Source organism: Robinsoniella peoriensis, assembly GCF_000797495.1.
In the GTDB taxonomy this organism is placed as follows: Bacteria; Bacillota; Clostridia; order Lachnospirales; family Lachnospiraceae; genus Robinsoniella; species Robinsoniella peoriensis.
Genome location: NZ_JTGN01000005.1, coordinates 173,015 through 230,685 on the forward strand (window position 1 = coordinate 173,015; position 57,671 = coordinate 230,685).

Genomic DNA, 57,671 nt, shown 5'->3' on the forward strand with positions numbered 1-57,671 from the left:
CATAAACAGGCTGCAATTCTTCACAGATAAGACCGATATCCGTATGGATAAACTGGTTAAACAGGAAATAAACAAAGAAGAGCTGCAAAAGCTGGTTAACAGAGAATTTAATCCGGATGGGTATACAGAAAAAAGCTGGAAGGTATATGAAGAAGCAAAAGCTGGTGCCCAGGCAGTACTGGATAGGGAAAATGTGTCCATTGGAGAGGTAGAAGCTGCTTACATAAAATTGTCGGATGCCATTGATGCCCTGGTGGCTATGGTGGATTTATCTGCACTAATTACAGAGGCAGAAGCAATAGATGCAGGGATGTACACAACAGAGTCATGGATCACATTTGCGAAAGCACTGACGGATGCAAAAGAGGTGCTGGCACAGTCTGATGTATCACAGGAAAGTCAGGTTGAAGCATATTATCAGTTACAGGGAGCGATGAAAGCCCTTATAAAGCTGCCGTCCGGAACGGAGAATATGCTTTCCGGGAAAGAGGCTGTGACCAACTCTGCAATGGAAATTGAGAACCCGGGAAATGCCACAGATGGAAACCTTTCGTGCTCTTATGATGACCCCTTTATCCAGATTGCGGCGCTTGGAGAAGATAATGGCAATCCGGAAACCTGGGAACCGGTTTATCTGCAGTATGATCTGGGCACAGAGCGCCAGATTGACAAAATGGATATTTACCGCACCTATTACGCGGATGGGAATGTGGATATCCGCTGGTTAGACTGCCTTGTAGAAGTAAGCTCAGATCCGGAATTTCCGGAAGAAGCAGTTCAGGTTTTATTTGGACCGGAAGACGTTGTTTCAAAACCATTTCAGGAAACACCTCAGGAAATTGTTCCGGATGCACCGGTAACTGCCCGCTATATCCGCATTTACGGAAAAGGCCATACCTGCAGCTGGGGCAGCAGTAATAAGATAAATATCTCAGAAGTAGAAGTATTTGGAAGCGGTGCCGCGGATGCATCTGTATTAGAAGCAATGATTGCACAAGCAGAACAGCTGCAGGAGGCAGATTATACTTCAGATAGCTTTGGCAGATTTTTGGCGGAACTGCAGCGGATTAAGGAGATCCTGGGAAAACCGGATCTGAATCAGGCAATGGTCAACCAGGCAGCAGCAGATCTGGGCTGTATCATGGAACAATTAGTGAAAAAAGCGGACTTTTCTTCATTAAATGCTGCAATTGATCAGGCAAGGCAGTTAGCAGAAATCCATTACACACAAGCCAGCTATCAGGCATTGGCAGCGGCACTTGAAGCAGCGGAAAGGATTGCTGCAGATGAGCTGTCTGCACAGGCAGCTATCGACCAGGCGGAGGCAGACTTACGGGATGCGGTGGAAAGATTAGTTCCAAAAGCAGATTTTACCGCCCTGAACAACCTGATAGAAGAAGCAAATAGCAAAATAGAAACAGATTATACCCAAATCAGCTATCAGGAAATGAGAAAAGCATTGGAAGCGGCAAAGAAGACTGCTGCCGATGAATCCGCTGCGCAATCAGCGGTAGATGAGGCGGCAGCAGGGCTTAAAAAAGCAATGGACGAGCTGGTCTTAGTGCCTAAAACAGACTTTACGAAGTTAAATGCTGTAATTGACCAGGCGAAACGGCTGATAAAAGCAGATTATACGGAAGCAAGTTACCAGGCAGTGGCAAATGCACTGAAAAATGCAGAAAGGATTGCGGCGGATAAAGCATCTGACCAAACTTCCGCAGACAGCGCAGCAGCGGCACTTAAAAAGGCAATGGACAGTCTGAAAAGACTACAGAATGCAGTGATTCATATTAAGAAGACAAAATACAAAAAGACTTATGGAAATAAGGCATTTTCTCTGGGGGCCCGGGCAAACTGTAAATTAAAGTATAAGAGCAGTAATCCCAAGGCTGCAGCCGTGAACAGCAAGGGAAAGGTGACCATAAAAGGATGTGGAAAGGCAACGATTACCCTGACAGCATCTGCAACAGACTTTAAAACAGAGGTAAAAAAAGTAACGGTTACCGTGAAACCAAAGAAGGCCGGAATCAGCAGCTTGAAATCTTTGAAGAAAAAGACAGCAGCGGTGGTTTGGAAGCGGGATAAAAAGGCAACCGGTTATCAGGTACAGTATTCCCTGAGTAAAAAATTTACCGGGTCAAAGACGAAAGTGAAGACCGTCTCCAAAAGTAAAACCACACGGTTAGAACTTAAGAAGCTGAAAAGTAAGAAGACCTATTACATCCGGGTCAGAAGTTACAAGAAAGCGGGCAGTTCGAAAATATATGGTAACTGGAGTAAGACAAAGACGATCAAGGTAAAATAATATTTACGAGGAAAGACCGGGCAGGCAGCGTTTGTCTGCCCGAATACTGCTTGATACCCACAAATTTGTGAGAAAGCATGTTTAAAATTTATTGGAATGTCAAAAAAATATATACAAACCGGACAGAAAATTACATTCCAAAATGACCATATGATTTATATAATAAAAACACAATAACAGTTGTAAAAAATTAATTGTTAAGAATAAGGAGGATTTGTATGAAAAAGAAAAATCTAGCAAAAAAGGTGATGGCAGTCGGGATTGCAGCAGTCTTAATGATGTCAGCTGCAGCCTGCCAGGGTGGAGAGAAGAAGACGACTGATGGGGATACTTCCCAAGAGAAAACTTCCAACGCGGCTGCTTCCAGTGATAAGGCGGAAGGTGGAGTTACGATTACCGTTGGATTAAAGGCATCCCATGTAGAAATCTCCAATATTGAAACCTTTAAAGAGAACTGGGAAGAAAAAACAGGAAACAAACTGGATATCCAGGCAATTGATGACGACCAGTTTGATTCTCTTTTACAGACAAAAATGTCTACAAGCGGCATGTGGGATATCTTCATCGGAGATACCGGAACTCAGTCAACCTCTTACCAGCACGAAAAAAATCTGGTAGATTTATCTGACGAAGCCTGGGTACCTAAATTAACGGAAACAGGCAAGGAATTTGTAACCCATTCGGATGGAAAAGTATATTGTTTCCCAAATGGCGGAGTCAATTCTTTTGGTATCGTTTATAACACAAAAGTATTTAAGGACAACGGACTGGAAGTGCCCAAAACATATGAAGAATTTGATGCGGTATGTGCTAAATTAAAAGATGCAGGTATTACACCAATTTATGTATCTATGGCAGATGCGTGGACAGTTAATCAGATTATGAATGCTGAGTGGCCGAATATTTTAAGCAAGAACCCGGATGCATTAGAAAAATTAAATAAGAATGAAATCCGCTGGGATTCCCTTCCTGAATTTACACAGATGTTTGAAAGATTAAAAGGATATGTGGATAATGGTTATATAAATTCAGATATTTCAACTGCAACTTATGAGATGGGACAGAAAGCACTTGCCTCCGGACAGGCTGCCATGATGTACATGGGTGACTGGGCAGATCCCGAATATGTGAAAGTAGAGCCGGCAGGAGAGGGTAATATCGGAATGTTCGCAGCACCTTCTAAAGATGGTGACAGCCAGCTTGCAATTGCAGGTCCGGGCGGATATTATATCTCCAATCAGTGTAAAAATCCGGATGTGGCAAAAGATTTTATCAGTTTCATGGCTGAAGATGATAATTTACTGCTCAATATGAAGACCAGAGCTTGTACATCCGTATGGAATGATCTGGATGCTCCGAATTTAAGCGGTACGTTAAAGGATACACAGAAGTATATCGATGAAGGAAAAACACAGATTCACTATAACCAGACATATGTTATAACACCGTCAGATGACGCAAACAGTGCATTCCTGTCTGATTTACTGGGTCAGAAGACACCGGAAGAATGTGCAAAAATCTGGAGTGATGCAGTAATAACAGTAGGAAAACAGTTAGGGTTTGAAGGATTTAAATAAAATCTGAGCATAAAGTGCAAAAACCACCATCGTTCATACGTAGGTGGTTTTTGTACAGAAAGGAGCTGTATGAGAGACATGAAGAAAAAAAGCAGCATGAATAAACTGGAAAAGAAGTATTATCCTCTCTATATTGTAATTCCGGGAGTTGCTATTTTTACGATATTTTATATTTTTGCAATTGGCGGAGGGTTTATATTTTCCTTTACGGACTGGAGCATTTACAATTTTGAATCACCAAATTTTATCGGTATTTCTAATTTTCTGGATCTGTTCGCTTCCCAAAGCTTTCTTCCGGCCTTAGGCCATACATTTCAATTTGCAATCATAACAACGATTATCAAAGTGGGGATTGGACTGCTGTTTGCTCTTTTGCTGAACCGGGCATTTAAGGGAAGGAATTTTTTCCGTGCAGTAATCTTCCTGCCATGTACCATTGGTGCCCTGGTAATCGGTTATGTATTCACCTTTATTCTGCAGCCGGATACCGGTATTTTAAATATCTTCTTAAGAAGTATCGGCCTTGGGACTTTGGCTCTGAACTGGCTTGGAGATACCAATGTGGTGCTCTATTCCGTATGTACGGTGGAATCCTGGATGTGGATCGGGTTCAACACCGCAATCATTCTGGCAGGTCTGCAATCCATTTCCGGCGACTTATACGAGGCGGCGAGAATCGATGGTGCAAGTGCATGGCAGACAACGAAATCAATTACCCTGCCTCTTGTCACACCGTCAATTAATACAACCATTACTTTATGCGTTATAGGTGGATTTAATATATTTGATATTGTCATGTCCATGACGAATGGCGGTCCGAACGGAGCTACCCAGGTCATCAGTAAATTATCTTACGATGCCATGAGAGTAGGAACACTTGGATACGCATCAGCAATTAACCTTGTTCAGTTTCTGCTGATTGTTATTATTATTTCCCCATTATTGAGTTTCTTAAGAAGAAGGGAGCCGGATATTTGATGAAAGCAAATTATAAGACCAAGAAAGCTATTACAAAAACAGGAATCTATGTGATCTGCCTTCTGATGACATTTGCCGTAATATTTCCATTTATTCTTGTAATTCTGACGGCTTTTAAATCAGTGGAAGAATCGGCAGTGGTTACCCTTTCCCTTCCAAAAGTATTTCTGTGGGAAAACTTCCGATATGTAATTGAAAAAGGACAGCTGCTGCGGGCATTTAAAAACAGTTTTATCATTACCGGCCTGGTCGTACTGCTGACTGTTTTTATCTCATCCGTAACGGCATTTATTATCTCGAGGCGCAGCGATAAAACGAGTAAAGTTCTCTCAGGTTATTTTTTAATCGGAATGATTGCTCCGCTGGCACTGATTCCGGAGGTTATCATCGTAAAGACACTGGGACTAAGCGGCACCTATGCTTCCATTATTTTAATACATATCGCAGCCAGAATGCCTCTGAGCATCATGATTTATTCCGGTGTAATCAAAGGTATACCTAGAGCGCTGGATGAATCGGCAATGTTAGAAGGTGCAGGATTTTTTAATATGTTTTACCGGGTTATTTTCCCATTGTTGAAACCTGCTATTTTTACTAATGTAATAATAACATTCATGGGTGTATGGAATGATTTCCAGATTTCTTTATATTTTGTAACAGATACGGCAAAGAATACCGTACCGCTGAGTATCTACAGTTTTGTAGGGTATATGACCTATAAATGGAACTATGTATGCGCGTTTATTGTGCTGTCCATTCTCCCGATTCTGGTCGTATATTGTGCAGCACAAAAATATATTGTGGATGGTATGATTGCCGGCGCAGTTAAGAGTTAGGAGAGTCGTATGAAGAAATTATCATATAGAATCGGTGAAATACCTAAAGAAAGCAAAAGGAAAGTTACTTATACTGCAGAACAGAAAGGGGAGACAGCATATATTCATTTTTCTGTGCAGACAGAGGGGGAAGAATTATTTTCCCCACTTACTTTAAGGATTTATGTACCTGCAATCGAGGTGCATTACAGATGGACACCGAAACTGCATCTGATCAAAGCACTTAATTCTGATTGGTTTGAAAATCTATATCTGACCAATGGATTTACGGGTGCCCCAGTGGAATGCCTGCTTTCCCCTGATCATAAAAACTGCGCCTGTATCGGGCTTTCCGATACTTTAAGTACCATTGGTTTAAAGGCGCTTCCGGTTGAAGAAACCGGAGAATATGAATTTGAAATTATTTTATTCAGCCGGGAGACCACTCTTAGAAAATCATATGAGGTCACCGTAAGACTGGATATGAGAGAGATTCCCTATTATCAGAGCCTGAAGGAAGTATCCCGGTGGTGGGAAACTTTGGAGGGAATGGCTTCTGCTTTTGTTCCCCAGGGAGCAAAGGAGCTTGTATACTCCACCTGGTACAGTTACCACCAACGGGTCAGCCAGGAGGAACTACTGAGGCAGTGCGGAATGGCAAAAGAAATCGGCTGTGGAACGGTGATCGTCGATGACGGATGGCAGACAGAAGATAACGCCAGAGGATATGCATACTGTGGAGACTGGGAAGCAGCGGAATCAAAAATGCCTGATATCCGTAAATTTGCGGATAGTCTTCATAAGATTGGAATGCGGGTCCTCTTCTGGTACAGTGTACCGTTTATTGGAGAAAGATCCGCAAACTTTGCACAATTTCAAGATATGCTTATCGATCCCGATGCTGACAGGGAATGGCATGTGCTGGATCCGAGATATCCGGCAGTCCGTGAATTCATAATCGGACTTTATGAAAAAGCCCTGACAGAGTGGGGGCTGGACGGCTTTAAGCTGGACTTCGTGGATGAGTTTGTGGTAACGGCATTCAGCGGCAGAGAAACGGATGAGAGAAGAGATTATCAGTCTTTTGAAGAAGCGGCTGACCGATTAATGACTGATTGTATCAGCAGGCTTAAACACATTAAGCCGGATATCCTGCTGGAATTCCGTCAGACATATAACGGACCCAGAATGCGTACCTATGGCAATATCTTCCGGGCGGTGGACTGTCCGATGGACGATGTGGAAAATAAGGTCCGGGTTACGGATATCCGTCTGATTGCAGGAGAGAGTGCGGTACATTCTGATATGGTTATGTGGCACTACGAAGATTCGGTAGAAAGCGCAGCACTTCAGATGATTCAGGTTTTATTCAGCGTACCCCAGATTTCTATGCGCCTGGAAGATCTGAAGAAAGAGCATTATCAGATGCTGGAATTTTATTGTTCCTTATGGAACAAATATAAACAGGCATTTATCAGCGGTGAATTTATTCCGTTGAATCCCACAGAAAGATATAGTGTAATCAAAGGAATTTATAAGAATACGCTGGTATGTACCTATCATCTTACAGAGTTAATTGAACTGGAAAGAAGTTATGATGAGATGGTTTTTGTAAATGGTACCTTCCGGTCCGATCTGATTCTTTCGGTGAAAGAGGAAGGAGTATATGACAGGGAAGTATATGACTGTATGGGAAATCTGGTAGAAAAAGACTCTTTCTCCTTTAATAAGGGGGTACATATCTGGGATGTTCCGAAATGTGGATGTGTGGTATTAAAAATGAGGTTATAAAATATTATATTTGGGTTTAGCTGAGGAAGGGACGCTTTGTAGATGGAAGTAGTGCGCGAAAAGAGAAGGGGGCGGATCATGGCAGGCGTTTGGAAGGCTTACCGCAGAACTGGCATTTTCTAACCTTCCCAGAGCGCTTTTTGGTGGCACGCGGGCATTCGCTCCGAAATCCTGATGCATTTCGCAGCTCACTGCCCGCTTAGTATCCGATGGGAGCCAGTCGAATACTATCCACCAAAAAACACTCCGGCAAGGTAAGTAAATGCTCAGATCTGCTATACGCCTTCCAAACGCCTGCCATGATCCGCCCCCTTCTCTTTCCGAGATAGCATTCGTTGATACAAAGCTGGTTTTCTCAGCATGATGGGACCCCGTGGTTGTGGCATGCCGGATGCTATTGGCATAGAACACTTAAAAACCAATAAACCAGCTGGATGTTATCACTCTGAACTGTTTCTAAATTCTACTAAAGTGTATTTGTGGTTATAGTACCTACATCCAGTTAAGTCTGTGATCAGGAAAACAGGTAAAATTTCGTCTTATCATCCCCCTTTCACACTGAACTGCCGTAACACACTCTGTTGCATCCAATAAAGAACAGCCTGCCACAGCCCAGGGGTCCAWCMTGCTGAGAAAACCAGCTTTGTATCAACAAATGCTATCTCGGAAAGATGGGTGTGGGAAACTGGTATGGGCGGAGGAAGCGTAGAGCAGAGCTGAGTATTTACTTACCTTTTCGGAGTGTTTTTTGGCGGATAGTATTCGACTGGCTCCCATCGGATACTAAGCGGGTACTGAACCGAGAAATGCATCAGGATTTCTCGGTGAATACCCGCGTGCCGCCAAAAAGCGCTTCGAAAAGGTTAGAAAATACCAGTTCTGCGGCCAGCTGACGGAGCCCATGCCAGTTTCCCACACCCATCTTTCCGTACACTACCTACATCTACAAAGCGTCATTAATCAGCAAAACCCAAATTTAATCAATTCTAATTTTAAATACAACAGGTTTACAGCTCTGTACAGTGTTCACATGAATATGCAGACCGTTTTCGTCCCGTACCCATTCTGGTTTTTCTTCGAATCCTAAAACATCTGCATCTAAAACAATTCCATGAAAGTTTGCCTGTCTGGAGGCATCCTGGATGCCCAGTGCCTTTAAGGTATAATTCCCATTCGGGCTGCATTTTAATGCGGTTGCATACAGATAACTGCCATTTACCGTATAGCGGATATCTTCGTGGGTGAAGTTCTTCTTAATACTATCCGAGAATTGTCCTTCCACGATTTCCGTAGGACCTTCCCCATATTTTCTCCACACACCGGTATCATATATTGCTTCTCCGTTCACCTTCAGCCATTCTCCAATTTCAAGTAATATTTTGGTATCCTCCGGCGAAATCGATCCATCTGCTTTCGGTCCTACGTTTAAAAGCAGGCATCCGTTTTTACTCACAATGTCAACCAGGTCACAAATTAAATCTTCCGCTGGACGGAACTCATTATTTTCCGTATAGCACCAGGAATTTAACGCAATTGCTGTATCCGTCTGCCAGAAATACGGTTTCATTTCCGCAAACTGTCCTCTTTCGATATCCACTACCGCACTGCCAAACATATATGCATCATGTTTGTAATTGATTACAACCTCTTCTCCCCACTGAGCTGCTCTGTTATAATAATAGGCCGCCAATTTTTTCAAATAGGGTTTCGCCGTGTGATGCTGAATCCACCAGTCAAAGTATAGAATCTTCGGATGATACTGATCAATAATTTCACAGGTACGGCAAAGCCAGTCCTGTAAAAATTCTTCTGTAGGTTCCGGTTGACTGTACAGATCGTAATGGTCTCTTTCCGGCATTGCAGGCCAGTAGAAATCGCCCCGCTCCATGGGTTCTTTGATATCACTGTCAAATTCTTTTCCACGTCCCATGAAAAACCAGTGCTCAATCCGATGTGAGGAAGCTCCGGTTTCCATGTTTCTCTCTTTAAATGAATGGTCCAGTTCACCTAAAATATCTCTGTGAGGTCCCATTTCAAAAGCATTCCAATGAGAAATCTCACTTTTATACATCTGGAATCCGTCATGATGCTCCGCCACCGGTACCACATACTTCGCTCCCGCTTTTTGGAATAAATCTGCCCATGCTTCCGGATCAAACTTCGGTGCATCAAACATCGGAATAAAGTCTTTATAACCAAAATCCTTATGTGCTCCATATGTCCTTACATGATGTTCAAATTCCGGGCTTCCCTGTATATACATATTTCTGGAATACCATTCGCTTCCAAATGCCGGAACACTGTAAACACCCCAATGAATAAAAATTCCAAACTTGGCTTTACGGTACCAGTCCGGCACCTGATAGTGTTGCAGTGAATCCCAGCTGTCCGCAAATGGTCCCCGGGCAATTACTTTATCAATTTCCTCTAAATATGGTTTTAAATCGTACATTTTATCCTCCTTATTTACAAATAAAAACAACAATTGATTACTGTTTTGATAGCTTCATTATAGTAAATTTCAAAATAATTAACAGGGAAATGAACGGCATGTTCTGAGATATAATGTCGTCATTTTACAATAAGGTGTCAATTTTAGAAAACTATTTGTCTTTCCTTCCAGCGTCTTTTGTATTAGAATAGATTTATTGTTATATTAACGCAGGCTAGAGCGTGTTTGAACATTCATTCCCGCCATCTGCATTAAGGAGGCTTTTATGGGGGATGTCAATATCCACTTTTCCCTTGGTAATACCCAATTCCATGTACTCTCGCTAACTTCCGGCCCAATGCCCTATATGCCCATGCACGTTCACAGCAGTGACAGCTATGAATTGCATGCCATAACACAGGGACGGGGTTTGGTTCATATTGATTCAGAAACATATCAGCTGGCTGCCGGAGACTTTTATTTGACCGGACCGGGTGTTTCCCATGAACAAATACCGGATTCAATGGATACCATGCATGAAATCGGAGTCTACTATACCGTAAGCCAAAAACAGATTTCTGAAAAAGATCCTCTGCTCCTGACTCTTATCGGACAGAACTTTTGGTTTGGAAATCTTTCTTACGAAACCAGGAATGCACTGGACAGGCTTTTTGAAGAAGAACAGCAAAAATCAACCGGCAGCCAATTGCTTCTTCCTCATCTTGCCGCAGAATTTTTAATACGCCTTGCAAGGGATTATTCTCCATGCTATACCTCACACTCTGAAATACCGGATATTCAGCCGGATGAAAAAAAGTATCTGATGATTGAACGGGCATTTCTCTCTTATTACGCTGATATCACACCTGAATCACTGGCGGATATGGTGGGTTTGAGTATAAGGCAATTGCAGCGGTTATTAAAGGAACATTATCATACAACTTTCCAGGAACTTCGGGTGCGGGCAAAACTAAATGCAGCCTGTATTCTCCTTCGCAATACCACAGATTCTACTGCTTTCATCGCTGAAAAAGTAGGCTTTTCATCGGCAGAATATTTCTGTAATTGTTTTAAAAAAGAATTTCATATGACTACTTCACAATATCGGAAAGCGGACAAAAACCCCCATTTATAAAAATGGAGGTTTTTCATTTAACTAGAAAATCAGCGAACGTAAAATGTTCCCGGAACATCCTTCCAATGTTCTTCTGCATATTGTAAAAGTGTATCCGCCTGCCTGCGTGACATTTCCGGGAAAAGCAGGAACAGGCTGTGAGAGCCGTATTTCTGAACCAGGCGGTCTACGTTTTTAATCCAGTCTTCGAAGTTTCCGGAATATACTTTCACCCAGATGGATTTACCTGCAGCGATTGCCTTATCGTAAATGACATCCCAATCCGGTAAGGTGCCATCCGGTCCGGCATCGCCGCTTGTCCATTGTAGTGCATCTATCCCTTCAATTTCCATAAGTGCATCCAGATGCTTGATTGCAGCGGGACCATCTAGATGGTACAGAACATAGTCTGCCTGATCAGCCTGTGCCTTAAGAGATGGCTGAATATATTGGCGGAAGTCATCCGGTGACATCATAGCGGAAAAATCGCACTGCAGTTTTACCGTACGTCCGGGTCCCCATATCTGGAATACTGTATAAGCATTACCTCCTTTTTCATCTTTAATTACATCGTAAAATCGATTGTAATAGTCATAATAAAGATTCGTAATTTCACCAATGCGTTCACCGATAGTCTCTGGCTCATCTAACATATCGAACAAAATCTCCTGTGCTCCCCGCAAGGAAGCCAGTACATCAATATTCTCCATCAGATCGGGCATATCTACATAAAAATCATCACCAGCCAGTTCACGGCATCTTGTTACCAGTTTAATATGTTTTTTGTACCACTCATTTTCCGGGTCAAATTTAAATCGGGATACACCATCCCAACTGTCCAGACAGGGCTTGAACCAAACCGTGTCTTCTTTGAATCCAATGTCGGAACCAAGATAAGCCGCCAGCGAACCTGGACCAAAGTCCACATTCAAATTAGGAAAACTTTCGCCCAGAAAATCATGTGTTTCACAGAAATATCGGTAACGGGCTACAATCTGCTCCGGATTTTGATATTTATCCTCCATATCCTTCCACTTAAGTTCTTCCGGCATATTATAATATTTACCCTGGCAAATCTGATCCAGATAACCGCCTTCTACCGGAGTTCCATCAGAAAACGCTTCCATTTCCGGCTTTCTGGCTATGACACACATAAGCGGTCGTCCTATATTTCTATGCTTCCAGTAATTTGTGAACTTTTCTTTTACTGCATCCATATTTTCTTTGTAGGGGATACCGGATACTGCCGGGCTGACTCCGGTGAACTTTATACCAGCCAGTTGGGACAAGACATTCTCTGTCTCAGCTTCAACTCTCTCAGCTCCAACACTCTCAGCTTTAAATCTCTCAGCTTCAACTCTCTCAGCTCCAGCTGTCACTGAGCCATCTTCTCCTGCAATGCTTTTTATAACTGCCGTTCTAGAGACTGGTACCGAACCAGTTCCAGCTTTTGCCAACTCTTTTGCTTTGTCAGCTGCTTCTGCAGCATCTGCTGTATAAGCATCCGCTCCGATTTCATCAGCAAATGCCTGTGAAATAGGCGCACCGCCCACCATAATCTTAATCCGGCTTCGAAACGGAGCATTATTTAATGCTGCTACCGTATTGCGCAGCGATGGCATTGTTGTGGTTAAAAGCGCGGATAAACCAACAATAGTCACATCGGGATGCTCTTCAATCTCTTTGATAAAAACTTCAATTGGTACATCAACACCCAGATCGATTACTTCGAATCCGGCACTTTCAATCATCATACCAACCAGGTTTTTACCGATATCATGCAAATCACCTGCCACCGTTCCCAGAATCATTTTTCCCGCACTTCCTGCGCCTCCGGTCGCCAGATGAGGCTTTAAAACTTCTACGCCCGCTTTCATGGCTCTGGCAGCAGACAGCATCTGGGGTACGAATATAATTTCTTTTTTAAAGTGGTCCCCTACCACAGCCATAGCCCCAATCATGCCATCATTTAATACATCAACCGGATCACACCCGGCAGCCAGCGCGCTTTGTACAAGGCTTCCAATCTCCTTATTTTTACCATGCTGTGTTGCCAAAAAGACATCTTTCATTTCCGGAATCATGTCCTTTGTTAACTCATTGATATCTACTCCTGTTTCTTTCTTCTCCTGAAATTCTTTTATATAATTCAGGCAAAACTCATCTTTCCCCAGCAGCGCTGTAGTCGCATAAATCATGCCGATCATATTTTTATTGGTCGGATCTACAATGGCGCTGTCCATTCCCGCATTCATGGCCAGCACCATAAAAGCCTGGTTGATATTTTTACGAACGGGCAATCCATAGGAAATATTACTCAACCCGCTGGTAATATGGATATCCGGATACTCCTCTTTTATTAATCTGCAGCATTTGGCAAAAACCTGTAATGCTGTTTCATCTGTAGAAAGGGTTACAACCAGAGGATCTATATGTAATCTGGAAGGATCAATCCCGTATTCCCTGGCTTTTTCCATAATACCATGAAATACCTTCATGCGGCGTTCTACGGAATCCGGAATCCCTTCATTGTCACAAAGCAAAGCTACACATTCCCAATTTGTATCTGCAATTAGTGGAAATATAGTATCAATCTTATCTCCTTCCAGTGATACGGAGTTCAGCAATCCGGGTCTCTTGCAAAAAGGCAGTGCACCAATACAGGATTTCGCACTTGGACTATCAACGCAAATCGGTGTGTCCGTTACTTCCTGAACCTGTTCGATCATCCAGCGAAGTGTCTCTATCTCTTCCTCTTCTTCTACAGAAGCACATACATCCAAAAAGTCAGCCCCCGCATCGGCCTGTATTTTTGCACGCTCTTTGATTAACTGTGCATCTCTCGATGCAATTGCTTTTGCTACCGCTGGTATGGACCCATTTAGTTTTTCACCAATTATAATCATGTTCTACCTCCTAAACATGTTCGCAATGAGTTTTGTAAACTTTATTTCACAAGTCTCTTGGTTAATTTTTACCATTTTATTTTATATAGAATACGTAAAAATAACCTCTGTTTTATTATGAAGGGAATGTACTATCTTACGATGGATCAGATAATAATATTATGAGACAAATCTTATTATTAGCGTTATAATAGATACAGATAACAGCGGGAATTAATTTTGCGGAGAGGTATTTGCGGATGATCATTACACAGGATACAACTATATTAAATAAGGCGGAACCTTTTGAAGTAAGGACTTATATTGAGCAGCATTCTTTTAAAAAACCGGAGGTATATCATTGGCATAACTTTTTTGAGATCACGTATATTTTAGATGGACATGCCAGATATTTTGTAAATGGCAAACAGTACGAAGTGGAAAAAGGAGAAATTATCTTATTTAACCATATTGAAGCCCATGGATGGGAAGTATTAAGTGAGGAAATGACATTGCTTGTCTTGATTTTTGGTTCTGATTTTATTGCAGATCGGACCAGCATTTTTGACTATGATTATTTATTGCCTTTTGTGGAACGCGGCAGTAATTTTCAAAATAAAATTCCCGGAACACTTCCATATGCCAGGGAGATTATCCATATTATGAACGAGATTAACCGGGAATACACGGAGCGGGAAGTTGGGTATGCTTTAATGATCAAATCCGATATCTTGAAAATTCTCACCATATTGTACAGAAACTGTGAGCGTTCTTATGCCTCAGGAGAATTACTGGGTGGAAAAAAAGAGGCCATGAAAAGGCTGGAAAAATCCTTTCAGTATATCAAAAGACATTATTGTGAAAAAATAAAACTGGAGGATGTGGCCGGGATTTCCTGCATGAGTCCAAATTATTTTTCTTCCTATTTCCGTAAAGTGACGAATATGCAGTTTCAGGAATTTTTAATTGAAATGCGCATTCAAAAAGCAAGGGAAATGCTGCGCACATCTGACGAAGGCATCTTAGACATTGCTGAAGACTGTGGGTTTTCCAATATGTCTAATTTTTACCGCCTTTTCCGGAAATACACCGGATATGCTCCGGGAGATGAGCGGAAACGGTATAAAGAGGGTAAGGGGTTATTGGATTAGCCAAAGCCCGTATGCAGCAAAATTTACAACCATAAAAAGAGGCAAAGAACAGTATTGATCCTCTTCTTTGCCCGTTTCTCATTGTATAACTATATTTGTTTCAATTTTAACTTATTTTTATTTTCCTGTCTCCTCTGTTAACCGTTTTAACGGCCGTAAAGTTTTCATTTTAATAAACAGCGGAACATATTCAATCATCAGAGATGCATTTTCCAGCCCGTACCACCGTGCCGGAGATCCTGCAATGTGGCGAATCGCATATTTTAAAGATACTGCCGCTCTGCCCGAAGCTGTAATATCACTTTCCGGAACTAATAGTTTCCGTATCAGGCAAAACTCAAAATCGCCTACCTCACCAGGCTCATATACTGAATATTCTCTTTGCTGGGAAGGAAGCTCTCCACTTGTAATTAATTCTTCTACGATCTGTCTCAGGTATACATTTACTCTCTGATCAACCTTGAATCCCAGTCTTAACTGAACCCTAAATATATAATCGGTTCCAAAATTTTCTACCTTATACTCACGGGTATACGGTTCATCTGTTACTTTAATCGTCACAAACCAATAAGCCTGGGCTCTCTTAGGCTTTCTATCCAGAATGGAATATAAAATATCACGATCCAGTTCCTCCATTTCCGGTTCCTTTGTAATATAGACCAGATTATCTGTCTGCATTGGGTATTCCACATCCTGACGGAGTTTTCCCAACTGTTTCAGATAATCACGGATATTAAAGCATACCGCCTGAGACGCTTCTATTGCAGTTCCACGATGCCATACCAGCATAATACCAAACAAAAGCAGGGCTATTAAAAGTGCTACATATCCGCCCCTGGAAAATTTGCTGAGACTGGATATAAAAAATGTCCCTTCCAGACCACCAAAAAATACCAGGAAAATAAATGCAGGAATCTTCTGTTTCTTTTCATCTTTTAAATAAATAAACAGCAACAGCGTTGTCATCAGCATCGTAAGTGTAATTGCCAGCCCGTATGCCGCTTCCATGTGTTCGCTGGTTTGAAAATATAACACGACAATGGAACAAAAAAACCATATTACCATATTGACAAGCGGAATAAAAAGCTGTCCTTTTGTCTTAGACGGATAAGATATCTGCATATGGGGCATCAAGTCCAGCCGGCTTGCCTCGGATACCAGGGTAAATGAACCTGTAATCAACGCCTGGGAAGCAATAATTGCAGCCATCGCTCCCAGTAAAACAGCCAGAGGACGAACTCCTTCCGGAAGCATCTGGAAAAAGGGATTCATATCGGGAATGCTGTATAATGCACTCTGCTTCTGATTTCCCATGAGCCATGCTCCCTGTCCAAGATAATTCAGTATCAGGCATATTTTTACAAATGGCCAGCTTATATAGATATTGCCTTTTCCAACATGCCCCATATCCGAGTACAGCGCTTCCGCTCCTGTGGTTGCAAGGAAAACGCTCCCCAAAATCATAAACCCCATATGATTAGCCGGACTGATCAGAATTTTCACAGCCCACAGGGGGTTAAGTGCACGAAAAATTAATGGATTGCCGGAAATATTTAGAATACCTGCCGCTGCCAGAAAGAAAAACCAAATCGTCATAACCGGTCCAAATGCTTTACCTATCGAGCTGGTTCCCGCCTTTTGAACCAGAAATAAACCGGCAATGATAATCAGCGTTATCACTACAATTTTATTTTGACCGCTCCCCAATAAGGAATGCATCGCCGGAATACTGCGAAGTCCTTCAATAGCCGTAGTTACCGTAACTGCCGGCGTAAGCACACCATCTGCCAGCAGGGCAGCTCCACCAATCATTGCCGGTACAATCAGCCACTTTCCATATTTTTTCACCAGGCTGTAAAGAGAGAAAATTCCTCCCTCACCATGATTATCCGCCTGCATGGCAATCAATACGTACTTCACCGTAGTCAGCAGTATGACCGTCCAGATGACCAGGGACAATGAACCCAGAATCAGTTCCTCATCCACATGTGCCAAACCTCCGTTGCCATATATAATTGATTTCATTACATACATCGGTGAAGTCCCGATGTCCCCGTAAACCACTCCAATCGATATTAAAACTGCGCCAAGACTTACAGGAATTTTCGCAGAACTCTCCTGTTTTCTCATATTATTCACCCTTTCTCTTTACTGCTTTTGAATTAATCAGCTAAAAGAAAGGGTTCTTTTTTTTCCATCCTTTCGATGGTTCGTTCGTATCATCAACATATATTTTTCCATCAATTGAAAACAATTGCATAAAAAAACATAAGGCCTGCCCCAGACACCTCCAAATACAAATAAAAAGAGTGTATAGAAAAGCAGTGCACAAAGCCCTCTTAAATAAAGATTCTGGCTTCTTAAAACCTCCTGAATACTTTTCCCCTCATTTCCCACTGAACAGGTCCTAAATATAGTCTCAACGTTTTGAAAATCCGGCGTATCCAGCTGTTGTATTGCATGATTCATACCGATAACTACTGACTCCTGAGAATTCAGCTTTTGATTTATGCTGTCGGGCTGCTTAGGCTTATTGCTATAAAAAAGAACGGGGAGGCATAAAAACAATGCAATCAATAAAATAATTGACCAGATATTATTTTTCATTTTTTCTCCCTTACTATGTTTGCATGTAATATATTCATTTCATCGGCATATTAGCACAAATAGAGCCTGGTGTCAACCTTCATTATTATCCTGCAATTCACCCGCAGCTTTCACTTACTTTTTTACTGTCAGCCCCAGCCTGCTGCATCACTTCCTTTAATCTTTTTATATAGTACATATAATTTTGAAAAGAAGTAGAAGGTGCCACCTGATGATCCGCTCCAGGCACATATCCTCCCTGGCGGATTACCGGAAGCAGCCGCTGAAATTCACGGTCGATTGCTTCTTCTCCCTCTGCGATCACTAATTTATTGTATGCCCCGATAAATTTGATGTCCGGAAACTCTTCTCTGACCTTCACGATATCCATTCCTGCATTAACATCCATTGGCAGAAATCCATCCACACCTGCTTTTCTGAAATTAGGAATTAATTGCCGGAAATCACCATCGGTATCTACGAATACATTTTTTACTCCTTTTTTCTTCAAAAACGGAATTAATTTTTCATAATAGGAACCTACAAATTCGTCAAACATTCCAGGTGATATCATCGGCCCGTTTGCACCGCTCAAATCCTCAGGAAATAAGAGAACGTCCGGTTTAATGATGTCAAAAATCTTATCAAAAAAGTGTAAATATATTTCCAGAATAAAGTCATTGATCTCGTGGAGTAATTCAGGCATTTCATAAAATGCCATTAGCTGTTCTTCCACACCCATCAGTTCCCGGGGTGTCCAGAAAAATCCGGAAGCCCGGAACCGGATAGAAAAGTCTCCCCGTTCATGCCCCTCTTTGTATTTGCCATATGTACGCAGAAGATTTTCGTCCGTACAGTATTTTTCAATTTCCCGCAAAGTATTTTCTTTTAACCGCTCCCAGGCCTCTTCCCCATCCACAACCGGCTTAATCTCTTTTACCAGAGAGCGCTTTTTATAATAAGCTCTCTGCCAGCCATCTTCATCCATTTTCAGAATATATTCCTCATTATCCTCCAGAATCTTCTCGTCAAAGCCTTTAAACGGAATGCAAAATGACATTCTTTTTACTCCGTCATATCCCAGAAACTGCTCATATTCATAAACGTGTTCTGTCATTGAGTCATTAAAATACCTCATATAACGCTCCTTGGGCATAGGATATAAATACGAGGAAGTGAATTTTTCCGGGAGCCCTTCCTGCACCCACCGGTCTACACTTAAGTCCCAGGGAAAGAAGGTTTCCGCAAAAGCCCCTCCCCCATCCATTTTCTCAAAATTCAGTGTTTTAAACATACGTTCCGCAGCCGTCATATTATTTTTCTCCTTTTTCATTTCCGCGAACAACAAGTCAAATAGGCGCGCTTGCGGGACATCTGGCTGCTGCCGCGAGGGTAAGATACCTCTCTGCTCATGTCTCGGGATATCTTACTCTATTATAATAAAGAAGGATTTGAATTGCTTGTAAATGAAGTATTTCTTTGTGTAAAATAATGCCTTTTCATTTTATTTTTAATGATAACTATTGATTTTTCATGGTAATATATATATAATTCAATTATGAAAAGTGAAAATATTTTAACTACAAATTATATACATAACTACACATCGCTCCCTATATTCTCAGAAGATTATTCTTTTGAGAATTCAGAACGGCTGGGAGAACATTCCCATGAATTTGTTGAAATCGGCATCACTACCCACGGGAGTGCTTTACACCACACCTCCCATGGGGTATATCCTCTGAAGCGTGGGAGCATTTACTTCATCCCCATAGGCTCAACCCATGCCATTTCCCAGGTACAAAACTGGCATGTTAAAAATATCTATCTGCTGCCAAAATTGTTGTTTCATGAATTATCATCAGCATCGCTGCATTGCTCTACGATGCAATATTTTTTATTAAAACATGGAAATTCTTCTTCTGCTCCGCTCCATCTGGAATTAGAAGAAAACACCATGTCTATTGCAGATGCCTTCTTTACTGCTTATTTTGGAAAAAAAATGATAACTGGAGAACTATCTGATTTATATGAGTTCAACTGTCTGTTTAATATCCTACTGCTTTTATGCGATAACTTTTATCAATCCCATTCTTTTCAAAAAGATGAGCTTGACGAACGGATCATTCGGATAACTGAGCTGATTAATGAACATATTTATGAACAGAGCGGTGATATTATCTCTCTGATTTCTGACACCCTGATGCTGCATCCCCAGCAGATCAACCGCATTGTCAAAAAGATCAGCGGCTCCACATTGAGTAATTATATTATTGAATGCAAACTTGAAAAAAGCATCCGCCTGCTTCTGACGGATGCTCCTGTCACAGAAATCGCCCACACATTAGGGTTCTATGACCATTCCCACTATAATAAATATTTCACCAGATACATTGGGATTTCGCCCAGCGCATATCGGAAGAAAACGCAGGTGTTGTTAAAGCTGTAGATATATTATTAATTTGTGTCCACCACTCTGACCAGGCATTCTTTTTTATAAAAGCAAATACCATATTTAATAATATCACGATAACCTTCTTCACGAACAATGCTTTCATACTTTCTTTCTGCTATCTGTTGAATAGCTGCTTCGCATTTCTCTTCCATTTCATTATAAATTTTTGCAACCTTAATTTCTATTATAATTGCTTTTCCCTGCACACTGGGAGCCTTCATGATTATATCCGGTCTTCCTAATCCTGATTCACGGTTAGAAATAACATGATATGTTCTCATATTTTTTAAAATCCCGGTCAGAAACCCATGGTAATAATTTTCTGTATAATCGTAAAAGCTTATTGTTTCCTGCAAAGAAACCGATAATTCTTACGATATTCTATCTGTATCCTTTTCTTCTATAGCAGTAAACAACTGTGTAAGATCTTTTTGCCTAATTGATCTGTCAAACCAATTCAAAATAATATTCTTATAAATATATCTTACTTCCGTGTTTGGTATTGTCATGATAAGGTATTGTCTGTCACCATCCATCCTCCTACCGGATTGCTTTAAATAACCGGTAAAAAACAAAAAGTTCCAAAGATTATCTTCTGCCTCATATACATCCGCATAAGTTATTTCTTCATGAATCACCTTTTCAATGGATCCGCCTCTTATTAAAATCTCGATTTCTCCTCTCACAGAAAGATCTGCTGTCTCAACCAGCCCCTTTACAATACTATTAGAACTGGTATTTGACCAAAATGGTTCCGGAAATGCATTTTTATCCCGCCATAATACCTTAACATAATTAATTGTGCTCCACGGGTTATAAACCTCAGTTTTTCCAAAAAGTTAACCATCGTACCATTCTTTCATCGTTAAAAATGCATCAGGACGACCATAAAATTCTAACATTCCTTCTACTTCTTCCTGGGTGAATCCAAAATGTTCAGAATAGAAATCATTTAGTACGGAGATCACTTCTAAATTATTTAAACCAGTAAATATACTTTTCCTCTTATTGTCCTTCTCTTCAGGACATAATGGTATACCCGAAGGGTGTTCTTGGGAAATTCTTAAACATCCGGTGACAACTGCAAATGCCAAGCATGGATTTGTCTTCAATGCCGATTCAAATAGTGAACGGATGAATCCCAGCATTTCATCATAAAAACCAGAAAAATAAGCATTTTCTAAAGGTACATCATATTCATCTATTAATACTATCACTTTTTCGTTATGATATTTTTCCAGACATTTTGATAAAAAGTCCAGCGCTTTTGCATATTGTATTGGTTCCGCCACACCATTTTGAATATTTTTAAATCGAATTTTTTCATTTTCTAAAAGTGCTTTGCTCTCTATTATATAATTATGTCGGTTATATTCCTCGATGATTTCATCTTTCATGCTGGCATAACGGTTCCCATATGATTCACCTACCATTCCTTATTCTTTACAATTTTAATAGAAGACATTATAGAAATCCCAATAATCAGTACTATATAAATCAAAATGAAGCAGGGAAGAATTAACTTATTCTGACCGATGGCATCCAAGATTTCCATACTTTTTAAATTTGCTTTTTCCAGTACAAACATGGTAAGAAGAACCCCTACAACAGGTATATACATAAAAACTCTTCCTTTAATAGGTCCAAATTTGTAATAGCCTGGAATTTGAAATGCTGTATAAGTAATAAAAAGGATGCTTCCTATGAGGGCAGCCACAAGCACCTCTGAAATCGATGTGGCCACTCCCAGTGAAATTAAAATCAAGGGCTGCACAATACTGGATATCACCAATGAAATTGCACCCAGCAAGAACAGATGCAGATATTTCCCGCATACCAGTTCAGCAGTTGAAATGGGTAACGTACCATAGAGTCGGTGCATATCATTTTTTTCCGCTACGGTAAAGGTGTAAATAGATGACATTGCCATCATAAACATTGCAAATGATATACCCGTTATCAGGGAGCGGTAGACTAATACAAAAACAAAGGGAATACAGACCGTGAAACAGATTGATTTTAAATAATAGCGTATCAGCATGAAATCCAGTTTTGAAGCTTTATAAATCTTATCCATATTAAAAGTCTCCTTTATCCATAAATACAATAATGTCATCAATGTCTGCATGCCTGTTTTTTAAATGGGATACTTCTGACAGATGATCTGCTCTGACCAGCCCTTCAAAGTGATCTCCAGATATTTTTGTACTTAAAAGAAGGGACTTGATATCCTTAGTTAATTGTCCTTTGTCACCGGAAACTATCAGGTACATCTCTGTAAAATCTTCTTTTTCTCCGGTATACAACAGTTTTCCATTGTTAATGAACGTAATGCTGTCTGCAATTTTATTCAGATCCGGTGTTATATGTGTTGAAAACAGTACACTGTGATTTTGATCCTCCGTATAATCCGCTAAGATATCCAGAAGCTCATCCCTGGATACAGGATCCAGCCCGCTGGTGGGTTCATCCAGAATCAAAAGTTCAGCCTTGTGGGAAAAGGAGCAGGCTAACATGAGTTTCATCTGCATTCCCTTTGACAGCTCTTTTACACGTTTGTTTTTACCAATGTTAAAATCACTCAGATACCGGTAAAATATTTTCCTGTTCCAGTTTTTATAAAACATGCCCATTGACTTTTCCACATCTGACATTTTCCACTCGTCTACAAAAAAGTGGGAATCAAAAACCACACCTATGCGCTCTTTGAATTCCTGTTCCTGCTTTATGTGGTCCATTCCTAATACAGATACGGAACCCGTCTGGCATTTCAGTAAATTCAGGATTAATTTAATGGTTGTGGTTTTACCGGAACCATTTTTTCCAATCAGCCCCATTACAGAGCCTGTTGGAATCGAAAAGCTGATATTTTGTAGTGTAAAATCTTCAAATGATTTTGACAAATTCGTTACGCACAATGCATCTTTCACATTAATTACCTCCTCATATAGCCTGTTGTTTTTCTGTTATGTATTTTATGAAGAAATCTTACCTCAAAAATGTCCTTTGTGCCGAAATGTCCGTAATTAGTATCTCAATGTCCTTAAACGGTAATCTCTACCACCTCTTTTTCCCAAACCGGATTACATATATAAGTGCACGGATACATTCATCCAGTGCCATGGCAATCCATACCCCAGGAAGACCCAGTCCCAGTTCCTTTCCAAACACATATGACAGGGTAAATGCAATCATCCACTGACCGGTAATCCCCACGATCATTGGTGTCTTTACATCACCAACAGCAATCAGACTTCTGGTCAGAATATTATTGATGGATCTTCCAAATTCCAAAAAGAATTCCAGAAACAGGATCTTTTTTCCCAGTTGGAGAATCTCGGTGTTATCTGTGAAGATTCGAAGAACCAGATCACTGTTAATAAAAAGTAAAAAGGTTCCGCAAAAACATATGACTATACAAACTCTCATTGTAGAAAATACTCTTTTCTTGATTTCATTCATGCGTTTCTGCCCACATAGATAACCTGTGAGGATCTGAGTTGCCTGTGACAGCGCCAGGGCATACAGATAAGAGAAATTAGCCAGAATACTGCAATAACCCTTTGCCGCCGTTACCACAGTTCCAAAGGTATTGATAATGCCCAGTATGCAAAGCTGCGACATTTGATAGGACAGGCATTCCGCCCCGGAGGGAACTGCAATCTTACACATATTTCCTAATAAACCGGAAGGGAAAGGCCTTAACAGCCCTGCCCCAAAAGACAGACGGATCTTATTTCTGAAAATCCATATAAGTATCAGCAGGCCAATGATTTTGCTGATAACCGTGGAGATTGCAGCACCTGCAAGTCCCATCACCGGCATACCGAACAATCCGTTAATTAAAACGGCATTTCCTGCAATATTAAGCAGATTAATTGCCACTGATACATACATGACCTCCTTCATTAATGTATACGTGCGGAGGATTGCCGCAAAATTCAGATATAACCCCTGAATCAGAATAAAACCTCCGACAATCATCAGGTACAGCCTGGCCTCACCCATGATTTCCGGCTGTATTTTCATTAAAGAAAAAATTGGCTTATTGACAAAAAGAATAATTACTGTAATTACCGTACTGATCACGCTAATGAAACCCAGCGATAACATGCAGGTTCTGGAAGCATTATCATCGTCCTTAGCACCCAGGTACCTGGATAATATCACTGCCGCAGCCATGCTGACCATGTTTAGAAAAATGATTACCAGGTTCATTACCTGATTGGCATTTACGATCGCTGCCACAGCATTCTGGGAATACCGGCTCATCATTACCTGGTCTATGTTCCCCACCAGCAGTTGCAGCATCAATTCAATAAAGATTGGAAGTGACATTTTAAATAATTGAGGATCATTTACTTTATCCGCACACTTTTTATTTATTTTTATTACGCTTTTCATTCTATTTTTCACTGTCATTTTCTCATCCCCTAAACCCTTTCATAATAATTGATTTCTCAGATCTGTTATGAATTTATTATAAAGGAATGTAAAAAAACAACCTTGACGATCATAGGACAGACAAGGAATATATTGAGAAAATGAACTATTGACTATATCCATGAATTTATTATAATGGTAATGAAAAGGCAGACACAAAAACCATCTCAATTACAAGAGGGCGTTTAAAATTGCTTTCTGAAAAATGTACGTCACAGTTTGTAAAATTTGTATCGTATGGAGATCGAGCAAACGGCTGCGTGATCTAACTTTATGGTAAATATGCCGCAACGTGGGATGTGCAGATGACGGGAATGAATTTCCAGGAATATAAAGAGGTTTAGAATGCAGATACAGATTAACCAAGATCAAAAAGAAATAAAAGAACATGGAAATTTTCCTTTTCCCGTTCTGGTAAGTGACGAGATCTTATCCCGCTACGAAGCGGGATCATTTATGTGGCACTGGCATCCGGAAATAGAATTCACCCTGGTAGTTTCAGGAGAAATGCTTTACCGGATTAATCAATCAGAATTTCATTTAAAGTCAGGGCAGGCCCTGTTTGGCAACGCAAATACTTTACATACGGGATACATGCAAGATGGGCATGACTGTCATTATATCTCCCTCACCTTTGACCCCAAGCTGATTTACGGATATGAAAAAAGCCTGCTCCACACAAAGTACGTAGCCCCGCTGCTGCAAAACCAAAAGCTATCTTCCATCTGCTTTGACCTACAGGAAGCGTGGCATCATGATGTGATTGAAGCACTTATCCAAATTCATCAGCACAGCCGCCAAAAAGGGGATTTTTTTGAAATGCAGATTCAGTTAATTTTGCATCAGCTGTGGCTTATCATTTTAGAACATTATTCTGATTTATTACATGATAATTACATTAACGAAAAGAATCTGGACCGTTTGAAAATCATTCTTTCTTTTGTACAGGATAACTACCCGGCCAAAATCACCCTGGAAGATATTGCGGGATCCATACATCTTTGTAAAAGCGAATGCTGCAGGCTATTTAAAAAACACATGCATGAATCCCTGTTTGATTATTTACTGCGATACCGCATTGAAAAGAGTCTTCCCCATTTGATGAATTTCAATTGTTCCATTACAGAGGCCGCATTTCTGGTGGGTTTTGCAGATTCCAACTACTTTTCAAAAGTATTCAGTAAATTTATGGGTTGCTCTCCCACGGAATACCGCAGCAGAAAATAGTGTCAGGTTTATACATTCTACAGTGGTATACAGATTGAGACGTTCCCTTTTACGGTTACAATCTGTTCCATATCCTGCAGGATTTCATTTACCCGGACTTTTTCTGCATACATCAATTCTTTCGGAAGCGTAATCTCTGCCTGGTAATCCTGTGGAATGGTTGCAATCAGCCGGAACTCTGTTTTGTTCTGGTACCACTGTACCTGTACCGGTCCGTCAACCGTTTTATAACCGCCCTTTGCCCATTTCAGTCCACAGGGATGCGGTGCTATTTTTACCTTTTTTTCTACCCGGTCCGGAATCTCTATGCCCAGGAAATCTCTTACGCAGACTACGGCTAAATGGGCCCCAAATCCATGATTTCTGCTGTCTGTTCCACCTAAAGTCTCCCAGAACGTATGAGGGTCTCTTGACACCATATAATTTCCCAGATACATAAGATCTTTTTTCAGCTGCTGGAATTCTCCCAGCATACTCAGAACCTCAAACCGCAGCATATAACCGAAGAAGATCCCCGCATTACCCAGGGATAAATGGGCGGTACCGCGAAATTCTGACGGTGCAGGGCCAAGCTGGGATAGAATGCTCTTTGCAAGCTCAGGTGCACGTTTTTCATCCAGCATACCGCTCCAGAAATAATAATACTGGGCGGCTTCACTGTAAAATTTCTTCTCTTTAAGCTGATTGTTTTCTGTATAAAGTGAATCGGCAATATAAGGATACATGGTGAATACTTCATGTCTGGCAGCCTTTATGCTTTCATACTTCTCCCTTAAGGTCCTATAAACCCGTTCTGCTTTTTCCAAAAACCGTACTTCCTCATACAATTCTCCAGTACGTTTTAGCAAAAATGCATAGAATGCATTAATCGCTGTGGATATCGGTCTGTTATAGTCCTCCTGGTTTGAAGCGGACCAGTCCAGGAAAAGGGAGCCTGGGAGATCTTCCAATAATCCCATTTCGTTTTCATAATCTGTAATGGCATTCATCCAGCCATAGACACGGGCTTTATATTTTTCCCGAAGCTCATCATCCTTTGTACGTCTGTAATAATCCGTAAGCTCCAGAAGAACAAACATATTCCAGGTTGGCATCATCACTTCTTCCTGCCGGTCACCGCCACAGCAGCAGCTAGGGAAGGAATAGGGCATCATCTTAGTAGGTTCAGCCAGCAGAAAATCTTCCAGCATAGCTCGTTCTATTTTTACGTCAGACAGCAGCACCTGCGCAGCTCTACCGGTCCAATAGCTGTCTCCTGCCCATCCTGCACGTTCTCTTTCCGGTGAATCCAGGAAAAATCCCAGGGAATTGGTTAGTAAGGTCTGTCTTCCGGACTGGTAAATGCGGTTTAGCAGATCATCATCACAGCGAAAATCTGCACGGTACTGATCCGGATGGCGATATGAACGCAGATACAGCTTCTTCACAGTGAACGTATTTCCACCCGTTACAATCAGCTTTACATGCTTTAAAAAATGTGCTTCAAACCCTTCAAATGCATATTCTCCCCCTTTTGTCTGCAGCCGGATTACTCTGTTGACACTATCTGCTTTTGCCGGAACACCGCCGTCTTCCGTAAGATAATCATTAAAGAGAATATCCACCTGAACAGGCTCCTTGCTTTCAAATATAATCCCGATAAAACCTGTCTCCGCTTCTTCAAATGCAAATTCCAGCCCTGCCGGCGCCGTATAATCACTAAGAACAACAGCACCTTGTTTGTCAAAATTGTCTTCTATGAAAATAGTCCCGTCAAATGCAGTATTTTTTAATGAGCTGCATTCTGCAGAGGGCCTGCACAGATCCTTGGCACCTACACTGCCATAATATGTTTCCGATTCCCACCAATCTACTGCCGGACCCTCACCGGTTCCTTTCATCATACTGACAGCCATTGAGAAAACAGGTGAATCATCTATTTTAAATTCCGGCAGGGATACGCCCCTTTCCAAAAAGGTACAGGGACGGTCTAACTCTTCACATACCAGCCCGCCGCTGATACCATCTGCCCTCCATCTGCCATAGCCATGATCCAGCCTATACCATTCCAGCGGCACCCTCCTTCCAAAGGACAGTGTTTCCGTCTTCAGATACTTCTGTTCAAAAATATTACACTCCCATAATTTGTCCGTATAAATTACGATCTCACTTCCCTGATATATTTCTGCACACAGGCAGGAGCTTTCAAAAGTCGCATAATTATTCTCTCTGGGCGCATATCCCATGACTTCCACAGACAGACGGTTCCTCCCAAGTTTTACCTGTCCGTTTATCTTGATCCTGTCTGCCCTCAGATATCCAAACGGAGCCGGTGCCGGCCCATGGCTGATAAATGTTCCATTTATATATGCCCGGTAGGAGACGTGCGCACTGATCAGAAGAATCAGATCCTCCTGAATATCATTAACTTCAAAAGTTTTGGAAAAGCAGGCATATGTGTTTGCTTGCTGCTCCATACCTTTTATAAATATCTGTTTCGCCGCTTTAAATATTTCTTCCATATCACTTCTCCTTTATCAAATTCCATAACGCATTTCCAATCATGCATTATCAATGTGTATTTTCAATCATACATGCTCAATCATATATTTTATACCATACCTTTATTTAGTTCCATCTTCAGATATCAGGTAAAATTCAGGGAATTCCATAATTCCCTGAGGATAGAGAACGTAGGCATCCGACCATTCATTGCCTCTGGTCAGGAAATTATCCGGGCCGTAGGCAATGGATTTAGCCGGCAGCTGATGAAGGGGACCAAAAGTATTTCTCCTGGTCAGATACAGCTGAATCTCCTTTAAACTGTGGATATCTGCTTCATAAGGAGCAAATGCAATGGTTTTCTCCTCTTTTCCTATGCACTTGAGGCATGCGACTTCCCACTTCGGTATCTTTACCTGCATGTATTTTTCATCCGTACCTTCAATATAATAAGAAAGGCAACCGCTGTAGAACGGCAGTCCCTGGCTGGTGATATCACCAATGAGAAGCTTATCCGGCAATGCCGTCAGCTTTGCAAATGCTCCCTTGCTATCCGTCCTGACACCAAATTCCCCAAGCAGATAAACTGCTTCCACGCCGCAGATTCTGTAATAATCATATTCCATTGTTATTTGATTTTTCCCTGTCTGAAGGAGTGAACCGGGAATATGAATTTTATCAAAACAGATATCCAGCCACTTTCCGACAGATTTTGTAAAAACAGGCTGGCCGTTTATTTTCATCCCGGATATATGTTCCAGATCTTCCACGGCAACTGTTAAACTGTCCGGTATATAGTCTGCTTCAAATGTATAACAGAGTCTGATCCTACCAAGAGCTCCGTCGGCACCGCCATTTTTATTTTCATACCAGGGTTGCAGCATTTCGCCGCCCCGATGAGGAACACCATAGATATCCCGCAATTCCTGATCTGCTTTCAGAACCTCCATATATGGAATTACATCACCTGCTTCTGTCTCTATAGATACCATGTCCAGCACACAAATATTTGCTTCTCCCAATTTATAGGAAAACTTATTGTTTTCTAATAAAATCCGATCCAATTTTACATCCTTCTGTTTTTCTTCCGGCAGATCTCTCTTACTTGAAGTCAGGATGTACAGCTTTTCTTCTCCTTTTTCTATATCTGTCTTAACAAAAATCTTCCCGTCCTTATGGTACTGTTCCGGTATTGAAACCATCCCTGTTCTTACATCCCATAATTCAGCTGATTCTCCCTTACCCAGACAAATTGTCAGATTCCGGAATCCTTTCTTACGGTTCACATTGAGCAGCATAACAGTCTTACTGAAGCCATCCAGCCGCACCTGTGCAAAGATGTACTCTTCTCCTTCACCCTGTATGCCGATTTCATTTCCGCTTCTGCATTGCCCTGCAATATCTTCGCTTTGAAATGGTACGGTAATGGCAGACTCTGCAAGCTTTTTGGCCCTGTCAGAAAGCACCGTGTCTACATATCCCGGCACGTCACCGGCAAAAATAACCGTTCCTCCCTGCTTTACAAATTCTTCTAACAGCTGAATTGTGGATGAACGGATTATCTCCATTCCTGCAACCAGGACTTTTTTGTAAGCACATCTTCCAACAATCAGCCTGCCATCTTCTACCCTGCCATGACGGGATAAGATATCTTCTTCTCCATAATCAAAGTCTATTCTGCTCTTCACTAAAGTATGGAAGACCTGTTGGTATTGTTCTTCTAATTTCAATATCTCCGTATCTCTGGGTTCCAGACCGGAAAAAGCACCGGAATAAGCCCTTGCCCACACGCTTTCAATGGGATTTAACACCAATAGTTCCTGATCCGGCTCTCCTTCTGATAACACTGCATGGATTCTGGAATAATAGTCTTCCAGATAATGATACTCTTCATACCAGGCGGATTGATGGAAGATACTGGCTGGAAAATCCCTCTTCGCTTCCCCTTTCATGGTATACCAGGATAAATGAGGGCATCTTAGATTGATGCCAAACAGCGCCTGCCAGTCTCCTGTATTTTTATAGGCCTCAAAGTCCATCTGCCAGCCTGTACAGCCATACAGTTCAGACAGGACCCATTTTTTATCCAGCTGGCGAGCCACCGACACTACCTGTTTTACAATCCACCAGCATTCATTCTCTTCCGTAAGCACATCAACCCCGGGATAATCCATATATTCATAAAAGCGCATCAGTGATCCCTGCATAACAGTCTGTGTGGTCAGAGAATCTTCATGAAGCACATGTCCGGTGAATTTAAGCTGATGCTCCTGACACCAGCGCTGCATTGGTATTGCAAAGTTCTCCAGGAACAGTTCCTGGCAAAGTTCGATATAGTCTCTGGAAACCTTCCGTATCCGGTTTTCCCCCCGGATCAGGAACAATTCTAAGAGATGTTCTTTTAAATCATAACCAAACCTTTTCTGGAATTCTTCAAATAACCCCGGTGTAAAAGGAACTGCATTTTCCCGTCCTTCGGAAAAAGTAGAAAATAAAGCGCCTCTGTGGGGTTCATCCGTGAAAATTCCGGCTATTGATGATCCCAAACGGCCTTCACAGGATCTGGCATATGCGTTGTGGGTCACATCCAGGTAACGTTCTACACTTGCCTTATCCATTGTGTTCAGGTAGGTAAAACCATTATACACATCTTTACATTCTGAATACCTGATGCGAAAAATCACCTCAGCTTCCCCTGATAATGGCAATTCTCCATCCGTTAGAATTCTCTCTTCCCTGTAACCTAATTCCGTTAATCTGCAGGCAAAACGAATGACGGTATCCGGTTCGCCAGACGATTTCTCTAAGTGATACATATCCATATGCTTATGAGCATCACGGTCTGTTACTACCACCATATCCAGGAACATGGCACGGTAAGCTTCATCTTTTGTCACCATACCCCCCGCACTGCCCGATGGCCATCGGTCCTCATCATAGAGCCAGGACTCCATTCCCTGTTTCTCTCCGTAACCGGCACATGCATTGGTAAGTTCAAACCATTCTTTTCCCAGATATTCCGTCTCCAACCCTGTTCTGGAATGCATAAAATATCCGCCAAATCCCATTTCTTTCATAATATCGATCTGACGTAAAAGCTCCTGTTCCTCAAGCTTTCCGTTCCACGCCCAAAACGGCTTTCCCCGGAATTCTGCGGGTGGGTTTGAAAATAAGTTCTGTTTCTCTTTGATTGTCATAGCTTTCTCCCCTCTGGATTTCATTATTCGCTACTCGTGTAGCTGTTTGGTTAAAAAAATAATATGTTTCTAATCTTCATCTGTCAGGTACTGCCCGGCGGTCTATCTGACTGCCGGCTTAGATGTAGTACTGCGTACCTTTAACTCCACAGTCACTTTTTCATGTTTAATTTCTCCGCTTTTTATCTGACGGTATAATAATGCAAAAGCACCCCTTCCAAGCTTTTCTTTATCAATTCCTATGGTTGTTAATGCAGGAATCATGGCTGAAGCAAGCATAATATCATCACAGCCAATTATGGATATATCCTCCGGTACTTTAATACCAGCCTGATGGAATTCCTGAATGGCACCCATAGCCATTAGATCATTTGTACAAACAGCCGCTGTCACCGGCATTCCCCTGCGTATAATTTCCTGTGCCATTTCCTTGCCGGTTTCCAGATCGGAATGATATGGGGGTTTTCCTTCTACTAACAGAATATCGGATTGATGCAGTCCAAGTTTTTCTGCTGCACTTATAAAACCATCGATTCTGGTATCGTATCGTGACTGGTTTCCAAAACAGCTGAAGTAGGCAATCCTTCTATGCCCGTATTCTGACAGGTGGGTAAGCGCCTGCTCCATTCCCGAAATGTAATCATTCTCAATCGATGCAATCTGGTCAGGCACCTGGTTTCCACTGATTACAACTTTAATATCATTGTCAACCAGCTTCTTTACATTTTCCATCTGATAATGAGTGGGATTCGCAATTATTACGGCTCCGTCCACATGACGCCGAACTAGATTCTCAAGGTAGTGGTTAAGATTCCCTTCACCGGAACAAATACTTACAAAATATCCTTTTTCTAAAGCACTCTGTTCAAATGCCCTGGCAATTTCTCCATAAAAAGGATTTCCTATATCGCTTAAAATCAGAGCTAGCTGCATAGTCTGGTTCGTAACCAGTCCCCTGGCAATTAAATCCGGCTGATAATTCAACTCGTTAACGGCATCCATAACTTTCTTCCTGGTCTTTTCAGAAATCTGCCTGGAATTATTCAATACATATGATACGGTTGCCGGTGCTACCCCCGCTGCTTTTGCTACATCTGACCTGGTTACTTTCATGGGTTTTTATCCTTTACTTATGTGACGGAATTCATCACTGATTTTTCAGCTATACGTGTCGTTATTATTTTATTATAAGAGAGAGATTTGGATGCGTCAAGTAAACTATCAAAAGAATTTTTTCGTTTTTATATTGACTTTCTCTTATGGATATGCTATGTTTTTAAAAATCGCTACACGTATAACAGTAACAGGAAAGGACAAATCCTATGAACTATCAAAATCCTATTATAAAAGGGTTTAACCCGGATCCAAGCATCTGCAGAGTCGGGGAAGACTACTATGTGGTAACTTCTTCCTTTGAATATTTTCCTGCAATCCCAGTCTACCACAGCAGAGACCTGGTAAACTGGCAGTTAATCAGTTACTGTCTGGACCGGGACTCCCAGCTGGACCTTCTGCACCGGACATCCTATGTCCCCATCCCCGACAATGCCAGCGGTGGAATCTATGCCCCCTCCCTGTGCTTTGAAAATGGGCTTTTCTATGTGACTGTCACCAATGTCTCCAACGGCGGGAATTTTATCGTAACAGCCAGCGACATGAAAGGACCCTGGTCTGATCCTGTCTTTGTAAAACAAGGTGGCATCGACCCTTCGCTTTTCTTTGAAGACGGACATGTTTATTTCACTACCTCTGCACTAATTGGGGGAACCCACGGCATTTATCTCTGTGAAATTGATATCCGGACAGGGGAAATGCTTACGGATAGCCGGCTGATTTCCAGAGGCAACGGCGGTATCGCACCGGAAGGTCCCCATATATTCCGGAAAGACGGCTGGTATTATCTGCTTATGGCAGAAGGCGGAACCGGCTACGGACACATGGTAACGATCCTGCGCAGCAAAGACATTTATGGTCCTTATGAAAGCTGTCCCCGCAATCCCGTTCTGTCCCATAAAGATTCTGATTCCTCCATTCAGTGCGTCGGACACGGCCATATGGTTACTGACCCCGCCGGCAACTGGTGGATGGTTTGTCTTGGAATCCGCCAGCTAGGCCCTTCTCTGCATAATCTGGGCCGTGAAACTTTCCTCACTCCTCTTTATTGGGATGACGAGGGCTGGCCCGTAATTGGTACAAACGGAACCATAGATTACTCCATGGACGGACCCATCACATCCCCGCAGCTTCCGGAAACAACTGTATTTACAGACTATTTCCGGGACAATATGATAAATCTGCAGTACAATTTTATCAGAAATCCAGACCTCTTAGATTATCAGATCCATGCAGGCGGACAGTATCTGGAAATGAAGGATCAAAAAGGTGTCTCACTTTCAACCCATACAAAAAGTCCGGCTTTTCTTGGAGTCCGGCAAAAAGAATTCTGTACCGAGGCAGAGTGTGTTGTCTTAAATCACTTCATTCCGGGACAAAGAACCGGTATTACAGCCTATTATAATGATTCCTACCACTATGACCTCTACCTGGAGAGATCAGACACCGGCTTTCAGCTATGCCTGCGAAGGCAGGTACATGATATGGAAGCCATCACATCACGGCCCATAGAAGAAGATTTTAGACAAATTTATCTGAAAATCATCGCAGACCGAAACTATTATACATTTCTATATAGTACGGACGGTTCTGCCTATACAACACTGGGTCAGGGTATGACTGCCGGCCTTTGCTCGGAAGGAACTTATTCCTTAACCTTTGTAGGCACCTATCTGGGTATGTTTACCGAGTCCGGTACCGGGCACTTTAACTCCTTCACCTGTCATTTCAAACCGGAATCATAACATCATAATTAAAACCGGAACAGGCTGCACTATTATACAAAGCAAATACACGGATTAGAAATATGAGCCGGTTAATCGGAGCATGCCACATTCAGAAGATGCAGCCAGCCGCATCTTCTGAATGTGGATTTCTTATTCCCCAGGATGCGTACGCCGGGTTGCTTTCAGACAACAGGCAACAGGGTGTCACCTGATATCATAGACGCTTCTAAGCTCCATTTGATCCGGTACCCCGCTGATTATCCTGACTTTTTTCATACCTGCATCCATATCAAAGTAATTATCCGATAAAATCAGATCTTCTTCTTTGTTTCTGATCTCTACGCTTTTCGCATAGGCTGACGCCGTCACGATAATTTCATCCCCCTGTACCTGGCAGGAAAGCTTCGGATCCCTGTATTGGAAATACTTGGGCACGGAAAAAATAACACTGGAGGAAGACACGCTTTTTCCCTCTTCCAAAAGTTCATAGCTGACATATTCCTCATAAATATTTACATCCGGCAAGAGAATCTTTTCACACCATACACTGTCCATAGCCGGAACTACCAGTTCCAGTGCCTCTTCTCTGCATACATTAGCCAGGGCGTCTCTCACAGACCATACAACAGTCAGTTTTTTCTCCGTAAGGGTTTCATTTGAGACATTGAACCGGATACTCTTCTCATATTCTTTTGGTTCTTCGTTAATATTCGCACTCTGTGTTAAAAATCCCTCTTCCTGGCAGGACAGCAGAACCGGAGCAAAAAACCTTTTCGCCGCATAGTGAAGCGCCTTCCACCGTCCGAAATAATCAACCGATGACCAGGATGCTACCGGCCAGCAGTCATTCAACTGCCAGTAGACTGCGCCCATACATCTTCCCCTGTTTCTTCTGAAATGCTCCACCCCGTAACGGATTGCTTCTGCCTGCAGCAGCTGGGAGGCATATAGCAGAACGGGAAACTCTTTTGGATACAAAAAAGTCTGGGACAGATAATTCATAATTTTCCCATTTGCAGAATTATTCCTCTGGTGCTTTTCCATTACATAGGAGAAAATATTGCGGTCCTCAGGCAAGGTAAAGCTTTCCACCGTCTTGGCACAGGGGAATGACTGGAATCCGAATTCACTGGCATAGCGGAAGTAAAACTTTCGATATTCCGAAAATGGTTTTCCACCGTGCCACACATCCCAATAATGCACATCACCCCGGTCCGGGTCGTTAGGGAAATCAAAGCTGCCTCCGGAAGAGGGGCTTGCCGGCCAATAGAAGGTATTTGGATCACACTTCTTCATAATCTGAGGGAAAATATATTCATACATTTTAATATAATCAGCCTTTTGTTTTGGGGAATTCACACAGTCCCCGGCATCTACGAACATTTCCATTTCATTGTTTCCGCACCAGAGCCCAAGTGATGCATGATGACGGATACGTTTTACATTCTCTTCAATCTCCCCACGGATATTTTCATCAAAATCATCCGTCAGCTCGTACACTGCACAGGCATACATAAAATCCATCCAGACAATCAGTCCCAACTCATCGCAGATATCAAAAAAATAATCATCCGGATAATAACCGCCACCCCACACACGAATACAGTTAAAGTTAGCAGCAACACACTGTTCCAGTAATTTCCGGGTACGCTCTTTCGTTATTCTGGAAAAAATATTATCTTCCGGAATGTAGTCTGCCCCCATAGCAAAGATTGTAATACCGTTCACCTCGTGGGCAAAGCTTTCTCCAAACTCATCCTTTTTCCTCTGAATTCCCATAGTCCGCAGACCGATTCTGCGCTTCCATGAGTCAACTATACAGCCCTCTGCCGATAAAACCACTTCCAGGGTATACAACGGCTGGCTGCCAAAACCGTTCGGCCACCAGAGCATGGGGTCTTCTATGAACGATTCTTTCGGCGATTGGGTATATGAAGTCTTTTTCCCATTGGGATCTGTAATATGAACCTCATAAGTGAATTCCACCTCTTTCTGATTTGGAAGTTTTGCCAGTTCCACCTCATAGTCCAGCCTCACACCACCGTTTTCCGGTACCTGTGTAATATACACGCTGTCAATTTTCCCACGGGATATCCCGATTACGGATACCTCTCTCCAGATTCCCGCATCCGGAAGCCTGGGACCCCAATCCCATCCGAACATACAATGGGCTTTTCGAATCTGGGGAAAACCTTCCATACAATCCGGCGTACCTAAAGTAATGACTTCCTCCATACACTTTTTAATGAATTTGGTGGGAGAATAGATATGCACAGTGAGCAGATTTCCGTCTTTTTTTAATATCCCGGTCACATCATACTCCCAGATTCTGTGCATATTCCTGGCATGTCCCAGGTGGCTTCCATTCAGCATGATATCCGCAATAGTATCAATTCCGTCAAAATGCAGCATATTGGCATCTGCTTTCAATAAGTCGTCTGTAACTGAAAATTCACAGCTGTAAATAAAATCATTTTCCATTATTTTAAGAGCCTGTATTTCGTTATCCCGCCAGAACGGATCTTCCATCTGGCCTGCAGAAAGCAGGTCATTGTAGACAGACCCGGGTACGGAGGCGGGAATCCTGTCCCGTCTGTCCATGATCTGCAAAAACCAGTTTTCGTTCAGCTTCTGTGTTATCATACGGATACCCTTTATATTGCAGGCTGTCTGCAATACTGCCTTTCCCGTTTATTGAATGATTTCAATTTCTTCCGGTGCCTCCACCTGGACATCCATAGTTCCATCCGAGCGGATTATACAAGTTACCTGGATCTCTCCATATGGGGTTGGATATTTTCCCTTTGCCCAGCTCAGATCTCCCAGATTTGGTTTTACCGCTACCTTTTTACAGCCCGGCTCCAGAATCTGGATTCCCAGCACATTTTCCATCAGCCACGGAGTTACTCCCGATGCCCAGCCATGACAGAGGCTGTGACGGTAGCCCACATAACAGTGCCCCCCGTATGTGCCGTGTACATTAACTTCTGTCCCGTCTTCTGCTATCCGGTCAATAGGCGCTGCATTCTCCAGCCAGTCTATATTAAAATCTTCCCAGAAAGTAGTTGCTCCCAGGGATAACATACCGCCCCAGTATTCCCGGATACATTCCAGACACCCTATGATATCTCCCGCCATTGCACGGGCGGTAAGAATATAATACCCCATAAAAGTAGACATTCCCTTTGCTCCGCCAACCTTTAACAGCTGATCATTTACCGTCACCGGATCTTTTAGTCCCGCCATGACCAAAAGTGCCGCTGCCTGTTTTGCATCCTTATAATCTGCATCAAATGATGCCAGTTTCTTCAGATCTTCCTCACACTGGCGGACCAGATCTTCTTCTCCCAGAACCGTGAAGATTTCCTGCAATTTCTGAGTTGCCATAGCATGCAGCGCCTGCAGCCCCGCATCTACAACCGGCTGGTTCTGGAAAGACGGCCAGTCAACAAACCGTACTTCCGGCGTATTGTCTTTGCCATTTTCATCAATGCCGTCTGACAGCTGTCTGTACAGCCCCTTCAGATATTCCCTCTGTGTTTTCAGGTATGCCAGATCGCCAGTGTGAACAAACCAGTCATGCTGTATAATGATCCACCACATGGAATATGCCGGAAAACCATTCATCCAGCCCGGCAGGGGTGTCTCTTCCCGGACAAAATCCAGGCTTTTTGGCACACTCTCATCATATCCGAATACAGATTGTATAGTCGTAACTTCGGGATGCATATCTCCCACCCAGACCAGGCGGTCCCTTTTAATTCCATCCCATATGTAATTCTGCATATTCAAATGTACGGTATATGCCCCGGTATCCCAAATGCGGTTCAACATCTCGTCACTGCAGGAAAAGCTTCCCTTATAGGGAATATCTTTATAGATTAAGATAGACTTCACCGTTTTAATTTCCAGTTCTCCTTCATCAAGTAAATCAATCCGAACGAAGCGAAATCCCGTTTCTCCAATGCGGTTCATGCTCATATCCCGTACTTCAACGATCATATCCCGGTTTGCATGGTCATTGGTAGCATTGGTTTCGCCCCCGATATCACTCATGGCTTCCATGGCGGATTCTCCAAAACGAACTCTGACCCGCATTCCCTGCGTCAGGCTTGCTTTCCATACCAGCAGGGAAATCCCGCCATGGATTTCAACGCCAAAGTCCAAAAGGATGCCGGCACTTTCTCCCTTATTTTTTAAGATACAAGGATTTACCGGAACCAGGGAAATCTGTGGAGAACGGTTTTCCAGCAAAGCAGAACTGTTCTCCACCTGGCATTTATTTCCCTGTGATTCCCACAGTATTTTCCTGGGCGTCATATACACCCTTTTTCTATTATCTTCTTCACAATCCTCCAGAATACTGTTATCCAGTATGCGGAAAATATTATTATTCTGTCCTTTGTTTTCGATCATATTTATACCCATTTCCTATTACAGGCATGCCTGTAATACTGCCACACATTAAATGGCTGAAAAAACTCATCGTGGCTTCCTTTCTATTGCTTATTTTTTTCCAGCCTGAATCTCCTGAATCACCCGGTACCCAAAACCATAAACACTTCTTAAAAGCATTGCCGTCTGCAGTTTTCTGGCCTCACGATTCATCCCTCATTTTTAATCTTGCGTAACATACCGTTCCCAGAATCAGCAAACCGGAAATAATCATATTCATCTGCATAGATCCAATGGAAACCGTACCAATTTTTAAGTCCATATTTTTAAATAGCGATATGATTTTCGATCCTGTAAGGCTTCCCAAAAATCCACCGCATGCACTAAGCGCCGTATTAATGCTGAGATACCGAATAGCATTGTGCGGTCTGACATAGTGATAGGGAAGCATAAACTGTGCCGTCGCCAGTCCCGTAGCGATTAATCCGCTGGTAATAAAGATGACCAGAATTAAACCAATGGAATCCGGCGTAACCAATGGCCAGAATAAAAACTGGATTCCCAGAACCAGTGTGACAATCGTCAGGATATTCTTCCAGGGAATATGCTGCGCGATCCTTCCCCAGCCCGAGGAAACTGCAATCTGAACTCCTACCTGAAGGGTTGTCAGCATGAAAATATTTGTATAATTTAAATGCAGTTCTTCCAGCATGTAGGCGTTATAATAGGGATTTGCCATATTCATGGAGAAACTAAGCAAAAACATATAAATCAGAAAATGCAGAAATCTTTTATCTTCATGAAATATCCGGACACACTGCTTCAGCGATATCCGGGACTGCCCATCCAGCTGTTCCTCATAATGAATTTTCCTGATTACAATATAATCGATTACCGCAATTGCAGCCGCAATAAAAAAGATAATTGCAAAACCAATATATTCATTGGATTTTTGCTGCAGTGTATCAATACAGGTACTTGCACCAAAGGAAATCAGCGTCGTTAATCCCACCACAATCCTATCCCGGAATGCAAAAAATGTACCCTGTATATCCGGCTGGATAGAATTCACCATCCAGTAGTTTAAACGTATCCCGGAGCTGGATGCAAAAATATATGCAAAAAATAAAATCACCGATACCGCTGCAATCCGAAATTCTACCTGGACACCCATCATCCTTTGAGATCCCTCCGACACCAGCAGGGGAATAAAGACAATGGATAATATTAATAATCTGGCAAGCAGAACCATCCGGTTAATCGCCTGCTTGGAATTGCGGAAAAAATCCCATATCTTCCCAAAAGGTACCTGGAGTACATTTGCCAACAGGGGAATTGACAGAATTACGCCGACCCCTGCGGCTGGCACCCCTGTGTAGAGCAGGAATCCGGTCATGAGAACTCCGGATACGATACTGTTATACACAGACCCCACAATTTGGGAAACCATAAACTTCTTCTGATTCCCATTAAAGGACCGTACCTGGGCAAACATTCCCTTTTTCCTGTCATCATGATCCATGGCAATCAGCCTTTTACAGCTCCACCCATCATACCCTGAATATAATATTTCAGGCAGCTGGATGTTGCGATTAATAACGGAATGGTACCTATTATAAATGCTGCTGCTATTAATCCCATATCGTTAGTTCCCTTGCCCGCCGCATTATTAAATACGATCTGGCAGAAGGTCTTCACTTCATCTCCGCCGGTCATGGCAATGGTCGGCCAGATATAGTCATTGTACATGGCAACCACCGATGTAATCCCGACTGTAATCAGGATTGGCTTCGACAACGGCACCGCAACCTTGGCAAATGCATAAATCTCGCTGGCACCGTCTATCTTTGCAGCCTCAAAAATATCATTGGGCAGTCCCTTGAAAAATGCCTCTGCCAGAATAATACCAAAGACCTGCTGTCCCGCCACATAAGGAATAATCAGTCCCCAGTAGGTATTCAAAATATGGAGATTTTTAATAATATTATAATTAGGGATGATCAACAAGGTATAAGGAACCATCATTACAGCCATTAATAAGGAAAATAAAATATTCTTCCCTTTAAACTTCATCCTTCCAAAGGCATAGCCGGACATGGCTACTATCACAATGATTAATACCAGGGAAATACCGCATACATAAAGGGAATTTAAAATAGGCCGGAATACAAATTTAAATGCCTTTACAAAATTGACCCAATATATTTCTCTTGGAAGCCCCAGAAAATCATTTGCAATCATAACATTGGGTTTCAGCGACATATTTATAAGCATAACGAAGGGAAAGAAGGTTATAATCAACAACGCAATGATAAGCAGTCTGCTGATCACGTACCCGACTCCGATTTTTCTTTTACTGTGCATACTAATCTTCCTCCTTCAAGAATCTTCTGGTGAGCAAAGTTAAAATTATAATTACGATAAATAAAATTACTCCTAGTGCAGAAGCATATCCAAACTTTCCATCTCCAAATGCAATCTTATACATCTGCATGGCGGGTATCATCGTTGCATATCCTGGACCGCCGCCTGTGGTGGCAGCAACCAGTCCAAATCCGGACAGGCTTCCGATTAAGGAAAGTGTAACCACAATTTTCATGTATGGTTTTACATTTGGCAGATGAATATCTTTCACCACATTAAACTGGGTTGCCCCGTCAACAATTGCTGCTTCGTATAGTTCTTCGCCTATCATATTCAGTCCGGAATGGAAAATTAAAAAGTACATGCCGGATACAAATGGAAAACCAACGAGAATGATACACAAAAGCGCCGTAGATTTATCATTTAGCCAGTTATGAGCAAGACCATTCATACCAAAGGCTTTTAAAATCGAGTTAAAGCCGAAGTTCGGATTATAAAGGTATTTCCATATCAAAATTGTAACAATAGAAGGAACTAACATGGGAACTACAAATGCTGTCTTAATAATATTTGCTACCTTTGATCTTTTAATAAAAAATAACAGTTCTGCAGCCAGCAGCGGGAAAAATACACTGCAGAAAACGGCTGCAACGGTGATAATTGCCTGGTTTTTGAATGATGTTAAGAACATCTCATCTTTAAATGCTGCAATATAATTTTCAAATCCCACCAAATTTGATGAAATTCCGAACGTAGAATCTGTAAATGACGTATAAAATGCATTACCAATAGAAAAATAAGAAAAAACCGCCAGCAATATAAAGGTTGGTGCAATAAACAAATATGGCAATAATTTCATTTTCAGAGATTTATTCATAGGGTCCTCCTCGTTTATGATTGAGCAGTGTGACAGGAAAGCATTTTCACACCACTTATATTTGCAGTATTGCAACATGGCTGCAATGTGCAATTGGAAAAGGGTGAAGGCAATTCCTTACCATCACCCTTTCCTGCTTTCCTTTATTTTGCAGTATCTGCTGTCGTAGGATCTAAGTCATAACCGGCTCTGTCTACTACATCTTTGTAGTAATTCCGGTATATAGGATCCATCTGTTCCAGGAAGCTGTCTACATCGAGACTTCCTTCTGAGAACTGAAGAATTAAATCATTGTATTTTGGCTTGTCAGCCTGTGTTACCATGTCCTGCCCGGTTACCCACTGAGCGCCGCGGCTGACACCGGTAGCAATAAAACCTTCTAATTTAGATGTTAATTCCGGACTTAATTCCACACCTTTTACAACGCATGGTCCCTGTACATAGTTTCCATTGGCAAGAGTTTCTTCAAAACATAATTTTGCCTGATCCGGTGAATACCAGAATTTGTAGAAATCTTTAACACGTGCCATATGGTCATCATCTTTGTTAGGAACAATACTGATAGCATTTCCAAGGCTGTAAAGGCCTCTGATTGTCTGGCTGAAGCCCTCCGGAGCTTTTTCAAATGATGGCAGCTGGAAAGTTGCCCATTCAAACTGCATATCTTCCGGCAATTGGTTTACGTCACTTAAAATCAGCCCTGCATTCCAGCTTCCATTAAATAAGATTGGGGAAACCTGTGATTCAAAGTCTGTAATAATCTGAGAACCATCTGCTGCAATCCAGTTTGTCGGGAAATACTGCGCCAGTTTCTGGAATTCACTCCAGACTTTCTTGTTGCCTTCTGTGTTAATGCCGTTTTCTGTTGCATATTTTGCCTGTCTCTCTGCACTGCCTACTACGTTTGCATCGCAGTCAAGATTATTTTCATCAAATTTGAAATCTATATTCGCTTTCATAAGATTTTCATCCCAGATTGCATCACCAGGCTGAACTAAAAACTCATTTTCTGTAGTGCGGTAATATGAATCAGCCATTGAATTGATCAGCCATCCGCTTTCATTTCCTGCTGTAATCGGAACATCATAACCTGCATCTTTTAATTTTCCGCAGATTTCAATCAGATTCTCATAACTTGTAGGCACGGATAATCCCAGTTTGTCAAAGATTGTCTTATTGTAATAAAATGCAACACCGATTTTATCAAACGGAAGATATGTCAGATGTCTGCCACCGGATGAATTAATGGAAATCAAGAAATCATCTTCATCAAAAGCTTCTCTTACTTTTTTGCCGTCATTGTAAGGATTTACTTCGTCCAGCATATCTGTCATATCGATCAGATACCCCTTATCCACTGCAATATCAGCACTATTATTTGCAACTGCAGCAGCCAGGAAGTTACCATGTACAATATCCGGTGCATTTTCTCTGTCATCGCTCATTGCCGTCATCATCTTTGTTATGTATGAATCATTGTCAGATATAACATCCACAACTACTTTCGTTTCCGGATGAAGCTTCATGTATTCTTCTGCAAGCTTCTTCTCGCCGGCAGTATAGAAATTATTAATAACCGCTAAGGTAATCGTATCTTCTTTTGAGGTATCCCAGCCAGCATCGGATGCGTCAGATGCGCTTCCATTCGTTGTTCCCTCGCTGCCATTCTCTGTATCCTTTTTATCAGAAGCTGCGGATTCACTTCCTGCCGCGGATTCTTTTGACGTTTCTTTCTGTGTATCCCCTGCTCCTCCGTTTGCGCTGCAGCCGGTTAAAAAGCTTGAAAAAATCATTGTTGCTGCCAAAAGGCATGCTACCATTTTATTTCTCTTTTTCATATGACTTCGCTCCTTTAATTGTTGATTTTTTAATATTGTTATAATTTTATATGGAATGCATTGCGTGTTTTTCGTATCTATGTTATAATTTATCCACTGTTTTCCTTTAGGCTATCGTTCCACCGGTTCCTATCAGAGGGAAGCAGTTTTTTTACCTCCTTTCACCGATCTTACACACGCATTATATATCATCTGCATTTTGCAGTTGACATTCTCTTAATAAGGCTTAGCTTGTTTTCAAAATATCCTGTATTCCCTTTTGAAATATTCGAATACAGTAATTCAAAAGCTTTTTCACCAAATTTCACTTTATCCAGATTCATTGTTGTTAAAGAGGGTTCCCAGTATTCTCCATAAGTAATCCCATCAAATCCCATAACTGACACATCTTCCGGAACCCGGTACCCTTTTTCCTTAAATGCTTTAATTGCACCAAGGGACATCAGATCATTGACACAGATCACAGCTGTAAATTTCCTGCCGGATTTCATCAATTCATTAGCGTAATAATAACCGTCCGTCATGTCCGTGGAATATGGATACTTTCCATCAAACAATAAATCTTCCCCGCAGGGGAGTCCCAAACGTTCCACCATCTGACGGTAACCGATACTTCTTAAATCATAGGGAAGATTTCTTCCAAGTCCGCTCAAATAAGCAATATCCCTGTGTCCCAGGCTGTACAGATATTCCATTGCCTCATGCATCGCAGCCATATGGTCATTTTCTATAGAAGAAACTTTCCTGAAATCTGCTCCTACGTTGCCGCTGACCAATACTTTAATCCCATTGTCAACCAAATGGTACAGCTTATCCATATTGAACTTATAAGGTATTGCCGTTACAAATACCCCATCCAGCCTTCTTGTAATAAAGTTGTCAAAATATTCATCCAGTTTATTAAAACCGGTACAAATATTTACAAAGTAATTTTTTTCATTCGCCGCACTTTCGAACCCCCTGACAATATCTCCAAAAAATGGATTTGATATATTCTCTAATACAATTCCTATCTGCATTGTCTTTTTTGTGGACATGCTTCTCGCTATCATATCCGGCCTGTAATCCAGTGCCTTAACCGCTTCGAGTACTTTCTTAACGGTTTCGTCTTTTACCTTTTCCGGATTACTTAAAGCATTTGATACCGTAGCTGTTGAAACTCCTGCCAGCTTTGCCACATCTGATCTGGTTGCTTTCATACACTCATCTCCTATTTACTCGGGTAAATTATTTTTTTAAATAAATGGAATGATAAAATCATTCCCTGTTGGTATTTTTGTATATTATGTATTGTTATTTTCAAATTCTATGTGAAATATTATCGAATTTGATCTTTTTGTATAAGTAGATATTATCAGAGTAATGCGTTTTTGTCAATACATAATTGCTAAATAATTTACCCGAGTATATTTTAAATCTTCATCCCTTTTTTTCACACTTATTTCTATAAACAGATCATTGACATCTGCCAATTTTATATGTTATTGTGAAGATACTATTTTTTCGCTATTCGTGTAGCGGATATAAAAAGAAAGGAATTGATTTTATGAATCCTATACTCCCTCTAACACATTTTGTACCCGACGGGGAAGCGCGCCTTATGCCGGACGGCCGCATGTATCTCTATGGTTCTTATGACATCAGCGGCGAAACTACATACTGCAGCGATGTGCTGCACGTATTTTCAACGAATGATCTCCTCCACTGGACAGACCACGGCATCTGTCTGCAAAGCAGCGATATCCCCTGGGCAAAAGAAGGCTCCCTGATGTATGCCCCGGACTGTATCTGTAAAGACGGAAAGTATTATCTTTATTTTTGTATGACCAACGCTTATGAAGGCGTGGCTGTGTCTGATACTCCCTGCGGACCGTTTACAAATCCCGTACCGATTCCTTATGCAGACGGTTCCGGCATCGATCCTTCCGTTTTTATCGATGATGATGGCAGCGCTTACTACTATTGGGGACAGTTCCAGCTGTCAGGCGCCAGGCTGAACCCAGACATGAGGTCTTTGGATCTGTCTTCTTTAAATACCTGCCTGATTGATGAAAAACGGCATGGTTTTCATGAAGGCGCCAGTATGCGCAAGCGGAACGGGCTTTATTACCTGGTGTATACCGATACCGCCAGAGGCCGTGCAACCTGTATGTCATATGCCGTTTCCCGCTCTCCCCTGGGCCCTTTTCAAAAAGGAGGCGTGATTATCGACAATATTTACTGCGATCCCCAAACCTGGAATAATCACGGATGTATTGCAGAATTCCAAGATCAATGGTATGTGTTCTACCACCGTTCATCCCAGAACTCTAAATTCAACCGTAGAATGTGTATCGAAAAGATTTATTTTGATGAAAACGGCAGAATCCCGGAAGTCCCCATGACTTCACAAGGTGCATCTATTCCGCTAAAAGCGAAAGGAACTTATCCTGCTTCCCTTGCCTGCCAGATAAGAAATGGCCCATACCTGTGCCCTGACGGTAACGGCAGCGGCGAAATCCTAACTCATATCTGCAATGGTTCCTGGGCTGCTTACCGCTATTTTTCATTTGAAACACCCCATTCCTTTACTATTACTGCTGCTGCCCGCATAAACGGGGGAACCGTTGAAATATGGGCGGATGATGAGCTCATTGGCTCCTGTCTTGTACAGCCAACAGGGAGATGGGATGCATGGCAGTCCTTCTCCTGCAATTTAATTCCGGTAACAGGAGTCAAAACCCTTTATCTTACATTCCGTGGAAATGATTTAGACAGAAGGTTAATGGAAATAAAAGAATTTGCATTTCGCGCATAATAGAACACAACAAAGTGTACCTTTTTGTTTTAAGATTCCAACTAATTTCAATATATCAGCTGAAGTTCTTAACACAAAAAGGTACTTCTCCATCTACCGGCAAAATATAACTATAAAAACGCGGTAATGCTCAAATCTTCGCCGCCTTAAAATCTCCTACCAGATCTTTACATGCATCCATAAAAATGCCCACATCCACAGAATAAGAAATATACTTTACTCCCTGGGCAATCCATCTGTTCATACCGTTTCTCGTATCTACGAACGTGCCGATCTGAATATTTTTGCGCTTACCCATATCCACAATGGTATTCATATATTCCAATACCCTGGGATGGTCTATCTGCCCCGGAACCCCCAGTGATTGGGAAAGGTCGTAAGGGCCAATAAAAATAATATCGATTCCTTCCACTTCCATGATCTCTTCCAGATTCCGGATTGCTTCTACACCTTCAATCTGAAGAGTAACCAGGATTTCATTTGATGTTTCAAAATATTCTTCCCTGGGCATGGCTGAATAATGTGCGGCTCTCACAAATCTGCAAACCCCCCTTTGACCCTTGGGATAAAATCTTGCTAATTCAATAGCTTTTTTCGCCTGGAAGGCATTGCTGATCTGGGGAATCTGAACTGCGCCGGCACCAAGATCCAGTGCCTTGCCGATTGCCTGCTCGGATACCTCAGGCACTCTTACTACCGGCAGAATCCCGGTTACATTACACGCCCGGATTAAATCAGCAAGATTTGAACTTGACGCCGGACCATGTTCCATATCCAGAATGCAAAAATCAAATCCGCTGTATCCCAATATTTCAATGAAGGAAGGATCAAGGGTTTTGCAAAACGGTCCGAGCACCGGTCCATTTGCAATTTTATCTTTAAAGTCCTTAATAACTCTGGAGCACATTTCCATCAAAACACATCCTTTCTACCATTCCGCCACGGTTCCATCGCTGTTTCGCCATACCGGGTTCTTCCAGTCATGACCGGTTTCTGCCATTTTTTCTACGTAGGTTTCGTTAATTTCAATTCCAAGCCCCGGTTTAGATGGAATCTGAACCACTCCATTCCGGTACTCAAATACCTTCGGATCAGCCAGATAATCCAACAGATCACTGCCCTGATTATAATGTATTCCAAGGCTCTGTTCCTGAATAAAAGCGTTGGGCGTGCAGGCATCCATCTGCAGACAGGATGCCAGCGCAATGGGTCCCAGGGGACAGTGGGGTGCAACCGCTACATCATAGGCTTCCGCCATGGCTGATATCTTCCGGCATTCCAGAATACCTCCGGCATGGGACAAATCCGGCTGTATGATATCTACAACCCCCTGTTCAAAGATCTTCTTGAAATCCCATCTGGTAAACAAACGTTCACCGGTGGCTATTGGGGATGCCGTGTATTTAGCAATTTCCCGCAGCGCTTCATAATTTTCGCACAGAACCGGTTCTTCAATGAACATCAGATGAAACTGATTCAGTTCCTGGACCAACATTTTCGCCATACTTTTATGTACCCTGCCGTGAAAGTCCACAGCAATGCCAAAATATTTCCCGCACTTCTCACGGATAGCCGCCACACGCTCACACACTGCATCTACCTTGGCGAAACTGTCGATATATGCCACTTCCTCCGTTGCATTCATTTTAATTGATTTAAAGCCCAGATCTTGCTGCCTTTTTGCCTCCATTCCTACATCAGACGGGCGATCGCCTCCAATCCAGCAGTACACATCAACATGATCCCGGCATATGCCACCTAAAAATTCATAGACGGGCATATTGTAATATTTTCCTTTTATATCCCACAAAGCCTGTTCGATTCCGGAAATTGCACTGGATAAAATGGGACCGCCTCTATAAAATCCACCGCGGTAAAGCACCTGCCAGATATCTTCTATTCTCCTTGGGTCACTGCCAATTAAATAGGTTTTCATTTCTTCCACGCAGGCCTTTACAGACTCCGCCCTGCCCTCAATTACCGGCTCCCCCCATCCGCAGATTCCCTCATCCGTTTCAACCTTTAGAAAAAGCCATCTGGGCTGTACCTTATATAGTTTGATATTTGTAATCTTCATTTGCTGTATCCTTTCTTTGTAGTTCATATGATTTAGTCATTTTCTTTTCCGGGTGCCCATTCATTGGTATACGAAAAGCCGGGAGCTATATTTTAATAACGGTAATTATGGGCTTCCTGTACCATCCGCTTCAGGTTTTCCTTAGGGGTATTGATCGCCGCTTCGCAGCCTGTTCCCAGGATAAATCCTCCTCCGGCAGTTCCCACGTCCAGACATCTTCTGCAGAGTTCTTTTACTTTTTCTTCATCATCCTGCAGAAGCTCTACCGGGTTTACATTTCCCATCAGTATGATCCGATCCCCGATTTTCTGTTTGCATTCCAGAAGGTCCACTTTATAATCCACCTCATAAATATCGGCACCTGTTGATGCATAATCATCCAGAACTGCCGTATTATTTCCGCAGATGTGAAGCAGTCCGAATGCATTATGCTGCTCAAACTGCGGCTTCATCCTGGTAAAAAATTTGTTCAGATACGGATAGATATATGTCCGGAAGATTTGCGGCGAAACCACATCCAGAGATGCCAGGGAATCTCCAAGATGAATAATATTGGCGCCCGCTTCCAGCTCTGCCGTAGTGAAACGGATCAAGGTTTCCGTACAGGTTTCCATTAATTCATGAAAGCATTTTTCCATTTCTTTTGCATCTTCATCTTCGTCTGCATATTGCATTTCAGCCATGTCCAGAAGCAGCTCCTGTATGCCGTATATGTGGGAAACCAGAGAAAACATTCCCGTTCCGGTTCCCCTAATCGCAACTTTGCCTCCTAGTTTGGATTTTAGATAAGCAATTGCCTCCAGATAAACAGTCATTCTGCCATCCCGATATGGATCCGGTACTTTAATCTTTCCCCCCTCTAAAAGGGAACTTATCCCATGCTTTGTTACAATGGGAAGGTCATCGCCTTCCTTTCTAGTCTCCACCCCCATACCTTCGGAGATGTAATAACCGTCTGAGTGGGCGAAAATAATATCATAGCCATATTCCTCCCAGGCTTTGTACAAAACCTCGCCCATTACCTTTCCGTCCGTATAGTATTTACTCAGCGGCACTTTACAAATCTTCGCTGCGTGATTTCCCAGGAAGGGTCCTACCGGAACCACGTCCGGTTTTTCGTGTTTACATACCGCCATTACTCGTTCATAAGAATTCATATATTCCTCCGATCTTTTCCACAATTCATTACAGGTTATTATTTTCCTTAAACTTCATAGCCTTTTTCCATCAATTCACTGTTAGATCTGCATTTATAACGGAATATTATTTTCTGAAACCATCCGCTTTTATTCTGCCCGCACCATATAACTAATTTACTATTTTATAAATATGGATAGGATCATTACAATGATAATTCCTGTAATACCAATAATGGTAGCCATTGCTGACCATGTCTTCAATGTTTCTTTTTCATTAGTGCCGGAATATTTGCTGATCAGCCAGAATCCGCTGTCATTAAAATGCACAAAGTTGATTGCTCCACATCCAATTGCCATTACAATCAGAGTGGGATTTGTGCCTGTTGCAACAATGACTGGCGCCATTATTCCCGCTGCCGTAGTCATGGAAACCGTTGCAGATCCAACCGAAATTCTCATTATAGTAGCTATTAAATATGCCATAAAAATGGGGCTGATACTTGCCTGTGACATCATATCTGCCAGGCTTGTTCCTATTCCGCTGTCAATCAATACCTGTTTGAATACACCTCCCGCTCCGGTTACCGCAAGAATAATACCTGCCGGACCAAGTGCTTTGGAACATACTTCTTCAATAACTGATTTGGAAATTCCCCTCTGGAGTCCCAAAGTTAAAAATGAAAACAGAACAGATATCAACAGCGCTATTTCCGGTGCACCGATAAAGTTCAACACAACTCTTAATGAATTTTCTTCCGGTAAAACCAGATCACAGACCGTTCTGATTACGATTAATATTAATGGAAGGGAAATATTCAATACCACAATACCAAACGATGGAAGTTTCCGCTCGTCTTCCACTGCTACTTCCGGAACTTCAGGTGGATTTACATTAATTCGTTTCGCAATAAATTTTGAATAGAAAATTCCGCCGCAGATTGCTGCCGGTATTCCAACTACAAATCCCATCATAATAACGCTTCCAAGATCCGCACCTACGATATTTGCAACCGTTACAGGTCCCGGTGTGGGCGGGATCAAAGTATGGCCTACTGCCAGTCCTGCAAGCAGCGGCAGCGAGAAGAACAACACCGACTTCTTCGTCTGCTTTGCCAGAGAATAAACCACCGGAATCAAAATGATAAACGCCACATCCAGAAAAACCGGTGTTCCTACAATTATACCAACCGCAACCAGCGCCAATGGCGCCTTGTTAATTCCAAAGGTCTTAATCAGAGTATTCGCCATTACCTTAGCTCCGCCGGATACCTCCAGCATTGCACCTAACATTGCCCCCAATGCAACAATAATCGTAATTCCGCCCAGCGTGCTTCCCATCCCCCCGGTAATGGAAGCCAGCGTATCTCCCGGAGTCATTCCGGCTGCAAATGCACTCAGTACACTCACGATCAATAAACTTACAAATGCATTTACCTTAAACTTCATAACCAATACAATTAAAATAATTACTGCTGCCGCAACTATCCCCAGCATATATACGGGATTCTGTAACAAATTCTCAAACATACTTCTCCTCCATTCTTTTGTAAAACCCTTTTTCTTTTTTTATCAGGAATATTATAACACCATATATTGTAGTTGCGCTTCCCTCCTTTCATATACGTCATGTCATCAGACGTCTGATGTATTTACTATATAATATCAACAATGAAATGATTTGTCAATGGGCTTTTTTATATATTTTGACTATTTAAAATATATATATAGTATTTCGTATGGGAGTTTGTGCATCATGATGTTCTTTCATTCTAAAACTCCAAATTATCTAATTGTTGAATCAAAAAAAACATGATACAATAAATGCAATTGAACTTAACCTTTGCTTATCAATTCCTAATTTAACAATAATATATAATCTAATGAAATCAGTTTGGAGAAGCTACTTATGTATGAATTTGAAAATATAGCCGATAAACCATTGGCAGAAAAAGTTTCCGATGCAATTATTGAATTAATTATAACGAATAAGATCAAATCAGGTGAAAAGCTGCCCAACGAATTCCAGTTGGCGGAAAGTTTAAAGGTAGGCCGCAGTACAATCCGGGAAGCGGTCAAAATCCTGGTATCCAGAAACATTGTGGAAATACGGCGCGGTTCCGGAACATTTGTCTGCCAGGAACCCGGTGTTGTAGATGATCCGCTTGGCTTTACGTTTGTAAAAGACAAAAAACAACTGGCAATGGATCTGATCTCCGTAAGAATGCTGATAGAACCACAGATGTCGGCGCTTGCCGCCCGCAATGCTGACGAATCTGATCTGCGAGAAATAAGTGACCTTTGTTTAAAAATAGAACAATTAATCAAAAACAACAAAGATCATACCGAAACGGATATTGCTTTTCATGCCAGCATCGCACGTGCCAGCAGAAATATTGTGCTGCAGAGCATTATCCCAATCATCGACCGCAGCGGTATTGATTTTATAACGACCCTTACCCGGCGTATTTTAAAAGATGAGACGATCAAAACCCACAGAAAAATCGTAGACGCCATCCTTAACCATGACGAGCAGGCGGCTTCGAAAGCTATGGTGGAGCATTTGAGCACGAATTTGCATTATATGCAGTTAGAGATAAAAGACAATCACAACATCTAAAAAACACTATGGAATAGTACAGATTCGTCTGCAGCTATCCCATAGTGTTTTTAAATGAAAAGATTCTAAATTGAAATACTTCCTCATGGTGGCTATATACTTATTTTCCCGGCGTGGCATGGTAGCGGTGCATGTACACAAACCATGCAATACTTGCGCTCAATAAAGCTGATGAAATCAAAGCGGTAAGGACGCTATAAGTTTGCCAGACAAGTATCGTTGACCATTCGAGTACCAGACATATCATACACAGGACAATCGCTATGGTCAGCAAAACAGCTATTACGAGGATTGTCTTTTTTATCATAGGCTGACGCTCATTCGATTTCTTTCTTCGCAATCCCAAGAGGAAGAACAGAGCCGCTAATATGATAAAAGTAATTGTGACCGCGGACAAAACAATGTCCATAAACTGTGTTCCGCCGATTTCATAAAACTGCGTTAGATTGCCGTCCAATATATCTTTAACTTTAAGCACCAGGCTGATATTGGTATTTACACCATTGGTCAGCAAGCAAATGGCTGTCCGTTCGTCTGGCAGGATGGCTGCTTCCGTTGTGAAGTTGGGATTAACCCCCTGGTGCTCTATAATTGATTGTTCGGCATTTACCGACCAGCCCGCTGCATAATACATACCGTCGACAGCGGGAACAGACCGGTCACCCTGATGTGATTTTTCGATAATCCTGTGGAATATTGCGGGTATATCCTGCACAATTCCCATCTGTATGTCCATCCAGCGAGACATATCTTTCGTACAGGAAATGATGTAGCCGGCGGGTTTATTCCCGGCATAATCCGGCGCATTATATGGAAAAGTCATAAAAAAGGAGGAACGGTAGCCCTGTGCCAGCTGTCCGGTGGCCCTGGCATCCTCCTGATACATATACGTCTGGTTAAGACCTAACGGCTTCAATACCTTTTCCTTCATAAAGTCTTCATAGCGTTGTCCCGACACCGTCTCAATCACTAAACCCAATATATCATAATTCACAGTGCCATAATCATACTGATTGCCTGGTGGAAACGCCAATTCAGCATCTGCAAGCTTTTCCACCGTCCTTCGCAGCATATCCGGCGTATTGCCCTGGGGGATAAGCTGTGTGTGCCTGATATTAACCAGGCCGCTGGTATGGTGAAGAAAGTGATTGAGTGTAAGGCTCTCCATATCAACAGTCCTTCCTTCATACTTTAACGTAAACCAAGGTAAATATTTTTGGACAGGGTCCGACATTGACAGCAACCCTTGTTCTTCCAGCAGCAGAATACCCATACCTGTGAAAGCCTTACTGACCGATGCCAGCTCATATAGTGTATTTTCGCTCGCAGACACTTTATTTTCACGGTCTGCATACCCGGAAGAAAAGTAGGACACTTCATCATCCGCCCGTATTGATAGTGACATTCCCGGCACACCTGATATACGGCAGGCATCATCCAGCAACGCTTGTATTTCCGCAGACTGTGCGTCTGGCGCTGCATAACCCAGTGTTGTAAAACCAGAAAATAAGATTAGTATTGTTAATATAAGAACAATTGCCTTTTTCATATACTCTCCCGTTGGGTAAAATACCGTTAATAATGGTATCACCTTTTCACTTAGTGTCAACTTGCCCCAATTCAATCATATAGTCCTGCTATCTCCAGAGCCTTTTCTTTGATCATAGTCCGGGCTTCTTCCGGCTCAATGACTTCAACGTATTTCCCATACGACAGCAAGCGGTCAAATAACCAATTATCCAATTCGTTCTGAACCGTTATCATATAGCTGCCATCTGTACATGCTAAAACTTCGTTTTCTGGAACTAGAAAATCATCATATACCCTCCCGACTATTTCCGAGTAACACTTTAATTTTATAGCAGGTATATTGATTTTCTCTTTATAACTATATGCAAATAAATAGTCCGTAGGCAGTTCACGTTCAAAGACTTCTGGTGTTACATGGATATGTTTCATTCTTGACAGACGAAAAATGCGTATATCCCGTTTGCCCTGGCAGAATCCCACAATATACCATGCGTGTGATTTAAACACTAACCGCAACGGCTCCACAGCCCTCTTTGATTTTTGTATTTCATTATTAATATATTCAAATGTTATCATGTGCTTGTTGATGATGGCATGCTGCAATTCTGATATACCCACTTTTTGCTTTTCATCACTACCCCAAAATGAAAAATCGACTTCCAACCATTCTGGTTCTAAAACATTTCTAAAAATAGAGCCAATTTTGCTGAGCGCCATTTCGGCATTCGGATATTTGGAAGCCTGTAAAATCTGCAATCCCTGATATATATTCTGTTGTTCTTCTTTAGAGAATAATGATTTGTTAATCGTATATCCATCTATTAACGATATTCCCCCACCCGTTCCCTTGGAAGATGTTACAGGGATTCCCGCAAGGGTCAACGTGTTTATATCGCGGTATATCGTTCTCGTTGATACACTGAAATGGTCAGCTAATTCTTTCGCCGTGACATGCTCCCGATTGACTATATAAAATACCATCTGCACCAAACGCTCAATCTGCATTACTTATCCCCTTTTTTATATTTATAATATCACACTTCCAAATACTTTTGCACCACAACCTATCCCTCTGGGCAAAAATATGACTTTGTAAACTGAATTATATTCTGGTACTTCGAGTAAATTAGTCCCAAGTTTTTTTCTAATGCGACAGCTACATGTCGCATTAGGTGTGATACACTAACGAAAAATGAAAGGAGACAAAATATGATGTCGAATACAGTTTGGTTTATCACTTATAAACTAATAGAAGGAGCGTCTGTATCAGATTACTTGCTTGCGTCAGAAAAAACACATAACGAAATTTTATCTAAGAAGAAAGGATTCATTTCTTGGAAGGTACTTGTCGATGGCGATACCTGGGCTGACTTAGTAACCTGGGAAACTATGGAGGATGCTCAAAACGCTGCGAACGATGAAGATAATACAAATCCGGTTTCGCAAAAGTATTATTCTTTCATAGACTTTAGCAGCCTGAAAAGCCAATTTTATTCTGTTGAAAAAAGCTATTAGTATATTTTTCGAATTGATAGAATGAAAAGACAGGGGGGATTAAAAATAAAGCACCGCATATTAAAATCATTAAATATGCAGTGCTTTACTATGTAACATAGCTTTTCTCTTTTTCCCTTAATTCTTCATACAGATCTTCTCCGCTCTCCCTGTCACGAATGCTAAGAAGCCATTGGAAATGATTCATTCCGGCTGCAGATACTTCAACACTTTCTTTTTTCCTGCCCAGTACTTTACTCACATCTTCCTGCGCCATGAAGATTCCATGGCAAAGACCAATACACTTAATCTTGGTATACTGATTAACCGCCAGTACAATTCGGCTTTCCGGATTGGAAAAATTCAAAAACCATGCATCGGGGCATAACTCCTCCATATCTTTACAGATTTCCATGATAAGGGGAATTGTACGCATTCCAAAAAACAGAGCACCGGGACCTCCATTTTCACCAAGACAATGCTTGATGCCATATTTTAAAGGAACCTGAAAATCTTTTCGCCAAAGCTCGCACCTTTCAATAGCCAGACTGTTTACCACATAGTCTGCCCCCTGCAGCACATCCCTTCTGTTTACCGTCTTTTCAATCTTAAGCTCCATACCTGATGCCTCATTCATTTTCAATGCCAGCTGATACATTCTTTCCAGGTTCTGTTCGTCAATATCCACAAGCGAAAGGGTGCTTTGCGCCAATTCTCTGGTGGTAAAGAGATCCTTGAATGTGGGAATCCCAAACGACATACTGCCTGCTCCAATAAATACAATTTTTGCCTTACTCATAATGATCCTCCTTATTCATATGCTTTTGTTATCATTGCTTTATAATTTTCCCAGGGAATGTAATTGGGAATACTGTTTCCGGACCCCAGTGCATATCCTCCCCTGTTAAAAGTACGTTCCAGCATTTCTTCTGAACGCCTTCCTATTTCATGAGGTGAAGCAACGGATAAAAAATGAACGTCAATTCCCCCCAGAACCGCGATATCCGGATATAAATCTTCGTACGCCTTTTCTACGGGAATAATATTATCTTCATAGGAGTGCCTTCCATCATATCCCATATGCTGGATAATATCCTCTATCACTCCTTGATATTGCCCACAGGAATGCAAAATAGCATATCTGCCTCCGGCATGTGCCATACGTACAATTTCTTGATGCCATGGAAAGAGATATTTTCGATAAACTTCTATAGGCAGCAGCGTCTGTGTGTTAAATCCCCAGTCATCCCCGACCACCACCCCTTTAATATGGGGATTCTCCAGCATTTGGCGGTAATCTTCCACCGTACGCTTACCTACCTGTTCAAAAATATCAGCAGCCAAAGTTTCATCATCATAGAGCATGTAACAGAGATTCTCATAACCTACCAGCTTTATGACACTTTCCAGGGGTCCATCACTGGACCAGGCTAAAAATTCCATTCCCTTTGGCAGATATTCTGCCAGTTTGTCTACATATGTATAGTCATAATCACCCGCTGACGGCCAATTGTACTGGTCAAAAGATTTTCTGTCTGTAATAACCGCACCATCATTTAAAGAAAAAGACTTTTTCTCCAGCTTATTATTTGCGATAAATGCAAATTCCGTGGGCATTATTAACGAATAATCGTAGCCCAGGCTATCATAAGTTTCAATCAGCGCAACATCTTTTTCCAGCTTGTTTTTCCCTGCTAAATGTCTTCCTGAAACTTTTTCGATAATTTCATCGCATACAAATAATTCAAACAGCGTAGGTCTTTGTGGTTTCTTCTTTTCTAAAACCAATTCCAGATTGCGAAAGTCAGGCTCTCTCTTGGGAGGTCTTATCATGACTTCTCACCTCCTTTTTCCATTGACTGATATAAGATTTTAATTCATCCGGGGCTGGACTTTTTCCATTGACTACATAAAAACCGCTGGTAGCATTCGCTGTTGCCAATGCCTGCTCAATATCCATATTCATCATGATTCCATATACCAGACCTGCGTTAAAGTTATCTCCGCCCCCTGTGGAAATCAGAGGTTTGTCAACATATTTATTCGCAATATAATACGGTTCCCCACCTGCAAAAGCATATGCTCCATCCAGTAAGTGCACTACCAGATATTGAATCCCGCAGTAGTTTCTGATCACTTCTCCCATCTTTTCAAAATCTGCTTCCTGTAACTCCTCCGGCATTGTGTTGCAGATGGTTTCCATTTCATTTCTATTCAAACTCATGATTACATCAAAGTAAGATGAAAATTCCCGAACCAATTCCAAC

At 41.8% G+C, this 57,671-nt stretch carries 44 protein-coding genes and 1 pseudogene (2 of these 45 running past the window's edge); 14 read left to right on the top strand and 31 right to left on the bottom strand.

Features of this window, described 5'->3' with window-relative positions:
• From QR40_RS11740 to QR40_RS11760, 5 genes are all read left to right on the top strand, one after another.
• Positions 1–2,305 carry the 3' portion of an Ig-like domain-containing protein gene (locus tag QR40_RS11740; protein WP_044295131.1) on the top strand. Its footprint begins 4,289 nt before the window's first position, so only the last 2,305 of its 6,594 coding nucleotides appear in the window; its start codon lies off the left edge, out of view; the stop codon is at positions 2,303–2,305.
• 218 nt (positions 2,306–2,523) lie between these two features.
• A complete protein-coding gene (locus QR40_RS11745; protein ID WP_027294545.1) occupies positions 2,524–3,882 on the top strand; it encodes an ABC transporter substrate-binding protein in 1,359 nt (452 codons plus the stop codon).
• Between the two features lie 78 nt (positions 3,883–3,960).
• The gene (locus QR40_RS11750; protein WP_242858495.1) at positions 3,961–4,860 is read left to right on the top strand and encodes a carbohydrate ABC transporter permease; all 900 of its coding nucleotides are present in this window, start codon (positions 3,961–3,963) and stop codon (positions 4,858–4,860) included.
• On the top strand, positions 4,860–5,696 hold the full coding sequence (locus QR40_RS11755; protein ID WP_044289424.1) for a carbohydrate ABC transporter permease: 837 nt from the start codon (positions 4,860–4,862) through the stop codon (positions 5,694–5,696). The genes QR40_RS11750 and QR40_RS11755 overlap by 1 nt, the downstream gene beginning before the upstream one ends.
• Positions 5,697–5,705: 9 nt before the next feature.
• Entirely contained in the window at positions 5,706–7,466 is a 1,761-nt protein-coding gene (locus QR40_RS11760; RefSeq protein WP_052430806.1) for a glycoside hydrolase family 36 protein, read from the top strand.
• Between the two features lie 811 nt (positions 7,467–8,277).
• Here the strand turns inward: QR40_RS11760 and QR40_RS32555 are convergent.
• Positions 8,278–8,400: a hypothetical protein gene (locus QR40_RS32555; RefSeq protein WP_255348041.1), complete on the bottom strand. Its 123-nt coding sequence runs from the start codon at positions 8,398–8,400 to the stop codon at positions 8,278–8,280.
• A 42-nt stretch (positions 8,401–8,442) separates the two neighbouring features.
• The gene (locus tag QR40_RS11765; RefSeq protein ID WP_044295133.1) at positions 8,443–9,918 is read right to left on the bottom strand and encodes an alpha-L-fucosidase; all 1,476 of its coding nucleotides are present in this window, start codon (positions 9,916–9,918) and stop codon (positions 8,443–8,445) included.
• A gap of 265 nt (positions 9,919–10,183) precedes the next feature.
• On the opposite strand from QR40_RS11765, the gene QR40_RS11770 reads away from it, so the two are divergent.
• Positions 10,184–11,032: a helix-turn-helix transcriptional regulator gene (locus QR40_RS11770; protein ID WP_044295134.1), complete on the top strand. Its 849-nt coding sequence runs from the start codon at positions 10,184–10,186 to the stop codon at positions 11,030–11,032.
• A gap of 29 nt (positions 11,033–11,061) precedes the next feature.
• On the opposite strand, the gene QR40_RS32280 is transcribed toward QR40_RS11770, so the two are convergent.
• Positions 11,062–13,917 (bottom strand): cobalamin-dependent protein, encoded by a 2,856-nt coding sequence (locus QR40_RS32280; protein ID WP_330373728.1) that lies wholly within the window; start codon positions 13,915–13,917, stop codon positions 11,062–11,064.
• Positions 13,918–14,156: 239 nt separating this feature from the next.
• Between QR40_RS32280 and QR40_RS11785 the strand changes: the two genes are divergently transcribed.
• Positions 14,157–15,047 (top strand): helix-turn-helix domain-containing protein, encoded by an 891-nt coding sequence (locus tag QR40_RS11785; RefSeq protein ID WP_027292816.1) that lies wholly within the window; start codon positions 14,157–14,159, stop codon positions 15,045–15,047.
• Between the two features lie 117 nt (positions 15,048–15,164).
• Here QR40_RS11785 and QR40_RS11790 read toward each other — a convergent pair whose 3' ends face one another.
• The 3 genes from QR40_RS11790 to QR40_RS11800 all read right to left on the bottom strand — a co-directional run bounded on the left by QR40_RS11790 (position 15,165) and on the right by QR40_RS11800 (position 18,966).
• Complete coding sequence (locus QR40_RS11790; protein WP_044295135.1) at positions 15,165–17,177, bottom strand: KUP/HAK/KT family potassium transporter; 2,013 nt, start codon at positions 17,175–17,177, stop codon at positions 15,165–15,167.
• Positions 17,178–17,213: 36 nt separating this feature from the next.
• Positions 17,214–17,654, bottom strand: coding sequence for a hypothetical protein (locus tag QR40_RS11795; protein ID WP_044295136.1), 441 nt, complete (start codon positions 17,652–17,654; stop codon positions 17,214–17,216).
• A gap of 97 nt (positions 17,655–17,751) precedes the next feature.
• A complete protein-coding gene (locus QR40_RS11800; RefSeq protein WP_242858496.1) occupies positions 17,752–18,966 on the bottom strand; it encodes a uroporphyrinogen decarboxylase family protein in 1,215 nt (404 codons plus the stop codon).
• A gap of 225 nt (positions 18,967–19,191) precedes the next feature.
• On the opposite strand from QR40_RS11800, the gene QR40_RS11805 reads away from it, so the two are divergent.
• Positions 19,192–20,082, top strand: a complete 891-nt coding sequence (locus QR40_RS11805; RefSeq protein WP_027292812.1) for an AraC family transcriptional regulator — start codon at positions 19,192–19,194, stop codon at positions 20,080–20,082.
• A gap of 8 nt (positions 20,083–20,090) precedes the next feature.
• Here QR40_RS11805 and QR40_RS29775 read toward each other — a convergent pair whose 3' ends face one another.
• The 6 genes from QR40_RS29775 to QR40_RS11825 all read right to left on the bottom strand — a co-directional run bounded on the left by QR40_RS29775 (position 20,091) and on the right by QR40_RS11825 (position 24,510).
• Positions 20,091–20,444: a PD-(D/E)XK nuclease domain-containing protein gene (locus QR40_RS29775; protein ID WP_052430807.1), complete on the bottom strand. Its 354-nt coding sequence runs from the start codon at positions 20,442–20,444 to the stop codon at positions 20,091–20,093.
• Between the two features lie 15 nt (positions 20,445–20,459).
• Positions 20,460–20,774 (bottom strand): hypothetical protein, encoded by a 315-nt coding sequence (locus tag QR40_RS32285; protein WP_052430808.1) that lies wholly within the window; start codon positions 20,772–20,774, stop codon positions 20,460–20,462.
• A 153-nt stretch (positions 20,775–20,927) separates the two neighbouring features.
• Positions 20,928–21,485: an AAA family ATPase gene (locus QR40_RS32290; RefSeq protein ID WP_242858498.1), complete on the bottom strand. Its 558-nt coding sequence runs from the start codon at positions 21,483–21,485 to the stop codon at positions 20,928–20,930.
• Between the two features lie 29 nt (positions 21,486–21,514).
• Positions 21,515–22,165, bottom strand: a complete 651-nt coding sequence (locus QR40_RS11815) for an ABC-2 transporter permease (protein ID WP_044295138.1) — start codon at positions 22,163–22,165, stop codon at positions 21,515–21,517.
• Position 22,166: 1 nt separating this feature from the next.
• On the bottom strand, positions 22,167–23,018 hold the full coding sequence (locus tag QR40_RS11820) for an ABC transporter ATP-binding protein (RefSeq protein ID WP_027292803.1): 852 nt from the start codon (positions 23,016–23,018) through the stop codon (positions 22,167–22,169).
• Positions 23,019–23,145: 127 nt separating this feature from the next.
• Positions 23,146–24,510, bottom strand: a complete 1,365-nt coding sequence (locus QR40_RS11825; RefSeq protein ID WP_242858499.1) for an MATE family efflux transporter — start codon at positions 24,508–24,510, stop codon at positions 23,146–23,148.
• A gap of 296 nt (positions 24,511–24,806) precedes the next feature.
• Between QR40_RS11825 and QR40_RS33655 the strand changes: the two are divergent.
• Together QR40_RS33655 and QR40_RS11830 are read left to right on the top strand one after the other, a co-directional pair.
• A pseudogene (locus QR40_RS33655) lies at positions 24,807–24,875 on the top strand (DUF6783 domain-containing protein); the annotation flags it as partial.
• Between the two features lies 1 nt (position 24,876).
• Entirely contained in the window at positions 24,877–25,758 is an 882-nt protein-coding gene (locus tag QR40_RS11830; RefSeq protein ID WP_044295139.1) for an AraC family transcriptional regulator, read from the top strand.
• 17 nt (positions 25,759–25,775) lie between these two features.
• Here QR40_RS11830 and QR40_RS11835 read toward each other — a convergent pair whose 3' ends face one another.
• The 3 genes from QR40_RS11835 to QR40_RS11845 form a co-directional block, all read right to left on the bottom strand.
• The gene (locus tag QR40_RS11835; RefSeq protein ID WP_044295140.1) at positions 25,776–28,259 is read right to left on the bottom strand and encodes an alpha-L-rhamnosidase-related protein; all 2,484 of its coding nucleotides are present in this window, start codon (positions 28,257–28,259) and stop codon (positions 25,776–25,778) included.
• Positions 28,260–28,361: 102 nt separating this feature from the next.
• The gene (locus tag QR40_RS11840; RefSeq protein WP_044295141.1) at positions 28,362–31,436 is read right to left on the bottom strand and encodes a type 1 glutamine amidotransferase family protein; all 3,075 of its coding nucleotides are present in this window, start codon (positions 31,434–31,436) and stop codon (positions 28,362–28,364) included.
• A 102-nt stretch (positions 31,437–31,538) separates the two neighbouring features.
• Positions 31,539–32,549 carry a LacI family DNA-binding transcriptional regulator gene (locus tag QR40_RS11845; protein ID WP_044295142.1) on the bottom strand — a complete coding sequence of 337 codons (1,011 nt, stop codon included), beginning with the start codon at positions 32,547–32,549 and terminating at the stop codon, positions 31,539–31,541.
• 209 nt (positions 32,550–32,758) lie between these two features.
• Between QR40_RS11845 and QR40_RS11850 the strand changes: the two genes are divergently transcribed.
• Positions 32,759–34,294, top strand: a complete 1,536-nt coding sequence (locus QR40_RS11850) for a glycoside hydrolase family 43 protein (protein ID WP_044295143.1) — start codon at positions 32,759–32,761, stop codon at positions 34,292–34,294.
• 186 nt (positions 34,295–34,480) lie between these two features.
• Here the strand turns inward: QR40_RS11850 and QR40_RS11855 are convergent, their stop codons facing one another.
• From QR40_RS11855 to QR40_RS11885, 7 genes are all read right to left on the bottom strand, one after another.
• The gene (locus tag QR40_RS11855) at positions 34,481–36,919 is read right to left on the bottom strand and encodes a beta-mannosidase (RefSeq protein ID WP_044295421.1); all 2,439 of its coding nucleotides are present in this window, start codon (positions 36,917–36,919) and stop codon (positions 34,481–34,483) included.
• A gap of 48 nt (positions 36,920–36,967) precedes the next feature.
• Positions 36,968–38,704 carry an alpha-L-rhamnosidase-related protein gene (locus tag QR40_RS11860; RefSeq protein ID WP_242858501.1) on the bottom strand — a complete coding sequence of 579 codons (1,737 nt, stop codon included), beginning with the start codon at positions 38,702–38,704 and terminating at the stop codon, positions 36,968–36,970.
• Positions 38,705–38,873: 169 nt separating this feature from the next.
• Positions 38,874–40,193: an MFS transporter gene (locus QR40_RS11865; protein WP_044295145.1), complete on the bottom strand. Its 1,320-nt coding sequence runs from the start codon at positions 40,191–40,193 to the stop codon at positions 38,874–38,876.
• A 5-nt stretch (positions 40,194–40,198) separates the two neighbouring features.
• Entirely contained in the window at positions 40,199–41,035 is an 837-nt protein-coding gene (locus QR40_RS11870) for a carbohydrate ABC transporter permease (protein WP_027292793.1), read from the bottom strand.
• Position 41,036: 1 nt separating this feature from the next.
• Positions 41,037–41,912 carry a carbohydrate ABC transporter permease gene (locus QR40_RS11875; RefSeq protein WP_027292792.1) on the bottom strand — a complete coding sequence of 292 codons (876 nt, stop codon included), beginning with the start codon at positions 41,910–41,912 and terminating at the stop codon, positions 41,037–41,039.
• Between the two features lie 143 nt (positions 41,913–42,055).
• Complete coding sequence (locus tag QR40_RS11880; RefSeq protein WP_044295146.1) at positions 42,056–43,750, bottom strand: ABC transporter substrate-binding protein; 1,695 nt, start codon at positions 43,748–43,750, stop codon at positions 42,056–42,058.
• Between the two features lie 188 nt (positions 43,751–43,938).
• Positions 43,939–44,949, bottom strand: a complete 1,011-nt coding sequence (locus QR40_RS11885) for a LacI family DNA-binding transcriptional regulator (protein ID WP_027292790.1) — start codon at positions 44,947–44,949, stop codon at positions 43,939–43,941.
• Positions 44,950–45,296: 347 nt separating this feature from the next.
• Between QR40_RS11885 and QR40_RS11890 the strand changes: the two genes are divergently transcribed.
• Positions 45,297–46,547, top strand: coding sequence for a family 43 glycosylhydrolase (locus QR40_RS11890; protein WP_044295147.1), 1,251 nt, complete (start codon positions 45,297–45,299; stop codon positions 46,545–46,547).
• 130 nt (positions 46,548–46,677) lie between these two features.
• Here the strand turns inward: QR40_RS11890 and QR40_RS11895 are convergent, their stop codons facing one another.
• The 4 genes from QR40_RS11895 to QR40_RS11910 form a co-directional block, all read right to left on the bottom strand.
• A complete protein-coding gene (locus QR40_RS11895) occupies positions 46,678–47,460 on the bottom strand; it encodes an HpcH/HpaI aldolase family protein (protein WP_200889749.1) in 783 nt (260 codons plus the stop codon).
• A gap of 15 nt (positions 47,461–47,475) precedes the next feature.
• On the bottom strand, positions 47,476–48,651 hold the full coding sequence (dgoD, locus tag QR40_RS11900) for a galactonate dehydratase (RefSeq protein ID WP_330373729.1): 1,176 nt from the start codon (positions 48,649–48,651) through the stop codon (positions 47,476–47,478).
• Positions 48,652–48,716: 65 nt separating this feature from the next.
• Positions 48,717–49,781: a uroporphyrinogen decarboxylase family protein gene (locus QR40_RS11905; protein ID WP_044295148.1), complete on the bottom strand. Its 1,065-nt coding sequence runs from the start codon at positions 49,779–49,781 to the stop codon at positions 48,717–48,719.
• 159 nt (positions 49,782–49,940) lie between these two features.
• A complete protein-coding gene (locus QR40_RS11910; RefSeq protein WP_242849048.1) occupies positions 49,941–51,290 on the bottom strand; it encodes a GntP family permease in 1,350 nt (449 codons plus the stop codon).
• A 379-nt stretch (positions 51,291–51,669) separates the two neighbouring features.
• On the opposite strand from QR40_RS11910, the gene QR40_RS11915 reads away from it, so the two are divergent.
• Positions 51,670–52,380, top strand: coding sequence for a FadR/GntR family transcriptional regulator (locus QR40_RS11915; protein WP_027292785.1), 711 nt, complete (start codon positions 51,670–51,672; stop codon positions 52,378–52,380).
• 100 nt (positions 52,381–52,480) lie between these two features.
• Here QR40_RS11915 and QR40_RS11920 read toward each other — a convergent pair whose 3' ends face one another.
• Together QR40_RS11920 and QR40_RS11925 are read right to left on the bottom strand one after the other, a co-directional pair.
• On the bottom strand, positions 52,481–53,989 hold the full coding sequence (locus QR40_RS11920; RefSeq protein WP_242858502.1) for a serine hydrolase domain-containing protein: 1,509 nt from the start codon (positions 53,987–53,989) through the stop codon (positions 52,481–52,483).
• 11 nt (positions 53,990–54,000) lie between these two features.
• Positions 54,001–54,915 (bottom strand): helix-turn-helix transcriptional regulator, encoded by a 915-nt coding sequence (locus QR40_RS11925; RefSeq protein ID WP_044295152.1) that lies wholly within the window; start codon positions 54,913–54,915, stop codon positions 54,001–54,003.
• A gap of 204 nt (positions 54,916–55,119) precedes the next feature.
• Between QR40_RS11925 and QR40_RS11930 the strand changes: the two genes are divergently transcribed.
• Positions 55,120–55,425 (top strand): hypothetical protein, encoded by a 306-nt coding sequence (locus tag QR40_RS11930; protein WP_027292782.1) that lies wholly within the window; start codon positions 55,120–55,122, stop codon positions 55,423–55,425.
• Between the two features lie 88 nt (positions 55,426–55,513).
• Here the strand turns inward: QR40_RS11930 and QR40_RS11935 are convergent, their stop codons facing one another.
• The 3 genes in view from QR40_RS11935 to QR40_RS11945 are tightly spaced (at most 11 nt apart) and all read right to left on the bottom strand, a layout consistent with a single transcriptional unit that may run on beyond the window.
• Entirely contained in the window at positions 55,514–56,203 is a 690-nt protein-coding gene (locus tag QR40_RS11935) for a family 4 glycosyl hydrolase (RefSeq protein ID WP_052430811.1), read from the bottom strand.
• A gap of 11 nt (positions 56,204–56,214) precedes the next feature.
• Positions 56,215–57,237 carry a uroporphyrinogen decarboxylase family protein gene (locus tag QR40_RS11940; protein WP_044295156.1) on the bottom strand — a complete coding sequence of 341 codons (1,023 nt, stop codon included), beginning with the start codon at positions 57,235–57,237 and terminating at the stop codon, positions 56,215–56,217.
• Positions 57,209–57,671: the final stretch of a PfkB family carbohydrate kinase gene (locus QR40_RS11945; protein WP_044295157.1), read on the bottom strand. Its footprint extends 680 nt past the window's final position; only the last 463 of its 1,143 coding nucleotides appear in the window; the start codon falls outside the window, past its right edge — the gene reads right to left on this strand; the stop codon is at positions 57,209–57,211. Before QR40_RS11945 ends, QR40_RS11940 begins: the two co-directional genes overlap by 29 nt.

Coding starts and splice junctions, on each gene's coding strand:
- QR40_RS11915 (WP_027292785.1), top strand. CDS start 51,670: ATGTATGAATTTGAAAATATAGCCGATAAACCATTGGCAGAAAAAGTT.
- QR40_RS11940 (WP_044295156.1), bottom strand. CDS start 57,237: ATGATAAGACCTCCCAAGAGAGAGCCTGACTTTCGCAATCTGGAATTG.
- dgoD (WP_330373729.1), bottom strand. CDS start 48,651: ATGAACTACAAAGAAAGGATACAGCAAATGAAGATTACAAATATCAAA.
- QR40_RS11815 (WP_044295138.1), bottom strand. CDS start 22,165: ATGGATAAGATTTATAAAGCTTCAAAACTGGATTTCATGCTGATACGC.
- QR40_RS11840 (WP_044295141.1), bottom strand. CDS start 31,436: ATGACAATCAAAGAGAAACAGAACTTATTTTCAAACCCACCCGCAGAA.
- QR40_RS11925 (WP_044295152.1), bottom strand. CDS start 54,915: ATGCAGATTGAGCGTTTGGTGCAGATGGTATTTTATATAGTCAATCGG.
- QR40_RS11755 (WP_044289424.1), top strand. CDS start 4,860: ATGAAAGCAAATTATAAGACCAAGAAAGCTATTACAAAAACAGGAATC.
- QR40_RS11905 (WP_044295148.1), bottom strand. CDS start 49,781: ATGAATTCTTATGAACGAGTAATGGCGGTATGTAAACACGAAAAACCG.
- QR40_RS32280 (WP_330373728.1), bottom strand. CDS start 13,917: ATGATTATAATTGGTGAAAAACTAAATGGGTCCATACCAGCGGTAGCA.
- QR40_RS11910 (WP_242849048.1), bottom strand. CDS start 51,290: ATGTTTGAGAATTTGTTACAGAATCCCGTATATATGCTGGGGATAGTT.
- QR40_RS11825 (WP_242858499.1), bottom strand. CDS start 24,510: ATGACAGTGAAAAATAGAATGAAAAGCGTAATAAAAATAAATAAAAAG.
- QR40_RS11855 (WP_044295421.1), bottom strand. CDS start 36,919: ATGATAACACAGAAGCTGAACGAAAACTGGTTTTTGCAGATCATGGAC.
- QR40_RS11745 (WP_027294545.1), top strand. CDS start 2,524: ATGAAAAAGAAAAATCTAGCAAAAAAGGTGATGGCAGTCGGGATTGCA.
- QR40_RS11885 (WP_027292790.1), bottom strand. CDS start 44,949: ATGAAAGCAACCAGATCAGATGTGGCAAAGCTGGCAGGAGTTTCAACA.
- QR40_RS11845 (WP_044295142.1), bottom strand. CDS start 32,549: ATGAAAGTAACCAGGTCAGATGTAGCAAAAGCAGCGGGGGTAGCACCG.
- QR40_RS11765 (WP_044295133.1), bottom strand. CDS start 9,918: ATGTACGATTTAAAACCATATTTAGAGGAAATTGATAAAGTAATTGCC.
- QR40_RS11835 (WP_044295140.1), bottom strand. CDS start 28,259: ATGGAAGAAATATTTAAAGCGGCGAAACAGATATTTATAAAAGGTATG.
- QR40_RS11870 (WP_027292793.1), bottom strand. CDS start 41,035: ATGCACAGTAAAAGAAAAATCGGAGTCGGGTACGTGATCAGCAGACTG.
- QR40_RS11850 (WP_044295143.1), top strand. CDS start 32,759: ATGAACTATCAAAATCCTATTATAAAAGGGTTTAACCCGGATCCAAGC.
- QR40_RS11750 (WP_242858495.1), top strand. CDS start 3,961: ATGAAGAAAAAAAGCAGCATGAATAAACTGGAAAAGAAGTATTATCCT.
- QR40_RS11895 (WP_200889749.1), bottom strand. CDS start 47,460: ATGGAAATGTGCTCCAGAGTTATTAAGGACTTTAAAGATAAAATTGCA.
- QR40_RS11880 (WP_044295146.1), bottom strand. CDS start 43,750: ATGAAAAAGAGAAATAAAATGGTAGCATGCCTTTTGGCAGCAACAATG.
- QR40_RS11800 (WP_242858496.1), bottom strand. CDS start 18,966: ATGAAAAAGGAGAAAAATAATATGACGGCTGCGGAACGTATGTTTAAA.
- QR40_RS11795 (WP_044295136.1), bottom strand. CDS start 17,654: ATGAAAAATAATATCTGGTCAATTATTTTATTGATTGCATTGTTTTTA.
- QR40_RS11860 (WP_242858501.1), bottom strand. CDS start 38,704: ATGGGTATAAATATGATCGAAAACAAAGGACAGAATAATAATATTTTC.
- QR40_RS11830 (WP_044295139.1), top strand. CDS start 24,877: ATGCAGATACAGATTAACCAAGATCAAAAAGAAATAAAAGAACATGGA.
- QR40_RS11890 (WP_044295147.1), top strand. CDS start 45,297: ATGAATCCTATACTCCCTCTAACACATTTTGTACCCGACGGGGAAGCG.
- QR40_RS11760 (WP_052430806.1), top strand. CDS start 5,706: ATGAAGAAATTATCATATAGAATCGGTGAAATACCTAAAGAAAGCAAA.
- QR40_RS11790 (WP_044295135.1), bottom strand. CDS start 17,177: ATGAGAAAACAGGAGAGTTCTGCGAAAATTCCTGTAAGTCTTGGCGCA.
- QR40_RS11930 (WP_027292782.1), top strand. CDS start 55,120: ATGATGTCGAATACAGTTTGGTTTATCACTTATAAACTAATAGAAGGA.
- QR40_RS11770 (WP_044295134.1), top strand. CDS start 10,184: ATGGGGGATGTCAATATCCACTTTTCCCTTGGTAATACCCAATTCCAT.
- QR40_RS11935 (WP_052430811.1), bottom strand. CDS start 56,203: ATGAGTAAGGCAAAAATTGTATTTATTGGAGCAGGCAGTATGTCGTTT.
- QR40_RS11875 (WP_027292792.1), bottom strand. CDS start 41,912: ATGAATAAATCTCTGAAAATGAAATTATTGCCATATTTGTTTATTGCA.
- QR40_RS11805 (WP_027292812.1), top strand. CDS start 19,192: ATGAAAAGTGAAAATATTTTAACTACAAATTATATACATAACTACACA.
- QR40_RS11785 (WP_027292816.1), top strand. CDS start 14,157: ATGATCATTACACAGGATACAACTATATTAAATAAGGCGGAACCTTTT.
- QR40_RS11865 (WP_044295145.1), bottom strand. CDS start 40,193: ATGGATCATGATGACAGGAAAAAGGGAATGTTTGCCCAGGTACGGTCC.
- QR40_RS32290 (WP_242858498.1), bottom strand. CDS start 21,485: ATGAAAGATGAAATCATCGAGGAATATAACCGACATAATTATATAATA.